This is a genomic window from Providencia sp. PROV174 (assembly GCF_028480685.1).
Lineage (GTDB): Bacteria > Pseudomonadota > Gammaproteobacteria > Enterobacterales > Enterobacteriaceae > Providencia > Providencia rettgeri.
This window is the reverse complement of sequence record NZ_JAMPOT010000017.1, coordinates 115,344-168,990: the sequence shown is the minus strand read 5'-3', so window position 1 is coordinate 168,990 and position 53,647 is coordinate 115,344. Positions and strand designations below refer to the sequence as shown.

Annotated in this window: 70 protein-coding genes and 1 other RNA gene (2 of these 71 only partly in view); 47 read left to right on the top strand and 24 right to left on the bottom strand. The window is 41.7% G+C overall.

The window, feature by feature from the left end; genetic code table 11:
* From PSE60_RS15450 to PSE60_RS15410, 9 genes are all read right to left on the bottom strand, one after another.
* Positions 1 to 776, bottom strand: partial view of a site-specific integrase gene (locus PSE60_RS15450; protein WP_272665969.1) — the 5' portion only. 391 nt of this gene lie to the left of the window's left edge; the window shows 776 of its 1,167 coding nt (coding positions 1-776); the start codon lies at positions 774 to 776; its stop codon lies off the left edge, out of view.
* Positions 731 to 940 (bottom strand): excisionase, encoded by a 210-nt coding sequence (locus PSE60_RS15445; RefSeq protein ID WP_068445436.1) that lies wholly within the window; start codon positions 938 to 940, stop codon positions 731 to 733. The genes PSE60_RS15450 and PSE60_RS15445 overlap by 46 nt, the downstream gene beginning before the upstream one ends.
* Before the next feature lie 44 nt (positions 941 to 984).
* Positions 985 to 1,191 (bottom strand): hypothetical protein, encoded by a 207-nt coding sequence (locus PSE60_RS15440; protein ID WP_272665968.1) that lies wholly within the window; start codon positions 1,189 to 1,191, stop codon positions 985 to 987.
* A 68-nt stretch (positions 1,192 to 1,259) separates the two neighbouring features.
* Positions 1,260 to 1,442: a hypothetical protein gene (locus PSE60_RS15435; protein ID WP_210782572.1), complete on the bottom strand. Its 183-nt coding sequence runs from the start codon at positions 1,440 to 1,442 to the stop codon at positions 1,260 to 1,262.
* Positions 1,443 to 1,471: 29 nt separating this feature from the next.
* Complete coding sequence (locus PSE60_RS15430) at positions 1,472 to 1,651, bottom strand: hypothetical protein (protein ID WP_272576768.1); 180 nt, start codon at positions 1,649 to 1,651, stop codon at positions 1,472 to 1,474.
* Between the two features lie 44 nt (positions 1,652 to 1,695).
* Positions 1,696 to 2,196, bottom strand: a complete 501-nt coding sequence (locus PSE60_RS15425; protein ID WP_272665967.1) for a siphovirus Gp157 family protein — start codon at positions 2,194 to 2,196, stop codon at positions 1,696 to 1,698.
* The gene (locus PSE60_RS15420) at positions 2,196 to 4,163 is read right to left on the bottom strand and encodes a hypothetical protein (protein ID WP_272665966.1); all 1,968 of its coding nucleotides are present in this window, start codon (positions 4,161 to 4,163) and stop codon (positions 2,196 to 2,198) included. Before PSE60_RS15420 ends, PSE60_RS15425 begins: the two co-directional genes overlap by 1 nt.
* 12 nt (positions 4,164 to 4,175) lie before the next feature.
* On the bottom strand, positions 4,176 to 4,508 hold the full coding sequence (locus PSE60_RS15415; protein ID WP_272665965.1) for a hypothetical protein: 333 nt from the start codon (positions 4,506 to 4,508) through the stop codon (positions 4,176 to 4,178).
* Between the two features lie 399 nt (positions 4,509 to 4,907).
* Complete coding sequence (locus PSE60_RS15410) at positions 4,908 to 5,606, bottom strand: XRE family transcriptional regulator (protein WP_096863465.1); 699 nt, start codon at positions 5,604 to 5,606, stop codon at positions 4,908 to 4,910.
* A 106-nt stretch (positions 5,607 to 5,712) separates the two neighbouring features.
* Between PSE60_RS15410 and PSE60_RS15405 the strand changes: the two genes are divergently transcribed.
* From PSE60_RS15405 to PSE60_RS15365, 9 genes are all read left to right on the top strand, one after another.
* On the top strand, positions 5,713 to 5,958 hold the full coding sequence (locus PSE60_RS15405; RefSeq protein ID WP_140178354.1) for a transcriptional regulator: 246 nt from the start codon (positions 5,713 to 5,715) through the stop codon (positions 5,956 to 5,958).
* 44 nt (positions 5,959 to 6,002) lie between these two features.
* Positions 6,003 to 6,458, top strand: coding sequence for a toxin YdaT family protein (locus tag PSE60_RS15400; protein WP_272665964.1), 456 nt, complete (start codon positions 6,003 to 6,005; stop codon positions 6,456 to 6,458).
* 17 nt (positions 6,459 to 6,475) lie between these two features.
* A complete protein-coding gene (locus PSE60_RS15395; RefSeq protein WP_272665963.1) occupies positions 6,476 to 6,700 on the top strand; it encodes a hypothetical protein in 225 nt (74 codons plus the stop codon).
* A 1-nt stretch (position 6,701) separates the two neighbouring features.
* Positions 6,702 to 7,658 carry a hypothetical protein gene (locus PSE60_RS15390; RefSeq protein WP_272665962.1) on the top strand — a complete coding sequence of 319 codons (957 nt, stop codon included), beginning with the start codon at positions 6,702 to 6,704 and terminating at the stop codon, positions 7,656 to 7,658.
* Positions 7,655 to 8,377: a replication protein P gene (locus PSE60_RS15385; RefSeq protein ID WP_272665961.1), complete on the top strand. Its 723-nt coding sequence runs from the start codon at positions 7,655 to 7,657 to the stop codon at positions 8,375 to 8,377. The genes PSE60_RS15390 and PSE60_RS15385 overlap by 4 nt, the downstream gene beginning before the upstream one ends.
* A gap of 178 nt (positions 8,378 to 8,555) precedes the next feature.
* Entirely contained in the window at positions 8,556 to 9,386 is an 831-nt protein-coding gene (locus tag PSE60_RS15380) for a hypothetical protein (RefSeq protein WP_272665960.1), read from the top strand.
* Positions 9,387 to 9,533: 147 nt separating this feature from the next.
* Positions 9,534 to 10,127: a DUF1367 family protein gene (locus PSE60_RS15375; protein ID WP_272665959.1), complete on the top strand. Its 594-nt coding sequence runs from the start codon at positions 9,534 to 9,536 to the stop codon at positions 10,125 to 10,127.
* An 11-nt stretch (positions 10,128 to 10,138) separates the two neighbouring features.
* Entirely contained in the window at positions 10,139 to 10,453 is a 315-nt protein-coding gene (locus PSE60_RS15370) for a Ref family recombination enhancement nuclease (protein ID WP_272665958.1), read from the top strand.
* Entirely contained in the window at positions 10,441 to 10,974 is a 534-nt protein-coding gene (locus PSE60_RS15365; RefSeq protein ID WP_272665957.1) for an antiterminator Q family protein, read from the top strand. The genes PSE60_RS15370 and PSE60_RS15365 overlap by 13 nt, the downstream gene beginning before the upstream one ends.
* Before the next feature lie 112 nt (positions 10,975 to 11,086).
* On the opposite strand, the gene PSE60_RS15360 is transcribed toward PSE60_RS15365, so the two are convergent.
* Complete coding sequence (locus tag PSE60_RS15360) at positions 11,087 to 11,440, bottom strand: hypothetical protein (RefSeq protein ID WP_272579231.1); 354 nt, start codon at positions 11,438 to 11,440, stop codon at positions 11,087 to 11,089.
* A 137-nt stretch (positions 11,441 to 11,577) separates the two neighbouring features.
* On the opposite strand from PSE60_RS15360, the gene PSE60_RS15355 reads away from it, so the two are divergent.
* From PSE60_RS15355 to PSE60_RS20645, 5 genes are all read left to right on the top strand, one after another.
* A complete protein-coding gene (locus PSE60_RS15355) occupies positions 11,578 to 11,847 on the top strand; it encodes an HP1 family phage holin (RefSeq protein WP_004918813.1) in 270 nt (89 codons plus the stop codon).
* Positions 11,847 to 12,317: a lysozyme gene (locus PSE60_RS15350; protein WP_272579230.1), complete on the top strand. Its 471-nt coding sequence runs from the start codon at positions 11,847 to 11,849 to the stop codon at positions 12,315 to 12,317. The genes PSE60_RS15355 and PSE60_RS15350 overlap by 1 nt, the downstream gene beginning before the upstream one ends.
* Positions 12,299 to 12,472: a hypothetical protein gene (locus PSE60_RS15345; RefSeq protein ID WP_272665956.1), complete on the top strand. Its 174-nt coding sequence runs from the start codon at positions 12,299 to 12,301 to the stop codon at positions 12,470 to 12,472. Before PSE60_RS15350 ends, PSE60_RS15345 begins: the two co-directional genes overlap by 19 nt.
* A 20-nt stretch (positions 12,473 to 12,492) precedes the next feature.
* Positions 12,493 to 12,942 (top strand): lysis protein, encoded by a 450-nt coding sequence (locus PSE60_RS15340; RefSeq protein ID WP_226537931.1) that lies wholly within the window; start codon positions 12,493 to 12,495, stop codon positions 12,940 to 12,942.
* Positions 12,943 to 13,322: 380 nt separating this feature from the next.
* Positions 13,323 to 13,526, top strand: a complete 204-nt coding sequence (locus PSE60_RS20645; RefSeq protein ID WP_442959488.1) for a crAss001_48 related protein — start codon at positions 13,323 to 13,325, stop codon at positions 13,524 to 13,526.
* Positions 13,527 to 13,798: 272 nt separating this feature from the next.
* On the opposite strand, the gene PSE60_RS15335 is transcribed toward PSE60_RS20645, so the two are convergent.
* Complete coding sequence (locus PSE60_RS15335; RefSeq protein ID WP_272579228.1) at positions 13,799 to 13,930, bottom strand: entericidin A/B family lipoprotein; 132 nt, start codon at positions 13,928 to 13,930, stop codon at positions 13,799 to 13,801.
* Positions 13,931 to 14,331: 401 nt separating this feature from the next.
* Between PSE60_RS15335 and PSE60_RS15330 the strand changes: the two genes are divergently transcribed.
* The 4 genes from PSE60_RS15330 (at position 14,332) to PSE60_RS15315 (ending at position 17,174) form a co-directional block, all read left to right on the top strand.
* Positions 14,332 to 14,574 carry a hypothetical protein gene (locus tag PSE60_RS15330; RefSeq protein WP_272579227.1) on the top strand — a complete coding sequence of 81 codons (243 nt, stop codon included), beginning with the start codon at positions 14,332 to 14,334 and terminating at the stop codon, positions 14,572 to 14,574.
* 366 nt (positions 14,575 to 14,940) lie between these two features.
* On the top strand, positions 14,941 to 15,453 hold the full coding sequence (locus PSE60_RS15325; protein ID WP_219246810.1) for a KilA-N domain-containing protein: 513 nt from the start codon (positions 14,941 to 14,943) through the stop codon (positions 15,451 to 15,453).
* Positions 15,454 to 15,514: 61 nt separating this feature from the next.
* Positions 15,515 to 16,030 (top strand): lipocalin family protein, encoded by a 516-nt coding sequence (locus tag PSE60_RS15320; protein WP_219246812.1) that lies wholly within the window; start codon positions 15,515 to 15,517, stop codon positions 16,028 to 16,030.
* A gap of 133 nt (positions 16,031 to 16,163) precedes the next feature.
* Positions 16,164 to 17,174: a terminase small subunit gene (locus PSE60_RS15315; RefSeq protein WP_272665955.1), complete on the top strand. Its 1,011-nt coding sequence runs from the start codon at positions 16,164 to 16,166 to the stop codon at positions 17,172 to 17,174.
* Positions 17,175 to 17,358: 184 nt separating this feature from the next.
* Here the strand turns inward: PSE60_RS15315 and PSE60_RS15310 are convergent, their stop codons facing one another.
* Positions 17,359 to 17,886 (bottom strand): hypothetical protein, encoded by a 528-nt coding sequence (locus tag PSE60_RS15310; RefSeq protein WP_272665954.1) that lies wholly within the window; start codon positions 17,884 to 17,886, stop codon positions 17,359 to 17,361.
* A gap of 286 nt (positions 17,887 to 18,172) precedes the next feature.
* Here PSE60_RS15310 and terL point away from each other — a divergent pair, with 286 nt between their 5' ends.
* The 18 genes from terL (at position 18,173) to PSE60_RS15220 (ending at position 33,520) form a co-directional block, all read left to right on the top strand.
* Complete coding sequence (terL, locus tag PSE60_RS15305) at positions 18,173 to 19,570, top strand: phage terminase large subunit (protein WP_272665953.1); 1,398 nt, start codon at positions 18,173 to 18,175, stop codon at positions 19,568 to 19,570.
* A gap of 4 nt (positions 19,571 to 19,574) precedes the next feature.
* The gene (locus tag PSE60_RS15300; protein WP_272665952.1) at positions 19,575 to 21,077 is read left to right on the top strand and encodes a phage portal protein; all 1,503 of its coding nucleotides are present in this window, start codon (positions 19,575 to 19,577) and stop codon (positions 21,075 to 21,077) included.
* A gap of 37 nt (positions 21,078 to 21,114) precedes the next feature.
* A complete protein-coding gene (locus PSE60_RS15295; protein ID WP_166685332.1) occupies positions 21,115 to 21,843 on the top strand; it encodes a phage minor head protein in 729 nt (242 codons plus the stop codon).
* Positions 21,840 to 23,096, top strand: a complete 1,257-nt coding sequence (locus PSE60_RS15290) for a DUF2213 domain-containing protein (protein WP_272665951.1) — start codon at positions 21,840 to 21,842, stop codon at positions 23,094 to 23,096. Before PSE60_RS15295 ends, PSE60_RS15290 begins: the two co-directional genes overlap by 4 nt.
* Positions 23,096 to 23,593, top strand: coding sequence for a structural cement protein Gp24 (locus PSE60_RS15285; RefSeq protein ID WP_272665950.1), 498 nt, complete (start codon positions 23,096 to 23,098; stop codon positions 23,591 to 23,593). Before PSE60_RS15290 ends, PSE60_RS15285 begins: the two co-directional genes overlap by 1 nt.
* Complete coding sequence (locus tag PSE60_RS15280; RefSeq protein ID WP_272665949.1) at positions 23,593 to 24,660, top strand: major capsid family protein; 1,068 nt, start codon at positions 23,593 to 23,595, stop codon at positions 24,658 to 24,660. Before PSE60_RS15285 ends, PSE60_RS15280 begins: the two co-directional genes overlap by 1 nt.
* A 56-nt stretch (positions 24,661 to 24,716) precedes the next feature.
* Positions 24,717 to 25,058 carry a hypothetical protein gene (locus PSE60_RS15275; protein ID WP_042844779.1) on the top strand — a complete coding sequence of 114 codons (342 nt, stop codon included), beginning with the start codon at positions 24,717 to 24,719 and terminating at the stop codon, positions 25,056 to 25,058.
* Between the two features lie 2 nt (positions 25,059 to 25,060).
* Positions 25,061 to 25,492, top strand: coding sequence for a DUF4054 domain-containing protein (locus tag PSE60_RS15270; RefSeq protein WP_272666004.1), 432 nt, complete (start codon positions 25,061 to 25,063; stop codon positions 25,490 to 25,492).
* A complete protein-coding gene (locus tag PSE60_RS15265) occupies positions 25,492 to 25,950 on the top strand; it encodes a hypothetical protein (protein WP_272665948.1) in 459 nt (152 codons plus the stop codon). Before PSE60_RS15270 ends, PSE60_RS15265 begins: the two co-directional genes overlap by 1 nt.
* The gene (locus PSE60_RS15260; RefSeq protein WP_036962773.1) at positions 25,950 to 26,318 is read left to right on the top strand and encodes a phage collar protein; all 369 of its coding nucleotides are present in this window, start codon (positions 25,950 to 25,952) and stop codon (positions 26,316 to 26,318) included. The genes PSE60_RS15265 and PSE60_RS15260 overlap by 1 nt, the downstream gene beginning before the upstream one ends.
* Entirely contained in the window at positions 26,308 to 26,823 is a 516-nt protein-coding gene (locus tag PSE60_RS15255) for a phage gateway protein (protein WP_272665946.1), read from the top strand. Before PSE60_RS15260 ends, PSE60_RS15255 begins: the two co-directional genes overlap by 11 nt.
* A 10-nt stretch (positions 26,824 to 26,833) precedes the next feature.
* Positions 26,834 to 28,321, top strand: coding sequence for a DUF3383 domain-containing protein (locus tag PSE60_RS15250; RefSeq protein WP_068445368.1), 1,488 nt, complete (start codon positions 26,834 to 26,836; stop codon positions 28,319 to 28,321).
* Positions 28,322 to 28,330: 9 nt separating this feature from the next.
* Positions 28,331 to 28,783 (top strand): phage tail fiber protein, encoded by a 453-nt coding sequence (locus tag PSE60_RS15245; RefSeq protein WP_068445366.1) that lies wholly within the window; start codon positions 28,331 to 28,333, stop codon positions 28,781 to 28,783.
* 50 nt (positions 28,784 to 28,833) lie between these two features.
* The gene (locus PSE60_RS15240; protein ID WP_109911397.1) at positions 28,834 to 29,292 is read left to right on the top strand and encodes a hypothetical protein; all 459 of its coding nucleotides are present in this window, start codon (positions 28,834 to 28,836) and stop codon (positions 29,290 to 29,292) included.
* 82 nt (positions 29,293 to 29,374) lie between these two features.
* The gene (locus PSE60_RS15235; RefSeq protein ID WP_272665945.1) at positions 29,375 to 31,885 is read left to right on the top strand and encodes a hypothetical protein; all 2,511 of its coding nucleotides are present in this window, start codon (positions 29,375 to 29,377) and stop codon (positions 31,883 to 31,885) included.
* Positions 31,882 to 32,409, top strand: coding sequence for a phage baseplate protein (locus tag PSE60_RS15230; RefSeq protein ID WP_272665944.1), 528 nt, complete (start codon positions 31,882 to 31,884; stop codon positions 32,407 to 32,409). Before PSE60_RS15235 ends, PSE60_RS15230 begins: the two co-directional genes overlap by 4 nt.
* Positions 32,410 to 32,412: 3 nt before the next feature.
* Positions 32,413 to 32,706: a phage baseplate plug family protein gene (locus PSE60_RS15225; protein ID WP_272665943.1), complete on the top strand. Its 294-nt coding sequence runs from the start codon at positions 32,413 to 32,415 to the stop codon at positions 32,704 to 32,706.
* A complete protein-coding gene (locus PSE60_RS15220; protein ID WP_272665942.1) occupies positions 32,699 to 33,520 on the top strand; it encodes a baseplate hub protein in 822 nt (273 codons plus the stop codon). The genes PSE60_RS15225 and PSE60_RS15220 overlap by 8 nt, the downstream gene beginning before the upstream one ends.
* A gap of 2 nt (positions 33,521 to 33,522) precedes the next feature.
* Here the strand turns inward: PSE60_RS15220 and PSE60_RS15215 are convergent, their stop codons facing one another.
* Positions 33,523 to 33,873 carry a colicin E1 family microcin immunity protein gene (locus PSE60_RS15215; protein ID WP_272665941.1) on the bottom strand — a complete coding sequence of 117 codons (351 nt, stop codon included), beginning with the start codon at positions 33,871 to 33,873 and terminating at the stop codon, positions 33,523 to 33,525.
* A 120-nt stretch (positions 33,874 to 33,993) separates the two neighbouring features.
* Between PSE60_RS15215 and PSE60_RS15210 the strand changes: the two genes are divergently transcribed.
* From PSE60_RS15210 to PSE60_RS15185, 6 genes are all read left to right on the top strand, one after another.
* The gene (locus PSE60_RS15210) at positions 33,994 to 34,686 is read left to right on the top strand and encodes a Gp138 family membrane-puncturing spike protein (protein ID WP_272665940.1); all 693 of its coding nucleotides are present in this window, start codon (positions 33,994 to 33,996) and stop codon (positions 34,684 to 34,686) included.
* Entirely contained in the window at positions 34,683 to 35,027 is a 345-nt protein-coding gene (locus tag PSE60_RS15205; RefSeq protein ID WP_272665939.1) for a hypothetical protein, read from the top strand. The genes PSE60_RS15210 and PSE60_RS15205 overlap by 4 nt, the downstream gene beginning before the upstream one ends.
* On the top strand, positions 35,020 to 36,207 hold the full coding sequence (locus tag PSE60_RS15200; protein WP_272665938.1) for a baseplate J/gp47 family protein: 1,188 nt from the start codon (positions 35,020 to 35,022) through the stop codon (positions 36,205 to 36,207). Before PSE60_RS15205 ends, PSE60_RS15200 begins: the two co-directional genes overlap by 8 nt.
* A complete protein-coding gene (locus tag PSE60_RS15195; protein ID WP_272665937.1) occupies positions 36,204 to 36,863 on the top strand; it encodes a DUF2612 domain-containing protein in 660 nt (219 codons plus the stop codon). The genes PSE60_RS15200 and PSE60_RS15195 overlap by 4 nt, the downstream gene beginning before the upstream one ends.
* A 5-nt stretch (positions 36,864 to 36,868) precedes the next feature.
* Positions 36,869 to 38,317 carry a gp53-like domain-containing protein gene (locus PSE60_RS15190; protein ID WP_272665936.1) on the top strand — a complete coding sequence of 483 codons (1,449 nt, stop codon included), beginning with the start codon at positions 36,869 to 36,871 and terminating at the stop codon, positions 38,315 to 38,317.
* Between the two features lie 169 nt (positions 38,318 to 38,486).
* Positions 38,487 to 39,563, top strand: a complete 1,077-nt coding sequence (locus tag PSE60_RS15185; RefSeq protein ID WP_272665935.1) for an acyltransferase family protein — start codon at positions 38,487 to 38,489, stop codon at positions 39,561 to 39,563.
* A gap of 101 nt (positions 39,564 to 39,664) precedes the next feature.
* On the opposite strand, the gene PSE60_RS15180 is transcribed toward PSE60_RS15185, so the two are convergent.
* The 3 genes from PSE60_RS15180 to smpB form a co-directional block, all read right to left on the bottom strand.
* Complete coding sequence (locus PSE60_RS15180; RefSeq protein WP_272665934.1) at positions 39,665 to 40,096, bottom strand: hypothetical protein; 432 nt, start codon at positions 40,094 to 40,096, stop codon at positions 39,665 to 39,667.
* Between the two features lie 353 nt (positions 40,097 to 40,449).
* Positions 40,450 to 40,813: a transfer-messenger RNA gene (ssrA, locus tag PSE60_RS15175) on the bottom strand.
* 48 nt (positions 40,814 to 40,861) lie between these two features.
* A complete protein-coding gene (smpB, locus tag PSE60_RS15170) occupies positions 40,862 to 41,344 on the bottom strand; it encodes an SsrA-binding protein SmpB (protein WP_004265004.1) in 483 nt (160 codons plus the stop codon).
* A gap of 153 nt (positions 41,345 to 41,497) precedes the next feature.
* Here smpB and PSE60_RS15165 point away from each other — a divergent pair, with 153 nt between their 5' ends.
* Positions 41,498 to 41,932, top strand: coding sequence for a type II toxin-antitoxin system RatA family toxin (locus PSE60_RS15165; RefSeq protein WP_272665933.1), 435 nt, complete (start codon positions 41,498 to 41,500; stop codon positions 41,930 to 41,932).
* Positions 41,916 to 42,221 (top strand): RnfH family protein, encoded by a 306-nt coding sequence (locus PSE60_RS15160; RefSeq protein ID WP_272665932.1) that lies wholly within the window; start codon positions 41,916 to 41,918, stop codon positions 42,219 to 42,221. Before PSE60_RS15165 ends, PSE60_RS15160 begins: the two co-directional genes overlap by 17 nt.
* Positions 42,222 to 42,395: 174 nt before the next feature.
* Here the strand turns inward: PSE60_RS15160 and bamE are convergent, their stop codons facing one another.
* From bamE to nadK, 3 genes are all read right to left on the bottom strand, one after another.
* Positions 42,396 to 42,788, bottom strand: coding sequence for an outer membrane protein assembly factor BamE (gene bamE, locus PSE60_RS15155; RefSeq protein ID WP_272665931.1), 393 nt, complete (start codon positions 42,786 to 42,788; stop codon positions 42,396 to 42,398).
* A gap of 112 nt (positions 42,789 to 42,900) precedes the next feature.
* Positions 42,901 to 44,562 (bottom strand): DNA repair protein RecN, encoded by a 1,662-nt coding sequence (gene recN / locus PSE60_RS15150; protein ID WP_272665930.1) that lies wholly within the window; start codon positions 44,560 to 44,562, stop codon positions 42,901 to 42,903.
* 86 nt (positions 44,563 to 44,648) lie between these two features.
* Complete coding sequence (gene nadK, locus PSE60_RS15145) at positions 44,649 to 45,548, bottom strand: NAD(+) kinase (RefSeq protein WP_210837108.1); 900 nt, start codon at positions 45,546 to 45,548, stop codon at positions 44,649 to 44,651.
* Between the two features lie 101 nt (positions 45,549 to 45,649).
* On the opposite strand from nadK, the gene grpE reads away from it, so the two are divergent.
* Entirely contained in the window at positions 45,650 to 46,243 is a 594-nt protein-coding gene (grpE, locus tag PSE60_RS15140; protein WP_272665929.1) for a nucleotide exchange factor GrpE, read from the top strand.
* A 105-nt stretch (positions 46,244 to 46,348) separates the two neighbouring features.
* On the opposite strand, the gene ung is transcribed toward grpE, so the two are convergent.
* The gene (ung, locus tag PSE60_RS15135) at positions 46,349 to 47,044 is read right to left on the bottom strand and encodes a uracil-DNA glycosylase (RefSeq protein ID WP_272665928.1); all 696 of its coding nucleotides are present in this window, start codon (positions 47,042 to 47,044) and stop codon (positions 46,349 to 46,351) included.
* A 379-nt stretch (positions 47,045 to 47,423) separates the two neighbouring features.
* Between ung and grcA the strand changes: the two genes are divergently transcribed.
* Positions 47,424 to 47,807: an autonomous glycyl radical cofactor GrcA gene (gene grcA, locus PSE60_RS15130; RefSeq protein WP_004912835.1), complete on the top strand. Its 384-nt coding sequence runs from the start codon at positions 47,424 to 47,426 to the stop codon at positions 47,805 to 47,807.
* A gap of 158 nt (positions 47,808 to 47,965) precedes the next feature.
* The gene (locus PSE60_RS15125) at positions 47,966 to 49,411 is read left to right on the top strand and encodes an ankyrin repeat domain-containing protein (RefSeq protein ID WP_272665927.1); all 1,446 of its coding nucleotides are present in this window, start codon (positions 47,966 to 47,968) and stop codon (positions 49,409 to 49,411) included.
* A 32-nt stretch (positions 49,412 to 49,443) separates the two neighbouring features.
* Here the strand turns inward: PSE60_RS15125 and srmB are convergent, their stop codons facing one another.
* From srmB to PSE60_RS15105, 4 genes are all read right to left on the bottom strand, one after another.
* Complete coding sequence (srmB, locus tag PSE60_RS15120) at positions 49,444 to 50,781, bottom strand: ATP-dependent RNA helicase SrmB (protein WP_210837116.1); 1,338 nt, start codon at positions 50,779 to 50,781, stop codon at positions 49,444 to 49,446.
* A 182-nt stretch (positions 50,782 to 50,963) separates the two neighbouring features.
* On the bottom strand, positions 50,964 to 52,169 hold the full coding sequence (gene gltS, locus PSE60_RS15115) for a sodium/glutamate symporter (RefSeq protein WP_272665926.1): 1,206 nt from the start codon (positions 52,167 to 52,169) through the stop codon (positions 50,964 to 50,966).
* A gap of 272 nt (positions 52,170 to 52,441) precedes the next feature.
* Complete coding sequence (gene hutG, locus PSE60_RS15110) at positions 52,442 to 53,359, bottom strand: formimidoylglutamase (protein WP_272665925.1); 918 nt, start codon at positions 53,357 to 53,359, stop codon at positions 52,442 to 52,444.
* Positions 53,360 to 53,361: 2 nt separating this feature from the next.
* Positions 53,362 to 53,647, bottom strand: the 3' portion of a protein-coding gene (locus PSE60_RS15105; RefSeq protein ID WP_004912819.1) for an IclR family transcriptional regulator. It continues 446 nt past the right edge of the window; the window shows 286 of its 732 coding nt (coding positions 447-732); its start codon lies off the right edge, out of view — the gene reads right to left on this strand; the stop codon is at positions 53,362 to 53,364.

Here is a 53,647-nt window from a genome sequence, read left to right as displayed (position 1 = left end):
CTGGCGGATTGCACGTGTGCGGTATTTTCTATGAAATCGATATCACTCCATCTCAATGCACATAGTTCAGAGCTTCTTAACCCAGTATTAATGGCAAACTGGAATAAGTTTTTCCATTGCTCATATTTTGCTGCAGCGAGTAGGGCGAATACTTCTTGTGGTGATAACGGGTCAACAATATAGTTACTTTCAGAACCACTATTTTTCGATTGATATCTTGATGCTGATACTAGGCTGACAGGATTAATTGATATAATCCCATCAGTAATGGCTTCATCTAGCGAGCTACGCAAGAAAGAGAGCTGGTTACGGATAGTTTTTAATACTGTTGTTTGTTTTTGTATCCAGTTTTTAAGAATAGCAGGTGTCAGTGATGAAACATGCAATTGGTGCAAATCAGACAAGGCATTTTTGCATTTTTTATAACCGCCAATTGTTGAGGGCGATAAATTTCGAGTTTCGCAAATAACTAAATATTCCTCTAAATAGTCAACCACTCTTTTCTCGCGATTATTAACACCAAAAAGCATTAATTTTTTAGAGTTAGGAAAATATTTAGCATAATTAAACGTGCCTTTTTCAATGTTATTTTGAATTTCAGCGAGTAGCCTCTCAGCGTATTTAATGTTTTTATTATCGACGGTTAGTCTAGAGAGAGGCTCTCTACAGAGCGCCCCTCTATAAGTAAACGTGATAACAATAGTTTGGCTGGTTTTGTTGTTACGAACTGTCACCCCTCTTGGTAGTGCGTAGCCTGTTTGTTTTTTCGCGCCCACTTATTCACCTCAGCAATATCAATCCAACGTTCTTTTGAACCTTCAACTTTTAAAACATGTACACCGACTATCCAATATTGCCGTTGTATGCGCTTATTAATGGACTCTGGTGTTTCTCCGTACATATTGCAGTATGCGGAAATAGGCAAACATTCATATAACATAACTTCCTCCTATGTCCGCTTGTTTAATGTCGCGGCGAAATAAATCATAGCCTTCTGTGATATTTTGTTTCATCTTGGTCTTGCCTCATCATAGATAAAATAAGCTGGTCAGCAATGTCGCAGGCATGCTTGGTATCAGATTCAGTGCATGGTCTGTTTTTTACACTGGCAGCTAACTTGCCTAACTTAATATCAAACTCAGTTAATAACTGCTCCTCGGGTGTCCAAGGGGTTAATTGTGGTTGTTTCATGGTGGTTATCCATTGGTTTTGAATAAACCACCACAGTAAGAAAAAATGCAGAATAAAACTGATTATGCTTAATCAATTAGATTGCCGACCACCCTTTGCTGTGCGGTTACTGTAGGCTGTATTTCAATTTTGACATGCGCCGGAAAGTCATAAGAAACCTTGCAACGTCTATCTGTTGAAACAAACCCGTGCGAGCCATCGGGCAGGGTGATTTTTACTTCCTGGTCTTTTTGATGTTCGTGTCTTAGCATTGGTCTTGCCTCGTTTGTGACATGTCACATTAATGGATAGCAGCGGGTGCCGTTGGGTAACCCAGTTGAAGTAACAACGCTTTTTTTACCAGTGATAGCGTTTGTTCTTCTTGCCGAGTGACTTGTTGAGTCGAAGCCGTAGTCCACTCAACGCTGCATTTATTGTTAGTTTCATCGTGAGTAATGATGACTTCTAATTTCATGGCCATAAAAATATCTCCTGATATGCGCCCATTGCTGGGCGCTAAAGTGATTAACGAACCATTAATGAACGGTCACCCACTTCTAAGTGAGCACCAGGTATCTCAATACCGTTTTCAATCGCTTCTTTAATTCGTTTCTTATCAGGGGCAGTAATGGTCTGAACATCTACCAACTCATCAGGTAAGGCTGCTTCGTTATCGATGATGACACGCACAACACCAGTGCGAGCCGTAAAGGTGTTTTTCGTGGTTTTTAACTTGTCTTTGCCAGATGTTAACAAGCAATCCAATGCATATTTTTTCAGGTTCTTAACTTGGTGTTCGAATGACTTTTTACGGTCAGCCAAGCGTTTAGATTCCTCATCCAGTGTTTTAGCTTGTCCCTCTAAATTACGGGCATGAAGCATAATTGCATCCAGTTTGTCGCCTAATTCACACTCGATGCCCTCTAAGGTATCGGCGACATCTTCTGCGGTGAATTCACCTGTTTCGACGAGCTGTTGTAATTTGCTGTAGTCAGCAGCCATTGCAATAGCAGTTGTCTTGGTCATTAGATTGCCTCTTCTTTTTGTTTCAGTTGGTCTAAACACTCTTTTTCAATTGCATTTAATCGGCGTAGACGGCCGTTTAAATATTTTTCATATTCACTGTCGCCACGTTGTTTGGCCAATTTGGCATGCGTTGAAATTTCGCGGGTGAGGGTGGATGTGATACCCCGTAATTCGTTTGGCGTCACCGCACTGCGCATCGTTTCAGTGTGTCGCGTGAACTTCTCGTCTAACTCTTTGCGAATGCGGGTCGCATCTTCAGCGTTATCGCTGGCGGCTTTGATTTCATACTCGAGCTTATTGCTTGCCACATATTCAGCGTTATCATGCATTCCCATAAATACGTCAGAACTAAAGCCCAGCATGGAAAGTGCTTTTTTGATGGAATCGGTGAGTGATTTTTTTATCACTTCACTGTCCGTTCTTATTCCTTGCTTGGTCTGATAGCGATAAGGTGTGGCACCGTAACTCTCAAACTCACCGCGAGTTTCGCCTTCGATGATGTACCAAAAGCGGATCTTGATTGAGTGATTTTGTTCAAAGAGTAATGTTCCATCCCCATCACGCAGGAACCTCATTGCGACTTGTTTATGGTGGGCATCGAGTACGGGCTCGACAAGCGGCTTTCCATCAATCATTTTTTCTTCAATGATTTCATAACCCCAGCCTTCACCTATTGGGCCAAATATTTCAGTCGCACGCATAAACATATAGGTGCTGTTGATACTGGTACCAACAAAGCCCATGCCATCAAGTGGTTTGGTAAAGCGTGAATCAGTACGTTGTACTTGCTTCCAAATATTAAGATGGTTTGTATTACCGCTATTAAGCACCTCATCAAGTACCGCTGCACGTTGTTCAAAATCATCTTGTTCAGCGGCAATTGGCGTAGGAACAACAGGTGTCTCAATCACAATCGGTTCAGGTTTTTTTTCTACTTTAGCCGGTGTGTTTTTCTTTTTACTGGTGCGCTTTGGTTTTTCTGTTTTAGTCGGTTGCTCAGGTGTTTCATCATTAGCCGGCTTGGCATCTAAATTATCAACTGCAAAACGACCACTCCCGAGTGAAGTTACCTTAGGGCTATTGGTACCAAGCTTTGAATCAATAAACGCTTTACGGGCATTTGCATCATCAAATAGTTCAGGTTTTTCACGAGCTTCGGCCACTAGTGCAAAGATGCTTTCGCGAGGGATATCTAGAACGCTAGGGAATGTACGTAAATCCATTGATAAACGTTTCCATGCCTTATCTTCAGCGTTGATGAGTTCCTTTGCTTTACGAATATCTGCACTTTTTGTATCGCTTGGTTTAATGTCCAAGAGTGCAAGGGCAATTTCGAGATCAAGTGCGGCATAATCACGTTTAAGGACAGGTTCGTCCTCAATGGGAGGAAGTTCAGGTTCCTCGGTTAACCAACTTTCACCAAGCGCCTTAGCATCTTCGATGGTGACATTATCGTCAGCATGCTCATAAACCGCCTGTGCAATTTCCATCGTGGCTTCAGCATCCATCAATGAAACTTTGGTGATTTCAGCAAGGCCGGTGGCAATATTACGAATTTTAGGTTCTGCTTCTTCGCTTAGTACCTTTAATGTAAAAGTGTATTCCTTATCAGTAATTTGAGTTTTACTAAATAGCAATAAAGCAGCTATGCGAGGTTTAGTGGCCAGCTTTTTAAATTCTTTATATTTAATGGGGTGCCATTTTTCTCCGTCGAACTCATTTTCAAGTGCAAAGGTTTCATCGAACTGATCGAGTGCAGGGCGAGTGGAACCTACAGCATCCTCACAAATAATCGGCTCGTCAATATTAAAGTTATCCATCGAGTCAGGATAAGCTTCTGATAGCTTAATCATTGCCGTTGCTGCTGCAATCTTAGAGTTAGCCGCATTGAAAGCGATGGTTAAAGGTACAGCGCCATTGGTTCGAGCCTCGGTCGTAGGCTCAAATACACAGATAAAAGTTGTCATTGGTCTTGCCTCTTAATAAGGGATTTGTTCGTCAGTTTTAGAAATGGGTTTGCCTTCTAAACAGAGCAGCATCTGGATCTGGTCTTCCAGTAAGCTTGATTTCACCTGCGCATCAGCAAGAATTTTGCTTTGTTCAGCTTTGAGTGCATTGATTTCTAACTGAACAAGTTCTGCATTGGTTGGTTCTGTAAAAGGAATTTCAGTAATGTGTTCAGCAATAACGAAGCCTAGTCCTGATTTCACATCAGACTTAAATGCATAGGTGTTGAATTGATATGAACCATCAGGTTGCTTTTGTGCATGAATATACAGAGTAACGCTTAGGGTTTTAGGTTGTGCTTTCATAGCAGCTCCTTTAAAATAACTGTGATCAGTGATTTATCATTGGTCTTGCCTCTTCTAGCGTTTGGTCGCGCTAGTAGAACTCTCGGTTAGCTTTGGTCGGCGACCCGAGGTAAAGGAACCCACTTCGGTGGGTTTTTTTACGTCTGCAAATCAATACTCGTCTTTCCGAGCTGTCTGGTCTTGCCTCTGGCTTTGGTCTAAAAATCTTACCGTCACTACTAAAAATTTGGTTTGAACACCTGACGAAACACTTGCTGTGTTGTTTGTCTTTAAATTCAATTTACAAGTTTAAATTGAATTAATCAAGTGTTGTTTACAAAATAAACTTGTAGCTATAGGCGTGAAAAATTACAAGAAGAGTTAACTTCTTGTAATCGACATTGATTTTTTGGTTTTTATTTATGCGTAACGCTTGTAGGTTTTTGTTTGACTAAGAAGGACTTTGCCTGCGATATGAAACTGTTCTTCATCTTCCTTGGCAATATGCCAATCACGGTATTTTGTGTTATCTGATATGACAGTTAATTCATTTTTAATCATTTGTAATCGCTTGATATGCAGTGTCTGGCCAAACACAAATACATAAACGCCATCACCATCAAAATAGTTTATATGGATATCAATGAATACTTGGTCACCAGGGCTGATAGTATCATGCATGCTATCACCAGCAACGGTGATCATTTTTATATTAGAACTAGGTCGATTACCAAATAACTTTAGGGCTTCATCTGTAGAGTATTCGATAGAACGGATGGTTTCAGTAAATTCACCTTTAGTGATAATACCTGGTCCTGCACTTGCCTCAATATCAAGATGTTCAACAAGATAAGAGTCGGCCGAAATCCTAGTAAAAACTGGTTTTTCTGTTGATTCAGCTGCAGCATCATCCATAAAAAACCAATGTTCTGGATAGCCCGTAATTGAAGACAGTGATGCTAAATTATTACCTCGAGGTGCTGTTTTTCCACTTACCCAAAATTGTACAGACTGAGGGCTAACACCAATACGCCGAGCAAGCTCAGATTGTGACCAACCCCGCTCAGTTAAGGCTTGGTTGATTCTAGAGGCTGAAATTTCATTCGGATTCTTTTTCATATAAATCATCTTACAAGAGTTCCTTGTAGTTATCACTTCAAGAAAAACTTGAAATTTACGTATGTTTGGTTGTAAGATTAACTTGTAATTATTTAAGGAGACGGAAATGACACCACTTGTAAAAAGTAAAATTAATAACCTAGCTAATCAGTCAGAGATAGCGAGACGATTAGGAACAAAACCACAAACGGTTAATTTATGGTTTAAAAATGGAGTCCCAGCACAAAAGGTTTTGAGTTTATGTGAATGCCTTGGATGGGATATAACTCCCCATGAAGTTGCACCAGATATTTATCCAAACCCTTACGATGGCTTACCTAACGAGCCATCAGTATTACAGCTATCAGATTAAAAAACTGATTATTCATAATCAATTTTGCGACAGGAGACGCAGAGATGAGTTTTGATATCGATATTGTCCGCTCTGAAATTGAGAGCTGGGCTACAGAACATGGTCAAGAGCACGTAGCGATTGAGATAAGCCGCGCGTATTTGCAGATCACAAGAGGCAAATCACAGAACCGCTTGCATGTGATTGAAGATGAACAAGGCCAAGCGGATTGGAAAGCAATTAACAATAACCGACAGCAGATATTTCGTTGGTTGCGAGGCGACTCGAACGCATCAATGAAAAAATTAGCAGAGCTGATGCCTGCGATTGAAATGGCGTTGCCAGCCTCGAGGTTAGCTCGAGTACGAGGCGACACGAAAAACTATTTAGCATCAGTGGCCATACAGCGATTTGCAGATGCAATGACCGAAATTCTACTTGAGGGTCGTGACATGTCACGAAACATCAATAGTGCTATTACCGCACTAAATGCAATACCACGCCCGACCAGCGTGCACTAATTCAAGAGGCAAGACCAATGCTAAGAACGACTGAACTGATTACCTACTGCAATGGTTTTTTATTGAATGGAAAGCCTGCAGACAGAAAACAAATCGAAGATATTTTCGAGGGAAGAAGGGCGGTAGCGCTCAATATTGGGATTCAGTACGAACAACAAAAACAAAAGCTACTTTTAAAGAAATTGTCGCCTGAGCAGTACCAGAACGCTTGCCGCGATATCGCTAAAGCGCTGGGGGTGTGAAATGAGGCCATCAGACTTGTTACTCGATTTTGGGCGGCCAGTGGCTTACTACCCTGGTCTAGTTAAACGCCTTGGTAGCGTCAATGCGGTGATATTTTTTAGCCAGATATTTTATTGGCAGGATAAAACTGATTCCGAATTAGGGGTCTATAAGTCTTCTGAGGACATTACGGCCGAAACGGGGTTAAGCTATCGCGAGCAACTCACCGCAAGAAAACATCTTGTGAAACGTGGGATTTTAATTGAAACGGATAGGCGTTTAGAACACAAAATATATTACCGCATAGATTGTGACCAACTTGACCAAATTATGACGCAACCTATTGATAATCTACCAAATGCGCAAAGCGCAATCGGGGGAAGTCACAATGGGGATTTGGCGAAACAACAAAATGAACAGTCGCCACAAGACAAATTCGACGGTGGCGGTGAAACAAATCCGCAGTTCGATCCTACAGAGATTACAACAGAGAATACTACAGAGAATATAAACCCTTCTTGTCCGGTCGTTTCACAACCTGACGAAAACATGAATGATAATTCGTTTGTAGCCCGTCACCCTGATGCCGTTGTGTTCAGTGCAAAGAAACGGCAGTGGGGTACATCGGATGATTTGCTTTGTGCGCAGTGGATATCCAAACGGGTGACTGAGCTTTACGAAAATGCATCTGAATCTGATGATGACATCAAACCCCCGAAAGAACCTAACTGGGCTTTATGGGCCAATGAGGTACGGTTGATGCGCACGATTGATAGCAGGACGCATAGGCAGATTTGCAGGTTGTTTGATAGGGCAAATAAGGACCCATTTTGGTGCAAAAATATTCTTAGCCCAAGCACACTTCGAAAACAGTGGGACAAACTGGTATTAAAATTTGCTGAAATTCCACAGAGTGAAGATTGCTCGCCAGCACAAGCTCACTGGAATAGCCCTGAAGCATGGGAGAACACACTATGAAAAGTCTTCTCTCCGCAATTGAAAACAGAGATGGCAAAAAATTATCAAGCCTAATTCAGCCAATCAATAAACCCGTTGGCATCAATGAGCATGCGGAAAAGTTGGTTGATATGCTGTTTGATAACTTAGTGCAAATTTTCCCAGCAGCAAAGCATACTGTGTTTTCAAACCAAGACGATATTTCAGCAACCAAACGGCAATGGGTGCTGGCGTTTATCGAAAATGGCATAACATCTGTTGAGCAATTGAAAGCGGGAATGAGTGTGGCTAGGCAGCAAGAGTCTGATTTTTTCCCATCCTGCGGAAAGTTCATCAGTTGGTGTCGCGAGGGAATGATGCAAGCTATGGGTCTACCTTCAGTTTGTGAGGTCATGGCTGAAATGAAGCGCTATAGCAACATGGAGTGGCGATATCCATCCGTTGAGGCATTCCCTTGGAAATCAGCGGTGATGTATTGGATTGTGCCAGAGGCAAGGCGACGAATGACGCAGTATAACTTGTCTGATAAAGAGATCAGGGAATCTATCAAAAAGCAGTTGATAGCCTATTACAACCAGATACAGGAAGGTAAGCCAATCCCACCAATCAAGCCGTTAATAGGCCAAAATAAAAGAGGGGTTTCTACGTCAGAGTTAATTGATAAAGAAGGAAAATATCGACTGATAGGGCAGCAAGCATTAAAGGAAATTAGAGCTAAAATTTTATGTCGGGATAGATGATGCAAGACTTAAACGTAAGATACCTGAGTTAGTAAGGTTGGTTTTGTGGTAAATATGGCAAACGCTTACCAGTAGAGGTGTGTTGCTTTAGTGGTAGTTTCATGTGCTGGGTAACCAATGGATGGCACGAATTTAAATTGGATGTAGAATAAGTAAAAATATTAGTTATGGATCGAATATGATACTTGAATGTTTGGCTCTAGAAGCAGCATGCTTAAATGAAGCATGGGATTGGGTTTATGAAAATTGGAACTGGGGTATTGTTATTGCAATAATATCTTTACGATTCACAGCTAAAGCTTTAAAAAAAACAGATAGGGCGAATCTTTTATCGGAGAACTCATTGAGAATAACAAAGAGTTCTTTGGAGTTGACAGAAGAGGCGACAAACATAGCTAAAGAATCGTTAAATGCAGCTAAAAAATCAATTGAAACTTCAATTGAAATATATAATAAACAAAAGAATGATAATGACCGCCAGAAAAAAGCTGACAGAAATAATAATGTAATGGGTATTTTAGACGTTGCAGGAAAAGAAGCTTTTTTAGTATTACAATATCTCCTTTTTATAATTGAATTACAAGACTTAGCTAATAAGGCTGTATCAATTGATTCTAAACTATCACAAGAGGCTGAATGGAATAGTGTTTATTTTAAATTACCTAACGGTGGGGTTGTAAAAACAGGTCAAATCCCTTATGTCCCAAAATACTTTAGCCATGAGGTTTTAATTAATTCAGCTGTTAGTAGTCCAGAGCTATTTTCCATGCTCCTTAATTTAAATGGACAAATATTAGTTGTTGAAAAAAATATGATATTTTTAATGAGGCAAATAAAAAATAGTGAAATAGATGAACTTAAAGACTATCTGAATTACTACATACCTCGAGACGGTGAAAATTTATTTATACAGTCAATGTTAAACGATGTATTACGTTTTGAACAACAAATGAAAGACTATAGTGGCTTTGTTGAAGTAAAAAGAAAAATAATATTAAGTCTTTTTTAATTGGTGTTGTAGATATATGATTATTGCCAAGGTAATTTTAAATACCATATAAATAGACATTGGTTATATAACTATACTTGCTATATAATTTACTTATTGGTTTGAACACCCAATCTTAACACTTGCTGTGTCTACTGAGAGAAACGTATGGCACAGCATAGCTTTATCAAAATGTCTAACGACACTCTTGTACCGGCTAATCCCGCTGCGAGAGATTTTTTGCATTCCAAAATTAAATGTGGTGATGTGCTTTCGGCTGATTTCAAGAAAGCTCGCAACCCACGTTTCCACCGTAAATACTTCGCATTACTCAATCTAGGTTATGAATACTGGGAATCAACCGGCGGTACCATTTCTCCTGAAGAAAAAGAATTGGTTCGTGGTTACGTTAAATTCCTCGCTTATTACACCGATAATGATGATGCCCTCCAGTCAGCCGCAGATGTTTACCTAAATGAGATAGCACAGAAACGCGCTCACAATATCTCAGCAACCAAATCCTTTGATGCTTTTCGTTACTGGGTAGTTGAACAATCTGGCCACTATGAAACTTTCGAAATGCCAGACGGTAGTCTACGCCGTGTCGCTAAATCAATCAGCTTTGCCAAAATGGATGGCCTAGCCTTTGGCGAACTCTACAAATCAACCCTCGATGTGCTCTGGAACTTCATTCTATTTCGTGAATTTTCCACCCAAGAAGCTGCTGAAAATGCGGCGGCTCAGTTATTAGATTTTACCTAGAGGCAAGACCAATGACCAAAAAATCAAAGACCAAAGAAGATAAACAGTGGCTATCGGATGTAGCAGAACTTGGCTGCATTTGCTGTCGCAATATGGGGTATGGGGCAAGTCTCGCGGAAATTCATCATGTAAGAACGGGGCAGGGAATGGCGCAGCGAGCTAGCCATAAAGATGTTTTACCTTTATGTCCACCTCATCACCGGCCTAGTTACGATACTGGATTTCATGCAGCGCCTAAAACATGGCAAGAAATTCACGGTACTGAGAGTGAACTACTTGAGCAAACCAAAAGAGAAGTGATGGAGCTGCGCGCATGTCGAGTATAAAAAGTATTTCTGATGGGCTTGTACTTGATGCTGAGCAAGAAGCTTGGTTGCAAGGTTGGCTATCCAAATTCGGTGCTTGGGTTTACAGTGGTCGATTAGAAAAACGGCAGAGCAATATCATTGCTGAATTTATGGCAACGGTAGAAAAGCGTGATTATCCAGAAAGGGAAATGTGTAATGACGACGATGGAATGTTAATCACCAAGGTCGTCGATAAAATTTATCATATAGACCGAATTGCATTCACGTTATTGTTATTACGCTATGCCTTTGTGAGTTCTGACCGTGCCATTGCTCGTTATTACTATGGTATTGCACAGCCACGCCAGATGGTTCGCAGAAATCGCACGCTTGAATATCGAAAGCCCTCGATGGCAACGTGTCGTCGTGAGGTAAAAGAAATCATCCGTTTTGCCGAGTATTTAATTTACCCACATCTCTATAATGCATTTAAAATACGCGATAATGAGTGGAAAAAGAAAAATAATAGTAAGAACGTGTTGACTTCTTTGAACCAATGAGCCACTATTTCAAGGTAAGTTGCCGTTTTAGTAACTGTGACTAACTAACCCAGCCAATGCGCTGGGTTTTTTGTTTTCTAAACCAAGTGAAAATTGCCGTTACCTTTATGGGTTACATGTCATCTACATGACCATTCATAGCAGCTCTAGTTCTAAATGTACGAATAGAAGTTGCTAGTTCGACGGATTCATTCCCTGATAGTACAACCCTACCTGCTGAGGTTGAAAGGTATAGCGTTGAAGAACCATCACTATTTACTGAAAATCCATGGTTACTTAGATATCCAACATACTCTTCTAGAACCACTGTGGCTAGTCTGGACCTACCAGTAGCATTCTTTATTTCATCATAGGTAATGATGAAATTGGCTTCATAGTTTGGTCCAAAGTCGCTTACTAATTGAAATAATGCAATTTTAAAGTTTCGAATGGAGCCATTAATAAAGAAAAGGTCTTGTGGTGACATGCCGCTTTCTCCTTTTAGGATATTTATAAATTCATACATCAACCATGTATCGGTATTGTTAGTTTGCTGGATTGAAAAGTCAATGATTATATTTTATTTTTGAAATTAATATTAGGCACTCCGTAGGGGGTGAAATCATGCGTATGGATAAATATAGCAACGCAGCCTACGGTAGTGCTGGGCTAACAGCATTTTTCGCAAGCTTATCACTTTATGAGTGGGGCTTTATTATTGGGATGGCGTTTAGCATCATCCTTGGTCTTGCTACTTTCTTTATGAATCGACGAGAGCAACGAAAGCGAACACGTTTATTTGAAGAACTCGTTAATAAAACTGACCCTCTAAACCCCTCTGCTACTGCACGAAAAGCCGCCGAACTTATGGCGAAAGCACCTAAGGATATCTAATGTCACTCAAACAAAAATTAACTGTGCTTGTTGGTGCAGGGGCTTCGGCTATCGCTTTAACGGTGATTGCGTATTTTGAAGGTGTTAGATATGAGCCTTATGAAGATGTGGGTGGGGTATTAACGGTCTGTTATGGTCATACGGGGAAAGACATTGTTCCCAATAAAATTTACACCAAAGAAGAATGCAACGAGCTGTTAGAGCTGGATTTTATGAGAACTAAACTACAGGTAGATCGCTTGGTTAAAGTTCCTGTTGATGAACATACAAAAGCCGCTCTTTATTCATTTGCATTTAATGTTGGTACTGGGGCATTTGCTAAGTCGACAATGCTTAAAAAGCTTAATGCAGGTGACCAATACGGTGCTTGTGAAGAACTTAAAAAATGGGTTTACGCTGGTGGAAAGGTATGGCGTGGCCTCGTTAATCGCAGAGAAGCGGAGGCGGCAATATGCCATGGAAATCTATAGTGGTTGTAATTTGCTTTATGCTACTCACGATATCAATTATTGCTTTTGGCGCTTACCGTTTGACAGATAACACATGCGGCATTGATAAGGTCAGTTTAGAAAAACGCTGCCAAAAAGCTATCGATTACTATAAAGGTCGGCAAGTTAATTTTTAATCTTCTATATGGTAACCGCCATGAATAAAGTCAGAGCATTATTATTTATCGCTGCATGGGTAGCCATATGGGGAATGTGGATACAACACGAAAGGATAGGTGAGCTAAACACCAAGAATGCCGAACTACTCGTTGAGCTTACAGAGCAAGTCAAAATTAATGAAGATTACCAAGAACGTATCCAATCCCTTCATCAACTCGATACTAAACATACTCAGGAATTAGCTAATGCAAAGATTGAAATTGATAAGCTGCGTATTGCTGCTGAGCGTAATCCTGAACGGGTGTACATCAAAGCCAGTTGTAAAAAAGCCGAAAGCCTTACCCCCTCCGGCATGGATGATGCAATCTCCGCCAGACCTACTGACTCCGCTATCCGAAATTATTGGTTACTCAGAGAGCGAATTGTAAAATTAACACGAATGGTATTAGGGCTGCAAGATTATATTAGAACGGAGTGTTCACAGTGACTTACTCTGAGTTGATTAAAGATGCCTATTTAGAGATAGCCAAGAAAGCAATACGGGAAATTGAACAGCAACGACAGGTGATCAAATAAAAAAAGCCTACACAGCGGTAGGCTAAAAGATGTTGCTTTATACAATTGAATATCTCTTTAAACATAGTCGGTATTTCAAAGTATGCAAAATTATTTCTAAGTATTTTAAATTGATAGTCGATTAAGTGAACAATGAGCCTCCATTTGGGGGCTTTTTAGTAGCCAGATATTGAATAAATCTCTCATCAGCCTTTAATTTGGTATGACCAGTCATTAATAATTTGAAATCTCTGTGTTTACATCTACCCTTTAAATACCCATTATTAGTGTAATTAGCTATACTAAAGTAGTATGAAAAATAGAAACCAACAATTACTAAATGATTCAGCACTCTTAGATTTAAGAATTAGATATTTAGTCAAATTTATACGTAGTAGAGTGTTTAATAAACTACCAGACAGTGAAAAAGGATTATTTGAGTCGCAACTTTATTCAATGAAGACGCTATCATCAATATTAAAAATGAGAGTAGATATAGTAAATGATGGAAAATAATAATACATAATAGCCAGCCTATACGAGTTTTTATAAGGGAGGTATGAGAAAATACGCAGTAAAAACAAAGAAAAGCCCCAGTTTAGGGGCGAAATAAAACGAAGCAATAATTTGAATACACTATCAGCATAGATGATTAGCAAAGTTTTCACATGAATTAAGTGTAAGCAAATACGGAAAAGAAAATACAGAATTGAGTGTCGTTAAATGTCCAGAGAAACACTAGAAGAATAAATATAACCTCTAGTGTTTTAGGCATGAGAGTAGATTTCTTACTGAGCTGCTCTTTGTATTGCCTCTCCGCCAGCCTCTATGTCTTCACCAACACCTTTAGTGGTGTTACAGGCAGTTAATGTGAAAACAACAGCTAATGAGCAGATGAGGAAACTGGTTTTTTTCAACATATTTTCTTCCTTTTAGTGTGAAGTTATAAGTTACAAAAGATCATTTTTAATTATAGCAGAACAATTTGACTACCATTTTTATCTGCATAGAGCTGTAATATTAGTATTAACCCATGGTATCTGTATGGGATTGGTATGGTTAGGGATGCCTGACAAATGAAAATGAGCTGCTATATTTTAGGTGTTAATACTTATTTTGGTAATTAATCACATTAGCAATAAAGGGTACACTCTATGATATTAAAAGAGCTATTTATCCGTATGCTTTATGTTTTCCAATACTTAGTAGTTGGTTTTCTCTTATTATTAACATCAATAGCCATACCAAACTGGTTAGGCAAGGCATCAGTCTTTTTTGTAGGGTAGAATCTAGTAAATGAGTAGCATTTAGGGAGGCTGTCATGGCAGGTAGTGAAGAGGACGATATTAAGTATTTACCATGGACAGGCGCTGCTTTGAAAGTAGCATTGGTGATGACAGTCGAAGCTATGAAGTTAACGCATGAAGAGGCAGAAAGGAAAAACATTACTGTTGTAGTTGGTCCGTATGTTCGCCCATATAAGGAAGTAATGGCCATAGCTGAAGAATATGGTGAAAAAGAAATTCCTAAATCAATGCCCAACATGCCATCAGATATTAAATAGATAACAAGAATTCACCATGAGCCTCGCAATAGCGGGGCTTTTTAATGGCTTCTTCGCAATTAAGTGAGGTCCATATCTTGCTGACGGGTAAGCCGTAAGTGACAAAAGTAACGTAGTGATACGTGATGATGGTTGCAAAAAATAAACCCAATAAAATCAGTAAATAAAAATAGGTACTCATATTGGGGGCAACCTCAATCCGTGCGTACCGATTGCTTATCTCTATTCAAAGCGTATCTCACACGCAAACATCACAACCCCGAGACCATTCACAAAAGCGACTTCAGAGGACAGCCTGTTATAGGTGTGCTCGGGTCAGGCTTGTTCTGTGAGAACTGAGGTCTCTTTTTTGAAAGGTAATACATCATGAGTTATCCAAGAGTAAGTGTTAATGGAGTATCCGTCAGAGTTGATAATGAAGGCAGATATAGCTTGAACGATTTGCATGCCTCAGCAGTAATTAATGGGGAAGCAAGAGAAAATCAAAACCCTAGCCAGTTCTTGAGAAGTAAGCAGATAAAGGCATTTGTTGATAAATTAAGCGCAATGCAAAATTGCACTGCGGTTAAAGTTATCAATGGTGGGCTAAATCATGGAGTATGGGCTTTAGAGTTAGTTGTCATTAGATATGCTGCTTGGTTAAAGCCTGAGTTTGAAATTCTCGTTTACAACACATTCAAAGATGCAGCAAGGAAAGGTTTGGATGTTATGGCTAAGCTTAATAAGTTAGATCACGTCATCAACACTGAAACCAAAAATGTAAGTAGCTGTGCAAGAACAATGGCTAACTGGGGAGTTGGTGGTAGGAAGCAATTACTACTAACCGCAAGAGAACGAGTAGTGAAAGAAGCTCAGATGTACTTACCGAATATTGAATAGGTCGCTCAGCAGCCTTTTTTATGCGAAAGTATCTCATCAGCGAATTCTGAGTGAGATTACAATGCAGATAAAGTCCACATTAATGTTTTTAAGTATGCTGCTACTTAACGGTTGCAGTGTTAAAGTGCCAAAGGATATTTCACCTGTTAAGAATTTTGATTTGTCTCGTTATCTTGGGGAGTGGTATGAGGTAGCTAGAATCGATAATCGATTTGAAAAAGGATTAAGTAAGGTCTCTGCTAATTATTCCCTTCGTGATGATGGAGGCGTAAAAGTAGTAAACAAAGGATGGGATTCGGAGAATAAAAAATGGAAAGAAAGTATCGGAAAAGCTTACTTTGTTGAATCTTCTGATGTAGGGGCTTTGAAGGTTTCATTCTTCGGTCCTTTTTATGGCGGTTATAATATTATTAAGCTCGATGATAACTATCAATATTCATTAGTTGTTGGCCCTAACAAAGATTATCTGTGGGTACTATCGCGTACTCCAACTATGCCACCAGAGTTATTAAAGGAATACCTTAGTTTTGCAAGTAGCTATGGTTTTGATAGGCAAAGAATATTGATATTTCAATAGTATTTATTCCTTGTGAAAACTTAATAAATCAATGCATGACCCGTCAAGTGCGGGTTTTTTATTGAGGGAAATAGCTAATCAGAAAGTTTATTCCTACAAGTAGACTTTCTAATGGGCTAAGGAGATAAAGACGATGGCTAAACTGGATTGGGGGACGCTACAGCAACAGTTCCTCACCGAACACGCTAAATCAGGAATATCCCCTAAAGAGTGGTGTGAAGACCAGGGACTTAATTACGCAACAGCAAGGCGATATATTAAAAGGCCGGCTGCGCAATCTGCGCAAAAAACTGCGCACAAAAAATTGCGCACTGCGCACGAAAAAGAATGCGCAAAAGAGCCTATATGTAACAGCGCAATACCAACTGCGCAGAGTAGAGAACAATATGGTGCGCACAATGATGAAAGTACGTTTAACCTGTGCAACTACAAGCTTACAGACCTACAATTTCGTTTCGTCAATGAGTATCTTATCGACTTAAATCGAACGGCTGCATATAAAAGAGCAGGTGGTAAATGTGATGGCCAAAATGCCTATGCTAGCGCAAGTCAGATATATAGAAATATTGAGGTCAATCAAGCAATCAGAGACGCGCTAGCTGAACGAGAACGCAGAACCGAAATCACCCAAGATGCCGTATTAAAAATGTGGTGGGATATTGCGACTGCAGACGTTAATGAGCTGACAGAATATCGTCGATTGTGTTGCCGTCATTGTTGGGGCTTTGGTTTTAATTATCAGTGGCGTGATGCGGTCGAATATGAAGATGCTGTGAAAAAAGCCATGGCAGCAAGTAAACCACCTCCGCAAGATGTTGGCGGTTACGGTTACGATGACACATTAGACCCTAACCCTGATTGTCCTCGATGTAATGGTGCTGGTATTGGCCGTGCACATTTTCACGATACACGTGATTTAACTGGCGCGGCTCGTCGTTTGTTTGCTGGTGTGAAAGAGGGCAAGTTTGGTGTTGAGGTGATTACTCGTAATCAAGATGATGCGCTTAAAATGGTTGCGCAGCATTTAGGTATGGTGAAAAATAGAACTGAAGTAACCGGTGCGGATGGTAAGCCTATTCAATCAACTGGGATTGACCTTAGTCATTTGAGTTTTGAGCAGCTCCTACAATTGAGAAAAAATTAAAGCTACTTACTTAACATAATGATATATAGAGAATCATTATTAAAATGATTCAGTATAGAGATCTAGATATAACAGTAAAACTTCAACCTAAAGGGATTCGAATGTTGATCTTATAAGTCATAAGGAAAGATATTATCTATTCCTTATGACTATGTTTTGAGAGTTCAACTCGCATATGACTTATTTATGGTTTTTTCTTATTGTGTATATCTTTTTTATATATTATTTTTTTGCAGATATAAGGATAAGAAAGGGTTAATGCAACTGCTAATACTGGGAAGATTATAATAAATATAAAGTGAGTTTTAGGTTCTGGGAAAGATGGTACATAATGAGGCGCTAAGTAGAAGAAACACAATAGTGTAGAATATGCCCATAATTTCCCTGATATAAAAATAGAAAAAATTATTCCGGAATATTTAATTAACTTATTGACACACTGATCTTTTAATTCTTTAGAACTAAGATAAAAAAAATAAATTATGGCTATGAATAATAAAAATAGTCCAAAGTAGAAAGTTTCAAGGCCGTAATATTTATCAACTAGGAAAGATATTGTTGGATTAATTTGAGTGTCAAGAGTTATTTTTCCTATATGCATAAGATAGATTAATAAAAGGGCAATGATAAGCATGATGAATTGAAAAATGAATGGAACGACAATCATATTGTTATTTTTCTTTTTCTTAGTTTGTTTAGAGGAGGGAACCATTTTATTTCCTTGTGGAAAATCAGATAAAATAAAATTATAAAGAAATTTTAATATATGTCTATGTTGATAATGTTTTTTTCATAATTATATTTATTTAACATAATGGTGCTTACATGCCCTGCGGCTTTTCAACTCAGCTAAAATGTCACCTCAAACCGATAAAAGTCTAAATCTTCTTCCTGAATTTAGGCTTTTTATTCGTTGCTAATTTGTTATCAAAAACTCACTTTCCATTTCACCATCATTTTGAGGTGAAAGGGCTATTTATTCCATTTTAGGTGTGGCTATGAACATCGATTTCAGCTTATTTGATGAAGAGATCGAAAGGGAGATAGCGCGCCGCAGTTTGCATGAATTCATTCAATACTTAAACCCTGAATACATCACGAGCCATTTCTCTCAAACGGTGTGTGATGCGCTCGACCAGTTCTTGATTGATATGATGGCGGGTAAGCGCCCTAAATTAATATTAGGGGCACCGCCACAGCACGGCAAGTCTGATATTGTTTCCCGCTATCTTCCTGCTTATTTCTTTGGAAAATACCCTAACATGCGAGTTGGGGCGCTGTCGTATTCATCTGATTTAGCTGGCGATATGAACACCGATGTTCAGCGAATTATGATGTCGGCTGAATATCGTGTGTTATTTCCTAAGAGCTGGTTAGGCAATAAGCCTGAGAATGGCATCGCTGTTAAGCGTAACTCTGACGAGTTTGGCATTGCCAACCACAAAGGCAGTTATGTATGCGCGGGTGTCGGTGGTCCATTAACGGGTAAGAAAGTTGACCTCGGGATTATTGATGACCCAATAAAAAACTCGAAAGAAGCACTTAGCCCGACGGTTAAAAAATCGATTTGGAACTGGTACGTATCGACCTTTAAGACTCGCTTATCAAAAAACAGCGGCGAAATCATCATGGCCACGCGGTGGGCTACCGATGATTTATCTGGTCAATTAAAAGAGAAAGCCCCTGAAACCAAGGTGCTCGCATTCCCTGCCATTAATGAGCAAGGGGAAGCGTTGGTACCAGAACTTCACCCTATCGATAAGCTGCTAGAAACCAAAGCAATACTGGGTGATTACTTCTGGTCTGCTATGTATCAACAATCGCCGAAGCCGGGCGACGGTCAAATCTTCCACGAAGAGTTTGTACGCTATTACTTACCTAAAGACCTACCTGATAAATTCGACAAGGTTATTCATAGTTGGGATATGACCTTTAAAGACAGTGACGGTACCGACTATGTAGTGGGGCAGGTTTGGGGCAAGAAAGATGCTAATGCGTATCTGCTTTATCAAATTCGAAAACGCATGAGCTTTACTCAAACTAAGGATGCAGTGAAGCTCTTAGCAGAAAAATTCCCTGAAGGGCGTCGTAAGCTGGTGGAGGATAAAGCTAATGGCCCTGCAGTTATCGACTCTCTTAAATCGACCGTGTCGGGCTTAATTCCTGTTGAGCCTGATGGTAGTAAAATCGCACGTGCTCATGCCTGCACCGCTGAGTGGGAGGCGGGTAACGTGTGGTTACCGCACAAAGACATTGCTCCGTGGATAGTGGAAACCGTGGAGGAAATTACAACGTTCCCATTCGCTGGCCATGACGACACAGTGGATGCGATGACACAGGCGCTGCGTGATTTATACCAGAAGAAAAAAGGCGGTTTCTTCACAACCAAGAGGTAATTCTATGTGGCCGTTTAAAAGGCGAAAAATTGCAGAGCAGATTGCACCACCGAAGCGGTCAGCGTTTACCACAGATTTGTATCCTGCATTAGCAAAAGAGAAGGGATTTAACGGGGTAGTTCTACCGCAGCCGATGATTAACGGTGTGGGGATGGACAGTATTGATACTTCCGTTCCTTCATTCAAAGGTGAGCAAGTTTATGGCGTGCCTGAATCACAAGCGGCGTGGTATGCCTCGCAAATGTTTATTGGCAACAATATGTGCGCCATCATTGCGAAACATTGGCTGGTGGATAAGGCCTGTAATATGCCTGCTCGTGATGCCATTCGCCAAGGGTATGATATTGATTGCGATAATGATGATGACAGTGCTATCAGCAAAAAGCTACGTAAACGCGATAAAAAGTACCGTATACAGCATCATTTGAAAGAGCTTATTCACTTTGGGCGCGTGTATGGTGGTCGATTGGCACTGTTTGTGGTGGAAACCTCAAACCCGAAAGAATGGTACGAAAACCCCTTTAATCTCGATGGTGTGACTAAAGGAATGTATAAGGGGATCAAGCAAATTGACCCACAATGGGTAACGCCTGATTTAACTGATTCCAATATCCAAGACCCTGCCAGCATGGATTTCTACGACCCAACCTATTATGTGATTGCAGGGCGCAAATATCATAAATCGCACTTTATTAAGTTTGTCCCGTTCCCCGTGCCTAACGTGCTAAAGCCGCTATATAACTATTTCGGCGTATCTGTGCCAGAGCGCATTTATGAGCGGGTCTATGCTTCCGAACGTACCGCTAATGAAGCGCCACAACTGGCTATGACCAAGCGGTTATTAACTATTGGTATGGCTGACCCTGAGGGTGCAGACAAGAATACCATTCAGGAAAACATGCTTTATTTTATGGAGATGCGCGATAACTACGGCGTGCAGGTGATGGGTAAAGAGGACGTTGCACAACAGTTTGATACCTCGCTAGCGGATTTAGATGCAACTATCATGACGCAATACCAGCTGGTGGCTGCGGCAGCAAACGTACCCGCCACTAAGTTACTCGGTACCACGCCAAAGGGCTTTAATGCCACGGGTGAATATGAAGAGTCGAACTACCGTGAAGAACTGGAAAGTGTGCAATCAAACGACTTAGAAGAACTTTTGCAGCGTCATTACGACATGTTGATGCGCAGCGAAGAGCTACCACTGACTGAAATATCAGTGACATGGGCACCACTCGACAGCCCAACGGCGGCAGAGAGCGCCGATATTGAGTTGAAATCTGCTCAGACGGATGCGGCTCTAGCGGCTACGGGCGCAATTGATGGGTTAGATATCCGTAAAAAATTGGCAGCAGATAAAGAGTCGAGCTATTACGGCATTGATGTAAACGAGGGCGATTATGTCGAGACGAATACGGGTCCGAACGAAAAAGGCGAAATGGGCAACCTCCCGCCAAGCGGTATTGAAGGGCAAACCCCTGCAGTATTCAGCAGCGCCATCTAGCCGTTATCAACGTGACATGTCACGGTTGATTAGTTCGATGATTAAAGACTATGAAAACGTATTTAGTGAATTGAAGGAGGGTTTTTACGGCTCCACGATGGATGCCAGCATTGCGAGTCAAACGCGAATTTGGCTCAACCGGTTAAAACGCAAGTGGGATAAAATCTTTAGTACGCAGTCTAGCGCCATGGCCGATAAGTTTGTTTCCCAAGTCGATATCGGCGCGCAGCGTAATTTAGATGATTCTCTTAAACAGCTCTCTGGCGGTATTACCATCAAAACCGCTGTCATGCCGGACGCGTTAAAAGACCGAATGATTGCCGCCACGGCTGAAAATGTTTCCCTGATTAAATCCATCCCTACTCAATTTCATCAACGTATCGAAAGTGTCGCTCTGCGCTCTATCTCACAAGGGGGTGAGGGTGCGAAAACCTTATTAGATGAAATCAGGCACACTGGCAGCGTCACAGAAAGCCGAGCGAATTTTATCGCCGTTGACCAAACGCGAAAAATTACGACTGCGGCAAACTATGAACGCATGAAATCAGCGGGGATACGCAAGGCTATTTGGCATCACTCTGGTGGCAGCGCTGAACCTAGAGAGTGGCATCTACAGCTAGATGGTGAAGTCTTTGATTTAGATAACCCACCAATTATTGATCCAAAAACGGGCGAGCGTGGATTGCCGGGTCAATTACCTAACTGCAAATGCTTTTGGACGCCTGTTATCGATTTTAGTGGGGAAGAAAGTGGCGAGGAGACATGACAAAACGAACCTATGACAACAACGGCTGGCTCGAAGTAACAGACAACCCCATCTCTAAAGTTGGGGTTTTTGATTATTTGGGGGCGGAAATTGGTGCTCCGGAGCCAGACAAAATCTATCGCGTATTGCGGCCACCAGAAGAACTGGCCAGCGAAGCGACAATTAACTCTTTCAAACTCACCCCGTTCATCATTGAACATGAAATGTTAGGTAAACATGCGACCCCAGCAGAGAAAAAAGGTATCCAAGGGGTGATTGGTGAGAATGTCTATTTTGACCCGCCGTATCTTAGAGCCAATATCAAAATCTTTTCAGATGTGGCGCTTAGCAATATCGACAGCGGCAAAATCGACCTTTCACCGGGTTATCGCAGTAAATATGAATTCACCTCCAGCATTTATGAAGGCCAGCACTATGACGCCATTCAGCGTCACCTACGTGGAAATCACCTCGCATTAGTGGATGAAGGGCGAACTGGCCCTGACGTCGCTGTGCAAGATCACCTCGTTATCACTATCGACACAAAGGAACTTATTCGCATGAACGAAGAAGAAAACAAAGAGAAGCAAACCGCTGATGAAGGTGCGTTTACAGCGGAGCAAGTCACTGCGCTGAAAAGCATTATTGCAGAGGTGATTGCACAAACTAAGCCTTCAACCGATGAAGAGCCGAAAGAAGAAAAGAAATCCACTGATGCTGATCCCGAAGAAGAGCAAAAAGCGGAAGAAGCCGTGTCAGCTGCCGAAGTTGCAGCGGAAGAAGCCACAACCGGTACACCTGAAGCCGTAGAAGCGGCAGAGGTTGCTATTGAGACAGCGGTTGAAGCGATTGAAGAAGCGAAAGAGCATCTCGACCAAGCGACAACTGATAGCTTAAATCGTCGCATCAAACGTTTGAAAAACGGCATCGGCACAATGGATGAGATTGCCTCTTTAAAGCGCAAAATTAAGCGTTTGGAAGCGTCAAAGCCCACGATGGATACTGGCGCACTGTTAAAGCAAATCGGTGAGCGTGATTCATTAGCACATAAGCTGACCCCATTCCTTGGTGTGTTCGACCATGCCGCAATGACTAAGCAGCAAGTGGCGGAGTATGGCGTTGATAAGCTTGGCATCCAATGCGGTAAGGGGAATGAGGCCATTGCGCTAGATGCGTGGATGCAAGGGCGTGTGCCAGATTCACAGAAAGCCACAGTGACGATGGACTCTGCGGTTAGCAATCAATCAATTATGGATAAATGGGGAGCGAAATAATGGCAATTCCTAAATCAGTGGCGTATGGCTTAACGTCTGGCGTAGTGGGTGAAATTAGTCATGCAGGGCCTATTCGAGCAGTGGCCGCGATTCTTAGCTCTACGGATGAAAAACAAAATATCTTCGGTCGAGCTTATACCTACAAAGATGATTCTGTGGAGTCTGTCCAAGTGGGTGGTAAGGGGGCATTTGCGGGGATCATGATTAACCCGAAAGCGTATCGTATTGAAGTGAACCATGCGCGCAATGGCACCCAAGGTGAATTTTTGGCGATGGGGGAGGTGTATGTCGAGTTAAGTGATGACGAAGGCAAAATCAATGATCCTGTCGTGTTCAGCGAAACGGACGGTTCATTATCGGCCAAAGAAACCGTAGCGGCAGGTGATCGCGTGATTGGCTTTGTCAGTCGCCATCTGTCATCAACTGACACACCGCATTTGAGCGTTATTCGCTTAACCGAAATCCCATACCCAGCGGCAGTAAAGGAAGGTGAATAATGCCAGTTAGCAAGCAAAAGTTTTATATGTCTGGCCGCGATATTCGCAAGCATGGCCAACTTAATATCCAACCTAACCAACAGTGGACGTATCGCGAACTTGAACAAATTGGTTTTGGTGGCTTGGCGTCGATGGACTCCGCGATCACGGGTGCTGCTGTACAAGGTGGGTTAATTCAGCGTGAAATGTTGCAACACGTTCTCCCTGGTCTCATTCGCACCGCAACCCGTGTTCGTGTGTTGGATGAAATCACCGGTGTATTGAATTCGGGTGAATGGCACGATGAGGAAATCATTCTGAACGTGGCAACACCAACCGGTAAAGCCGAGCTCTACGGCGACCATACCAACGTGCCGTTAGCATCTTACATTCAAGACCAAGAACGTCGCGGTATCGTGCGTTTTGAACAAGGTTTTCAAGTCGGTAAGTTAGAGGAAGCGCGCCAGTCTGCAGCTGGGTTTGAAGCCGCTGCGGAAAAACGTAATTCAGCGACTGAATCTTTAGAGCAAGGACGTGAGCGGATTGGTTACTATGGGTTTAATAGCCCTGAAACACGAGTATTTGGCTTGATGAATGAACCGAATCTACCGGCTTATGAAACCGCATCGAAAAAATGGAAGGGCGGCACGTTTGCCGATATCACCCAAGATATTACCGATATGTTCTCGCGCATTGAAATGAGTTCAGGTGGGATTATCAAAGACGATATCGCGATCACATTGACGTTACCGCTGGGCTACCGTTCAACGCTCAATGTCGCTAATCCTGTGGCGCGTGGTGAAACGGTGTATCAATGGGTAAAAGAGAACTATCCAAACCTGCGCTTTGTGTTCTCACCTGAATTTGTCGGGGCAAATGGTGGTGCGGATGTGGCGTATATGTTCGCAGATACCATCGATGATGGTTCAACCGCAACCAGCGCGACCATCTTACAAGTGGTACCCGTTAAATACCAATTACTGGGCTCGCAAGCGCAAATCAAAGGGTATTTAGAGGATGCGACCAACGCAACCGCGGGTGTCTTTGTCACGCGCCCTTGGGCTATCACCCGCCTAACTGGCATTTAACCTGACCACTTCCTTTTTTACGCCCTCAAATGAGGGCTTTTTTATTGGAGAAAACCATGTCTCTATATGTCTATTGCACGTTATCGAATGACCAAAACTACTCAGTCACCGATGGGAAAGTGTTTATTGTGGGTCAAGCCAATATCATGACCAAGCATATGTATACCCCGCGAGGGCGTGTCACGGAAATCAGCGACGAACAATATGCTCAACTTAAAGATAACCATGTATTTCAACTGCATAAAGAAAACGGGTTTATCAGCGTTGAAAATCGCAAAGAAGATCCTGAAAAAGTGGCCACCAATATGGAAGCCAGCGATAAGTCAGCGCCGGATACCGTGGAATCATTGGAAGCAGAAAAACAAGCAGTCCCGAAAACCAACAAAAAGGGTAAATAATGATGGAGGCGAGCACATTTCCCCTAACGTCATTTCGTGTGCTCCGTCCACAGTTCAGCGCGGTGCCTGATGATGATATTTATATTATTGCCCAATCCGCGCTTAATTATTTCTCCCCTTGTCGTGGTGTTTGTACCAATGAATTATGGATGCTGGTTGTTGCCCACATGTTGGATTTGAACCAACAAATTGCAGAGGGCGCCGCGCCAACCGGTGTTGTTACTAGCGTCACCATGGACAAAATTAGCGTGTCATTTTCTGCACCCCCTGCCGGTTCCGATTGGTCTCACTGGTTCAAAATGACCACTTACGGCCAACAGTTCTTAGCACTGATAAAGCGCTGTAGTGTGCCGCTATATATTGGTGGCGCAGGTGAACGCTCGGCATTTCGCAGTGTGGGTGGGCGATTTACGCGCGGAGGTCGATTACGTTAATGGCGAAATTAGCCCAGTTAAAAGCGGTTTACGATGAGTTAGCTAAGAAACAACTGAAAGTGGGTTTCTTTGAACACTCCAAATATCCCGATGGCACGCCCATTGCTTATATTGCGGCTATTCAAGAATTGGGTTACCCCGCAGGTGGCATTCCTCCGCGTTCGTTTTTTCGTCCGACGATGAGCGATAAAAAAGCAGAGTATGGCCAGTTAATTTTCCGTGTGGCCAAAGCGGCCGCCGCGGGCAATATTTCCGTTACCGATGGGCTAACCCAAGTCGGCGCAAAAGCGGCTGGGGATGTGAAACTGGCTATTAAAGCGGTAACCACACCTGCCTTGGATGATTCAACGGTAAAGGCCAGAGCAAGACGTCACAGCAAAGGAAAATCCACCGATAAGCCCTTAGTGGATACAGGTCAGATGTTACAAGCCGTCAGTTTTGTCGTGGAGAATAAATAATGTTCGGAAATTTGCACCGTATCGCTTCTCGCTATATTCCGCAGCAAACAGCCCAGTGGTTTCGTTTTAAAAACCGTGAGCCTGATGAGCGAGGGCTCGACCAAAACCAATATCATGAGCCGGTGGATATTCGGGGCAGTTGGCAAGCCGTTGATACCCAAGATGCCCAATCAATGGGCTTTGATTCAAACCAAGTTTATCGTCGTTTTTATACCTCCCATGATATCAAAGGCATTCAGCGTGGTACATCTCCCGATTACCTTGTTTTTAATGGTAAAAAATACGATGTGATGGGGGATGCGGATTGGTATGAGCAGGACGGCTGGAAATCGGTAATTTGTATCGAGGTAGGGGCCTATGACGGATAATGACGTTGATATCGCCATTCGCAAACAGCTTCTTTTTCAGCTCAAAGAGGCAGGGATTGATATCCCCGTGAAAGCCGGCTTTCAATCCACCAAGCAAGGTCGTGAAGATAATATGGTGATGTTTTTCCCGATTAATGAAAATGGCCACGGGTGGCAAGGTCGGCATTACAATGTCCAAGGCAACAATGCCAATCACCAAGAAAACCAATTATCGGAAAAAACGTACCAAGTTCAGGCGTTAATTACTGCATTAGGCAATTACACAGCGGGTGACATGACCGCGATTGTTAGAATGATCGTCAATTCGCTCCCGTTTGTGATCGCGCTGCGAAAGCAGAATATTGGTGTTCAACGTGCAACGGGCATTCGTCGCCCTTACTTTTTGAATGACCAGGGCAACTATGAACAAAATCCCTCTTTTGACTTTAATGTAACTTTCACGCGATCCCTTTTCCCTGATACAGCGGCTGTTAGTGCGCTCTATCCAGACATTCACCGCATATAAGGTTTTAACTATGCCAATTAAACAAACTCGATACGTTGATATCGCATCGGCGGTTATTGGCGCGTCCGCTGTTCCGATGCGTAAATTAACCGGCCGCTTATTTTCCACTAACCCCAAAATTCCCGCAGGTAAAGTTTTAGAGTTTGCCAGTGGTCAAATAGATGATTTGCTGGGTGTTGATTCTCCCGAGGCCCACTTTGCACGACAATATTTTAGCTATGTCAGCCCTGCACCGGTGAGTAAGCCGAAGGAATTACAAATTGCGTCTTATGAGCCCGTCGGGCGAGCGCCTACGCTATTTGGGACAAAAGCCGCCGCATTAGCAGATTTAAAAATCATTGCGGATGGGACGCTATCAGTCACGATTGGTACCGTCACTAAAAGCTACAAAGACATTGATTTGTCCGAAGCGAAGTCTTATGCGGATATTGCGTCCACCATTCAAGCAAAACTCAATGCAGAAAGAGAACCGCAATTTTCCAGTAGCTACTTGACGTTTAATTCACTCGACAGCGCCTTTGAGCTGAGTGGCGGTGTGCAAGAACGCGCATCCATTAGTGTTGAATATTCGGTGCTGGCGAATGCCATGGGGCTGTCTTCCGGTACTGCATCTGAAGGTAACCCCGCACAAACGCCGCTGGAAGCCTTTATGGTTGCCGAGCAAGTCTCCGATTCATTCGGCAGTGCGACATTCTTGGATGAATTGACGCTAGAGCAAGCGGTGCCATTGGCGCAGTATGTGTCGGGTGAGAATGTCAAATACCAGTTGCACATTAGTGTTAGCGAAAAGCAGGTTGAAGATTTTAGCGCAGCATTGATGGGAACCGCTTCCGTGGGGTTAAACCTCAAAACGGATACTAACTATTTTATTCAAACCTTACCCATGGCCGTTATGGCGGCGACGGATTATGACCGCACGAATGCCACGACAAACTACATGTTTCGCCAGTTAGGTGTGACGTTCCCTGCGCAAGTGACCACAGATAAAGCGGCTGACCGATTCGATAAGCTGCGCGTGAACTATTACGGTGAAACCGCGATAGCCGGCTCGCAAATCCGTTTCTATCAACGGGGCTTCTTGTGCGGTGGTGCGTCTAATCCGCTGGATATGAGCGTGCACGCTAATGAACAATGGCTAAAAGCCTATATTGCTCAGCAATGGTTTAACGTGTTGTTGGCCACACGTGGTGTTCCCGCGAATAAAGACGGTGAAGCGCGTGCGTTGATGGTCATTGCCGGTGCGGTCACCAAAGCGATTAATAACGGCACGATTTTAGCCGGTAAAACGCTGAGTGACGTGCAAAAGCTTGCTATTGCGGATGCGTCTGGCGATGACCTTGCTTGGTATGACGTACAGGATAAAGGCTATTGGTATAACGCGCAGATTGTTGAAAACACGGGTGAAAGCGACTTGCCTGAGTATGTCATGAAATACGTGCTGATTTACGGCAAAGGCGATTGGGTTCGCAAAGTCGAAGGCTCACATAATTTAGTCTAGGAGTAGAACATGCATGATGTATCTGCAACCGGCTTGAGTTTTACCATTCAAGCCAGCAAAACCTTTCCCACTGGGATTTTAATTACCGCCTTTGCTGACGATGCTGACCCGCTGGATTTACCCGCTGTCGACATTGCACAAACGGGGATGGACATTAACGGTAACTTGGTGAGTTGGTCCACACCAACACCACAAACCGTCACGATTAACGTATTGGCCGGTAGCGAAGAAGATCAAAACTTGTCTATTTTGCTCGAGGCAAATACCGCGAAAAAAGGGCGCCGACACGCAGGGGATATTATTACTTTTGTTGCGTCTTATGGCGATGGCTCAACGGTCACGGCGCGCAATGGCAAAATCACCAATGGTAGTCGTGGCAACTCAGCCGCCTCTGCGGGGCGTTTGAAATCTAAAGCCTATACCTTTGTGTTTCAGGATTTCGACAGTACGCGTATCCGTTAATTTATTTCAATTTCTGGCGGGGTTTCCCGCCTTTTTTATTGGTGTTTACCATGATGATTAAACCTAAAGAAGTCGCTATCAAAGACGTTGATGGCGTTGAAAAACTATTCATTATTAGTCGCCTACCCGCCACAGTCGGGCGTGAAATCCTAGCCAAATACCCGTTATCTAACGCCCCCAAAATTGGTGACTATGAGGTCAGCAAAGAGGCCATGCTCAAAATGATGGCCTATGTGTGTGTCACTATCGACGGTGAAGAAATCCCCCTTAAAACACAAACACTTATTGATAACCATGTGCCTGATGGCGAATCGTTGATCCGCTTAGAGTTGGAAATGTTGAAATATAACACCAGTTTTTTCGGCAACGACGGGAGCCAAGGTTTCCTCCACTTCCTGCTCAGCAAGGTAAGCGGTTCACTCCCGTCGATTATAAAAACGCTGATGGGTTCTTTGCCGTCATCGTCAGCGAACGCCTCGCCACCTTCACCGAACTCAAAACCTCAATAGATTTAGAAGAAGCAATGGACCTATGGGAAATTGCCATTACTAACCGTTATAACGAAGCCCTTGCGGCTTCAAAGGATCGCTAATGTCATTAATGGATACCTTTGTGCAGGTCTTTGAGTTTGATACAAGGCAAGCGGATGGGGCATTTAAAAAGGTGCAACGTTCGACCGATGACATTATCGATGGCATGAAACAAACCCAACAGGCGGCGCAGCAAAGTTCACTGACCATCGGGAGTGTAATGACAGAGCTTTGGCAATCACTGCAGGGGCTGTCGACCGAACATGCCATTCAGTTTACCACCAATGCCAGCGAGGTTAGTGCTGAGACAAGCCACATCGTGGATAGGTTAGATGCGGTGAGCTCATCATTAAGCGCATTGGATGAGCAACGGCAAAATACAGACACAGCTTGGGTCTTTGCGGGGGATACGCTAGGGGAGTGGGGGCAATCACTGCAAGCTGAAATCAGCCAACTGAAAAATGATCTCGGCTCGTTATCGGTGGGTGACCAAAAAAACGCATTAGAACAGGTAAAAGGCTCAGTCAGTGAGTATGTTAACGAGCTGCAAAAAATCCCGACCACTACTGCCGATGGCGCCGCAGAAATTGAACGTGTGATGGCAGACTTACGCCAATCGGTGCAAGGCTTATCGATTGAACATTCGATTGATTTCGTTACTAATGCAGATGAGGTTATTGCCCAAACTGGCTCGGTTAAAACACAATTAGAGACAGTAACAGATTCGATGGCTAACCTTGAGGCGCAGCGGTCAATATCTGACGCAGGCATGCAATCCACTCAGGTTGTTTTGGGCGAGCTCGATGCAAACTACCAGGCACTACAGCAAAATGTTATTCAACTTAATCAAGGTGTCACCGACCTCGCGTTAGCCGAACACCAAGGTATCACCGCGAAGCAACTGTCCAACGCCATTATTCAAGCACTGCAAGGTAATTACAGCGAGCTAATTCGCCTTGTGGACACGATGAAAGTGAAAGGAATTGAAGCGGCGACCAGTGAAATTAAAGCACAGCAATCCGTGCAAAAAGCCCTTGAGAATACCGAAACCAAATATCAGCAAGCTGGTAATACGGTTATGTCGTTTGCCAAAAAGGCATTAGGGGCGGTTGGTTTACTGATGGGGGCTACCGCCTTGGTGGGAGAATCGATTTCACGTTCGACTGAAATTGAAGCCCTCGATAAGTTAGGTAAAAAAATCAATGTAGCCACAGCCGATGTAGACGCATTCGCGGGTTCAATGGCTGAACTGGGCGGCTCGCGTGATGCGGCCCAAGCAGATTTATCGGCGATGGCCAAATCGTTTGGCTTGGCTAAAAACTCCATGGAAAAAGTACTTCAGACTGCAGATAAAGTGCAGGGTATGAAGTTTGATAAAGCCAAGGCAACGCTTGCGGGACTGGGCGTAACAGATGATAAAACCGTCGAGCTGATGATGAAAGGTCGCAAAGAACTCGAGCGCATGATGGGTATTCAAAAAGAGTACTCAGGCATCAACAAAGAGAGTATTGAACAATCCATCAAATTCAACAAAGCCATGCAAGGCTTTAAGCAATCATCAGGCTTACTGAAAAACAGCTTCTTAGAAATGGTGATCCCGATTTTAACCAAAGGGCTAGAGTGGATTAACCGTTTTGTGAGCTTTTGCAAAGAAAACAAGTCGCTCATTGTGGGGTTCTTTATTGCAATAGGTTCGGCTATTGCGGTGTTTTATGTGCCTGCCATGTTATCGGCAGCAGCAGCGACCTTGGCAGCAACATGGCCCATCTTGGCGATCATCGCGGTTATTGCCTTACTGGCTGCGGCGTTTGCCTTAGTCTATGACGATATCATGAATTTTATTGACGGCAATGATTCGATGATAGGGCGTATTTTGGATGAATACCCCGAACTTAAAGCCGTCATTATTGCGTTGTGGGAAGCGTTTAAAGCCTTCTTTGATTTTGTTATGGCTTTGTCTCAAGTCGTCGCCGATGTGGCGGTGGCTGCCTTTAACTTTATTGCTGATGGCGGCAAGCAGTTATGGGAATGGCTCTCGGGGTTTATTCGCGATTTAGCGGATTGGGGCAAGCAATTTGAAGGTGTCTTTACGGTGGCTTCTGATGCCGTTGTAGGGATTTTTAAGTGGTTATGGGCGCAAATCAAACAGTATTTAGGTTGGATTAATGACGGCTTAGATGCGATTAAAAATGGCTGGAGCACGGTCAAAGGGTGGTTTGGTTTTGAGGATGCACAAGTGACTCAAACGGTTGAACGCAAAGTCACGGCTGACGGCACGATAGAGCACCAAATCCCCGAACAGCCCAAGTTATCTGAAGAAGATACGGCGATGTTAGTAAAAGGACTGAGCCAACAAATTAATGGCATGTCAGCTAATCCAATCAACCCGATGACCAGCCAAGCTATCAGTAATCAATCCAGTACCACTAATGAAACCAATTTATCCATAGGGGAAATCAAAGTGGAAACCCAAGCCACGGATGCGCAAGGCATGACCAGTGGCACGAAAGATGCGCTGCAATCCCAGCTACAAGATTTAGCCCATCAAACCAGCTCGGGGGTAAGCAAATGATCACCGAGGTGAAAATCTTCAATGTCGATAACTTTTCGACGTTATTTGAAACGGCCAATCCAATTCAAATTAACGTCCGAGACGAACATAAAGCGACGCAGTTTACCGTTGAATCAGGGGAAACACGTAGTGACCATGTGGTAGTTCAGCCCGTTGAAATTGGCATGGATTTAATTTTAGCCGGCGAAATGAAAAGCGCCTTTGAAACCCTGCAACAAGCCTATGATAAACACCAGTTAGTGGGTATTCAAACGCGGGTGAAAACCTACCAGCCGATGCTGTTAGTGAATCTCTATCACGATGAAATTCCAGAGATGGCCGATGCGATTAAACTTTCGCTGCGCTTTAGTGAGTGGCGAACGGTTGAGCCAGAATATGGCGACCTGCCGCCCCGTAAGGTGGCAAAAAAAGAGCAATCGAGCACGGTGAATCGCGGGAAAGTGCAGACGTCCACGGTATCAGAGAAAAAGAAAAAATCGGCAGCAACCAAAATTGCTGACGGTGAATTTACGTTAGGGTGGTGACCCATGCAAGAGATCCCTTTAAATGCCGTGCCTAATCAACGTTTGCGCGTGAGCCTTGGCGGTGATGAGTGGGAGCTGACGATTAAAGTGGCGCGAACAACCATGTGCTGTGATATCAAGCGCAATGATGTGGTTTTACTGCGAGGCATTCGTGTGATGCCCAATCAGCCGCTGATCCCTTACCGCTATTTATCGGGCAACGGTAATTTTGCCTTTATCACTGAGAATGATGAGCTGCCATGGTGGGAGCAATTTGGTCAATCGCACAGTCTTGTTTTGTGGGGGGATGATGATTGATTTACGCCGTATCCGATTAGGCATTGAAGTTAATGGTCGGCTGCAATGGTATGAAGGGCTGCGTATTCGTGCCAGTGGCACTAAATATGCCAATCCCCTGCAGAATGAATGCACGGTCAATATCGATGGGCTCAATGCCACAACACGCAATATGTTGCTGACCGAAACTAGCCCTTATACCCAAGCCAAGAAACCGCACCGTTTAATTATCGAAGCGGGACGCGCCAGTACGGGCGTATTTCGCATTTATGTGGGGGATATTGTTAGCGCAGAAATTGCCTCACCGCCCGATGTAACGCTGACCTTAAAAGCGAAAACCAACAATACAACCGCGCGTGATATTGTTTCTTCGTCTGGTAGTGCCATAAGTAAAATGAGCGAGCTGTCTAAGAACATAGCGCAGGATTGCGGGGTTAAATTGGACTTTCAAGCCACCGATAAAAATATTGCCAATTGGTACTTTTGTGGGCCGGCACTCAAGCAAGTGGAACGGCTGCAAGATGCGGGCAATGTGAAAGCGTTTATCGACGATGACATGTTGTATGTGAAAGACCAGGATAAAGCGTTAAGTGGCCGCTTGCGTATTCTTAACCAAAAATCGGGCATGGTAGGGATACCGAAAGCCACGGAAAAAGGTGTCGATGTCACTTATTTAATTGATAGCGAGTCGTCATTGGACGGCATGTTACGCCTTGAAAGCAAGTTTAATCCTGCCTTAAATGGCGACTACATTATCGAACAACTTAAGTTTGATATTGCCTCTCACGACGATCCTTTCTTTTATCAAGCGACCTGCAAACGAATAGGTCGTTAGTTTTATTTATCATGACGCTTGTTTAGAACTAATTTTTTAATAAGTAACGTTATGATGATAATTAGAGTAATAGGAATAGAGAATAAAAACAGCGCTAAATCATAGATGGCTAATAACCCTGTTTTTCCTGGTGTGTCTAAAAAGAATCCACGATGCCAGAATTCACGTGAGGTAAACTTTAAAAAGAAATACTCAACAGCCCATTTAGATATAGGGTAGAAGACGATCCCATAAAAAATGGCCACTAATAGAATATTTTTGTTGTTAAATTCACTATTCCAAGAGGGATATAACAGTAGTCCTCCAAAGAGCCATCCCCAACACATATTTTGAATATAATATTTTTTATTCATTGAATTTTCTCTTTTTCTTACTTCTTTAATTATATTATCAGATTGTATTTGAGAATGTGAATTAATATCAATTATTAATAATCTACATGCCGTGACAATGCTTATAGAGATTTTCTAATCATGAACCAACCCAACAATGATATTGCTAGCGAAGGCAGCTTGGCAGGGCAGTTTATGGCTGCGTTTCGTAGCCTATTGATGAATATTGACGACATGCTCCCAGCAACTGTGGTGAGCTATGACGATAAAACTAACCGCGCGGTGATTAAGCCGCTCGTCATGATGGTATCAACACAAGGGCAAAAAATCGGGCGAGCGGCAGTGCCGAATATTCCCGTTTTTCGTTTTGGCGGCGGTGGCTTTTTTATTCGTATGCCAATTAAACCAGGAGACTTTGGTTGGCTAAAAGCCAATGACCGCGATATCAGCTTAATCTTTCAGCGTGGCGGTTTGGAAGATGAACCGAATACGGCTCGTTTACATACCTTTAGCGATGCCATGTTCTTTCCTGACACGCTTAAAGGCTGGTTAATTGATGGAAAAAATACGGATGCCTTGGTGATTCAATCCATGGATGGTTCGGTGTGTCTGTCACTGCATGAGGGTAAAGCGGTTTTAGATTCACCCGTTCTTGAAGTCAATGTGCCCGAAACCACGTTTAACGGCAATGTTACGGTTAATGGCAATCAGGCCGTAAATGGTAACAGCGATTCAAACGGTGGCACGATGAAACATAACGGTAAAGATATCGGCTCAACCCATAAACACAATGGCATTCAACGAGGTGATAGTAATACAGGAGAGCCCATATGATAACTTTTGATGTGAACAACAATAACGATATCCATTTGGGGAACAGTGGCAACTTAGCGATTACGAGTGGTGAATGGGCATCTAAAAACCGTTGTGAGCATTACGTCAAAGCACTCCGTGGTGAAATGCTGCATAAGCTCGACATGGGTATTCCTTACTGGAAAACCACCTTTGGGCGACAGGCGGATATTCCGTTATTTGAAGCGGCGTTTCGTGACCGAATACGTGAGTTGGATGATGTGATATCGGTGGTGTCATTTTCGGCATTAATCGCGGATAACTCGCTGAACTATACCGCGGTGATCCAAACCATTTATGGGGAGATAACGCTCAATGGCTGATTATCAATATCTCACATCACAGGGTGTAATTGTGCCAGATACCAGCACGTTACGTGATGACGTTGAAAACGAATTTAAAAGTGTCTTTGGTCAGCAACTGGATGTTAATCCCGAAACCCCGCAAGGCGCATTGATCACCATGGAGGTCGAAAATCGGGACGCCGTTGTGCGCAATAATGCAGAGTTGGCCAATCAAATTAATCCTGATTTAGCCGGTGGTATTTTTCTTGATGCAATATGGGCTTTAATGGGCGGTCAGCGTTTTGATGCGACCCACTCCTTTTTATCACAGGTGAAATTCACGGGTATTGCCGAGACTATCATCCCTAAGGGGTCACAAGCGTCCACGCTGAATGGCGACTTATTCGAAACCACCAAAACCTTAATTATCGGTAAAGATGGCTCAGTCACTGGGGATATGCGTGCCATTGAAACGGGGACAGTGGAGTGTGGTGTAGGCCAACTCAATAAAGTGGCCAGTTCGGTATTAGGTTGGGAAACCGTTCATAACCCCAGCAATGCGGTGTTGGGGCGAGATGCTGAATCAGACTTGCAATCAAGGCGACGACGCAAACAGACGTTAGCCAAAAACACGGTGAGTGTGGGAGAGGCGATTACCTCTGCATTGTATGAATTGGAAGGGGTACGTTCGTTGTCGTATCGAGAAAACTACACGGACCAACCGATGATTTTTGATGGGATCACGTTAGTTCCCCATAGCATTTATGTGTGTGTTGAAGGGGGTGATAAAGAGGCTATAGCACGTTCGTTACTACGTACTAAAACCCTTGGCGCCGCCTTTAACGGTCGTGAAGAGGTTGAGGTATTGGAAACTATCAGCGGTCAAATTTATCCCGTTAAATTCGATAGGGCGAAAGAAATTGTGTTGTTCTGCCGAGTAACAGTGAAAAAAGCCACCGTCGATGCACAAACTATTATTCCTACCGCGGTTGAGTCATGGTCAAATGGGGATATCGATGGCGAGGGCGGTTTAGTGGTGGGGCGCGATGTATCTCCCTTCGAAATATCAGCCGGTATCAATGCCGTCGAGCCTCGGTTGTTTATTACACGTGTCGAACTGTCAACCGATGGCAAAGCCTGGTCATCAAATAACTATGAAATCAAAATGAATGAGGTGGCAAGGCTCAAACGCAGTGCGGTACAGGTGGTGCTGGTATGAGCAAAATTCAATCGTTTTATTTTCACTCTGATTTATTAAAAGCGATCCTTTGGCAATATGAAGATGCGACAAACCTTAAGGCGTTAGCTAAATACAAAGCAGACTATTTTGAACAATCCACTATCCAGTTTTGGCGTGATTGGTACCGTGATGTATTTAATATCGATACTGCGAACGAGTTTGGGCTAAATATTTGGGCGTGCATACTCGATGTGCCGTTGGGGATTGATGTTCCCCCGAGTGATAAAACGAAAATTGGTTTCGGTTTTGGTAAAAAGAATGCCAATTTCAAAGGCAACTTTCGGCGTAATGCCGATTACACCTTATCGCTTACCGTCGACCAAAAGCGGCTTATTGTACGTATGCGCTATTTTAACCTTACGCAAAGCCCAACGGTCACCAATATTAACGAATTTCTTAAACGCTTCTTTTGGCAAGCAGACAGTAAAGTGTTTGTACTTGATCCGCTTGATATGACCTATCTGTATTACGTGTTTAATTTCAATCCAGATGAACGATTACGGGTACTTCTTGAAAACTTCGACCTTATGCCTCGTCCATCAGGGGTAGGGGTTAAATATCGTATTGTGACGAAAAAAGCCTTTGGTCACGGTCAACATCGTAAAAACTTCCTTAGCAGTAATTTCGGAGCCTAAAACTTATGACAAAAATCTTTAAAATCCCCTTTGCAACACAAGGGGATAGGACTTCTATTCCCGATGATGTGCAAGCCGATGGCGCGGTTTCTTACACGCAAGGCTATAGCTACGATTATGAGCGTGACCAACAAACTGATCCTGCGGCCAAAGATATCGAACGTGAAAAGATGAACGGCATGTTTCACGATATTACGGAAGCGATTGGCGAGTTGCAGAGCTTTGGTTTTCCTAAGTGGGCAGCAGAAGGCAAGCCATATCCTATTCGCGCCATTGTTTATCATAAAAACAAAACGTGGCAGTCGAAGATTGAAAATAACAATGTTGAACCTGTCGCAGGTACAGCATGGCAGGAACTGAAAGCGGATTTAAGTGCCGGTGATATTAATGTTTATAACAAAACTGAATCCGACAAACGCTTTCAGCCATTAGGCAATTACCAAGCGGCAGGTTATAGCTATTCTAAAGCGGAGTCTGATACCAACTATCAACCCAAAGGCAACTATGCTCCAGCCGGTAATTACGCACTTAAGGGGGAAAGCTACACAAAAGCTGAAGGGGATACACGATACCAAGCTAAGGGCAACTATCAACCATCAGGAGATTATGCCTTAAAAGGGGATAGTTACTCTAAGGCGGAATCCGATGGTAAATATCAACCTAAAGGCAGTTATCAAGCAGCAGGTTATAGCTATTCTAAAGCAGAATCTGACACTAATTACCAACCTAAAGGCAATTATGCCCCTGCGGGTAATTACGCGCTTAAAGGTGAAAGTTACACCAAAGCGGAAGGGGATACACGGTACCAAGCTAAGGGGAGTTATCAGCCATCGGGGGATTATGCCTTAAAAGGAGATAGTTACACTAAAGCTGAAGCCGATAATAAGTACCAACCCAAAGGCAGCTATCAAGCGGCGGGTTATAGCTATTCGAAAGCCGAGTCTGATACTAAATATCAGCTCAAAGGTAACTATGCACCTGCAGGTAATTACGCACTTAAGGGCGAGAGTTATACCAAAGCAGAGGGAGATACTCGGTACCAGCCAAAAGGGAGCTATCAGCCAGCAGGAAACTATGCTCTTAAAGGTGATAGCTACACCAAATCGGAAAGTTATAGCAAAGCAGAAGTCGACAATAAAGTTAATGCAAAAGGTGGGAAAAATACGGCATTAAAAGCTGAAAGTGGCTGGTGGAAGTGTGCTGATACGGGTATGATTTATCAGTGGGGGGTAACTAAAGGAACTTCAAGGGATGAATCGATAACATTTCCGATAGTTTTTCCTACTATATGCGTAAGCATTCAAACAACGATGAAGTTAGCGCCACCTGCAGATTTAAATACATTCCCACCTAAGGTTACATCCTATGATAAATCGAAGTGTACAGTCAGATGGGGTGGGGATTTTGTCGCTAATAGAGGGCAAGTTGCATTCTGGTTTGCGATTGGATATTAAGGAATACTTCGTATCATTTTCGCTAAGTTAATATGAAACAACAATCTAAGTCACAAAATAGCACCAACTTTATTCCAATAAAGGATATGGAAAGGATAATGTGTTGATTTTAGTTAGTATTGCTTAGATAATAATTTGCATTAATTTTACTAATGTAAATTTGGGCGTAATGCATAGAATTCATACAATCGATTATTTAAGGGGGCTGCTTGCACTATCGGTAGTCTTTTATCATTATACCAGTTGGACTACAGGTGATCCGTTAGCAGAAACAATATTAGGCCGCTTAGGAATATATGCAGTTTCCGCTTTCTTCGTTATTAGTGGTATATCGATATACTTGTCATATCATAATTGTAAGTGGAATAAAAAAACGACAAAAGGTTTTTTCATTCGGAGGTTCTTTAGACTAGCCCCCGTTTATTGGATTGCCTTATTTTTTATTATGTATTTGCAATATGCGTCAAGAGGAGAGTTAACATCAAGTATTAGCACATACTTTAATAACTTTTCTCTACTTTTTGGCTTCTATAGTAAAAGAAGCTATCTAGTCACAGGTGGTTGGTCGATAGGTGTAGAAGTCGTTTTTTATGCATTATTTCCATTAATGTTATTGCTTTTTAAATCAATTAAACAAATTATATTATTAGTTAGTCTTGGTATATTGCTTTTTGTTATCTATGCTTTTGTCATCATTGATGATAACGGCAGCCCATATGATGTGTGGAGATACTACATAAATCCATTCAATCAAATGTTGTTTTTTATTGCTGGAATGGTTATCGCTAAATATGCAGAGCAGCTTAAAAGTGTATTAAATAATCAATGTTGTTATTTGATACTTTTAATATCTTTATTACTTTTTGCATTTATACCTGCAAATGGAACATGGGTATCTATAGCGACAGGATGGGAGCGACTAGCCTTTACAGTGATAACAATAGCCGTTGTCACCTCTACGCTTGCAATCAAAATAAAAGAAGATAATTTTATCACTAAGTTTTTACAATTATTAGGAAACATATCTTACCCAGTGTATTTATTGCATGGTATTTTTTTTGATATGGCCTTTTTCTTTTTATCGGATAAGCTAGAATTTTTTACTGACACCGAAAGGAAAGCGATAGCCTTCTTTGTTCTAATTCCAATAGTTATGATTTTCTCTTATCTAGTGTTTGTGAAAGTTGAGAAGCCAATAATAAAAATGGCTAAAAATAAAACTATTATAGATAAAAAAGCAGAGTAGATGTCTGTACAGAAAAGAAGCTTAGGGTAGTATCTTTCCACAATATTAGGTCTACCACAATTTTTAGGTATAGGAAAAAAAATCTTAATTACTTGTTTTTTCTATTCAGGTTTATATGCAACTAAAGTTACGCCATTTTCAATAATCTGAAGTTTCTGGGCTGCTCGCATTGCATTTATAATATCGCGCTGATAAGCCTTATGATTGGCTTGTTCTAACTGAGGCCTCACTCCACTCGCACTATCCACTAGTGCTTCTATATATGCATTGACGTGAATCGCCGTTTCCTTATCACCAAGTAGGTAAATAGTTATGCAATGCTCTTGTAACTTGTGAAAGAACAAACCAGGGTCATTTGAGTTCATCATCTTTTGAATTGTCAAAAGTAATTGGACGTAGGTTTTTGAATTATCTTCACGCTGTTTTAGTTTCGCAGCCGAGAGCTTTTGACGAACGATTGATATATGTGCCCATACAGCCGCAAGTAAAGTCGCAAACCCAGTAATTATTGCTACAATTATAGTTACATCCATGTTCACTCCGTCATTCAGATTAAGATAATATTTTATATTACATTGAGTTTGAGATAATTGTTTGTTTTTACAAAGAAGATAGCTTTATTTTTTGTTACTATTTGTATGTGTCATAATGTGATATGGGCAAGTAAATTGTAGAGTGAAAGCTCAATTTAGATGAACCAGCCAGAATTGCAAAAATAAGCGCCTTAAATAATAAAAAAGCCCACCGAAGTGGGCTTTTAGTAACTTTCAAATGCGCGTGCATTTCACGTGCACTTTCTAGTCTTAATGTTGCCGGTGTCTAGTCCAACTGATTTTGCTAACTTCCTGTTTTTAAACCTGTTGTCCTATCACTGACCCACCAAATTTGGTGGAGCTGGCGGGAGTTGAACCCGCGTCCGAAATTTCTACATCCTCGGTACTACATGCTTAGTCTAGTCTTTAAATTCATTTGCCAGCTGCGGACAGACACGCCACTAACAAACTATCCTGATTAAATTTAACGCTTCAACCCCAGGCAAGGCATCCACGCGATCTCTTTTGGGTTTGACCTCTCTTGATCCCCGTCCTAAGAGCGGAGGCTAGGGAGAGAGGGCTCTAAGCAGGTTATTAAGCTGCTAAAGCGTAGTTTTCGTCGTTTGCGACTATTTTTTTGCGGCTTTTTACGAGGCCAACCGCCCCTCGGCATGCACCTTGGGTTTCGCAAATCCCGTCGAATCCAGAATCAGCCCCAAGTTGTTGAACGCAGTATAACAGAAAAATACTCTATAAAGCTAGAGGTTAGCGGTTAGAATGTTTCATTATACGTGCTTTATCGAGTTGCCATTCACGTTCTTTAATATCAGAACGCTTGTCGTGAGATTTTTTACCTCTGGCAACACCGATTTTAACTTTACACCATGCATTTTTCCAGTAGAGAGAAAGTGCAATAACGGTATAACCTTCACGATTAACTTTACCGTAGAGTGTATCTAATTCGCGTTGATTTAAAAGTAATTTACGGCTACGTGTTGGGTCACATACAACATGTGATGATGCAACCGTCAGTGGTGTGAAGTTTGCACCGAATAAATAAGCTTCACCGTCCCGCAAAAGAACGTAGCTGTCTCCAATGTTGGCTTTGCCTGCACGGAGTGATTTTACTTCCCAACCTTGTAGGGATAGACCCGCCTCGAACTCCTCTTCGATAGAATATTCGTGGCGAGCACGCTTGTTCATAGCAATTGTTGCTGAACCGGGTTTATATGGTTTTTTCTTTGTCATAGTGCAATCATTATACTGTAAGCTGAGTTGAAAGAAATCTTTCTAAGCTGATATTTTTTTGATTGTGCAAATCTTGCCCTATGTGGGTTTTGTTTTTTGTTTAACCAATCAAAGATGGTATTATACGATCAGTTTTTGGGGATAGGAATTGATATGCCACAGATTAGTCGCTCTGCGTTGGTCCCTTTTAGCGCAGAACAAATGTATAAACTCGTTAATGACGTTATTTCATATCCAAGCTTTTTGCCGGGATGTGTAGGTAGCCGAATTATTAGTCATAGCTCTGAAGAAATGACCGCTTCTGTTGAAGTTTCAAAAGCAGGTATTAGCAAAACTTTTGTCACAAAAAATGTGCTAGAGGATAACAGATGCATACACATGCAACTCGTTGAAGGACCATTTAGCAAATTAGCTGGTGGTTGGAAATTTATTCCTTTAAGTGCAGACGCTTGTAAAATCGAGTTTCATCTTGATTTTGAATTTACAAATAAATTGATAGAGCTTGCGTTTGGCAAAATTTTTAAGGAACTAGCAAATAATATGGTTCAAGCTTTCACTTTAAGAGCAAAGGATGTATACAGTGTCTGAGGTGAATATTGAAGTGACATATGCGCTTCCTGAAAAGCAATTTTTGCTATCAGTCAAAGTGAAAGAGGGGACGACAATAGAAGAAGCGATATTAGCTTCTGGTATCCTAGCCCTTAGGGATGATATTGATCTTAAAAAAAATAAGATTGGTATTTATAGTCGCCCCGCTAAATTGACAGATTTAGTGCAAGATGGGGATCGAGTTGAGATTTATCGACCTTTGATTGCAGACCCAAAAGAATTACGACGTAAAAGAGCTGAAAAGTCTAAAGAAGTTAAAAACAAGTAAATTAATTTACTATGGCGAACCGAGCAAAAGCTCGGTTTTTGTCTTTAAATTTATTTGTGCGAAATGCGTTTAAATAAATTTTTAATAAAGGTACTCATAATAACAACCTGCCTGAATAAGTCCTTCAGAAATCAGGTTGTTATTGTCACACTAGGTAGTTCTTAGTGTTTATGGTTAGTCAGCTGTTTTAGTTTCTGATGCTTTTGTTTCAGCAGCTTCCATTGATTCCTGCGCGGCAAGATTTTTCTCATTTTTGATGTCAGTAAGAATACCATTACGATCAAAGACAAGAGTCAAAGTTTCTTGCTGAACTGGGTCATGCCCAAGTTCTTGGCGGAAAACATAATACCAAGTCTGAGTACCAAACGGGTCAGATAACATTGGGGTGCCCAAAGTATAAGCAACCTGTTGCTGTGTCATTCCTTTTTGGATCTTAGCGACATCTTTCGCTGTGAGGTAATTACCTTGGTTAATATCTGGGTGATAGACAAGACGTTCCATCATTGAACAGCCCGTAGACATTAATGCGAGTGATAGCGCGGCAGCAGTTAACAATTTATAACGCATGGATATCTCATTCCTTTTGGAGTCAGAACATCAATGATAATCGACATTGATACAATTTAAAACCTTCCTTATCGACTCTAAGACCACATGAGCGTAAAAAAGTTGTCAAAAATTATGCTGCAAGCAACTCTTTTGCGTTTGCTAGCGTATTTTTTGTTACCTCAGACCCAGCAAGAAGACGCGCAAGCTCTTGTAATCTAGATTTTTTATCCAGTAATTGCATGCGAGTTTCTGTTTCTACACCATTTGTCTCTTTGCTGACATAAAAGTGGTGATGACCGCACCCTGCCACTTGGGGTAAATGTGTAACGCACATAACTTGCGTTGATTCACCTAATTCACGTAGTAACTTTCCTACAATTGCTGCGGTTGGTCCACTAATACCAACATCGACTTCATCAAAAATTAATGCTGGAGTATCCATTTTTTTAGCTGTAATCACTTGGATAGCAAGTGCTATACGTGATAACTCACCGCCCGATGCCACTTTAGCAAGTGCTTGGTGTGGCTGCCCTGGGTTAGTCGTCACATTGAATTCTACTTTACAGGCACCATCAATTTGTAGTTGAGCTGGAGTAAATTTTACATCAATAGTAAACAGACCATGAGGCATTGAAAGTTGGTGCATGCTATTGGTAATTAACGTACTTAATTCTTGGGCATAATGTAAACGTACATGGTGTAAACGTTCTGCACATTCGAGAGCAATACTATGATTTACTTGTACTTGCGCATTTAAGGCTTCAGAGTCTTCATTCTGGTTAGCGATTAGTTCTTGTTCGCTAAGTAATTGCTGAAATAATTCGGGTAAAGCTTCTGGAGTGACATGATGCTTACGCGCTAAGTTAATTTGTTTAGAAATGCGTTTTTCAAGTTCAAACAAGCGATTAGGGTCAAGCTCATATTGGTCACAATAATGCTTTATTTCATCGCTGACTTCGCTGACTTGTATCGATGCTTCTTCAAGCATATCAAGTAGCTCTGAAAATTTAGGGTTGAGAGCGACTAGATCAGTCAATTCATTTTTTGCCATATTTAATAAGCTAATAACATTCGCATCATCATTTTCAGATAGTATTTGCGTTGTTGCTTGGCCAATAGCTAAAAATTGCCCATGATTAGCGAGTTGTTTATATTCTTGGTCTATCTCTTCAAATTCCCCTTGAACAGGAAGGAATTCGTTCAGTTCTTTGAGATGATATTCTAGCAACTGTTGTCGAGATTCACGCTCTTGCATTTGTTTTTGAAATACGGCTAATTGTTGGCAGGAATCGTGCCATATTTGCCATGCTTTTTTCATTTGAGCAATTAGCTCTTGCTGGTTTGAATAGGCATCAAGCAGGGATTTTTGATGAGCGCTATCTAGCAAGAGCTGGTGTGCGTGCTGGCCATGGATTTGGATCAGTAATGTTCCTAGTTCTCTAAGTTGCGATAAAGGAACTGAAACGCCATTAATGAAACCACGTGAACGGCCATCAGCAGAGATAGTACGGCGTAATAGGCATTCATTTTGGTTATCAAGTTGGTGCTCAGTAAGCCAATTGGCAGCCAGTTGAGCATCCTTTAAGGAAAAGCGAGCACAAAGGTCAGCACGTTGTGCGCCGGGGCGTACCATATTGGCTTCACCCCGATTGCCTAAACACAGGCCAAGAGCATCAATAGCAATGGACTTACCCGCACCTGTCTCACCGGTTATGGTTGTCATACCATTACGGAAATCAATTTCTAATTCACGTACGATTGCAAAATTATTGATTGTTAGTTGGGTAAGCATCGGCGCTCTCCTGTAAAAATAAACACCTGTGTTTTAATACAGTGTATGACTGTTTTTTTATACAGTAAAGAGGCAGATTGAAAAAATTAAAAAGTTTTTTTAGCCCATCCTAGTTTTGAACTTAACGTATTGAAATAATTATAATCTTGCGGGTGAACTAAATTAAGATTTTTATTACTACGTTTAACAATGACTTCTTCACCGTCCTGAATAGGGAGCATGATTTGGCTATCACAGCTGACTTCATAATCAATATTTGTTCGTAAAAATTTCAGCCGAATACTGCTGTCGCTGCTAATTACCAGAGGTCTAGAGGATAAGGTATGTGGAAACATTGGAACCAATACAATAGCATCCAAATTCGGGGTTAAAATAGGGCCACCAGCGGAAAGTGAATAAGCTGTAGAACCTGTTGGTGTAGCAATAATTAAACCATCAGAACGTTGAGAAAAGGCAAATTTTTCATCAATATAGACCTCGAACTCAATCATATGAGCAACTTTGCCTGGGTGTAGAACAATTTCATTAATTGCGGTGCTTTTACGTGCTTTTTGGTTAGCTTTAATGACTTGTGCTTCTAGCAAAAAACGTCTTTCTTCACGGTATTCACCTTCAAGAACACGTGAAAGTTGTTGTAGTGCGTTATCAGGGTCTAAATCGGTAAGAAAACCGAGATTACCACGATTTACACCGATAACTTTATTATTATACCGAGATAATATACGAGCAGCGCCGAGCATATTGCCATCTCCTCCAACAACCACAACTAAATCAGCCTGTTGGCCTATTTCAGTTAATGTCCCAGTGTTGGCATTGACTAATTTTAAATCTTTAGCAACTTGTTTATCGATAATGGCGTGATAGTTTTTTGAAATTAACCAATGGTATATTAATTCATGAGTTGCCAATGCTTCAGGGTGCCTAGGGTGCCCGACAATGCCTATCGTTTTAAAATGTGGTAGTGGTGTATTATTGTCCTTTCGCATACTTTTTTGGCCTCTGATTGTATGACTTCCCTTGAATCCCTGTATTAGATCCCCATAATACTCTCATATATGGGATTAATGCTAAATACGCGGAGATATTCATGAGTAGTAAAGACCAAAACATGCATGATGAGCAAGCTTTTGAACAAAATGAATCACAAAAAGTGCAAGCTGAGCAAGAAGCCAGCGTTCAACAAGCTGATGAATTACAAGCAGACGAACAAGCGTTAGCCGCGCGTATTGCTGAGCTTGAGCAACAGTTAGAAGCCTCACAAAAAACTGAACGTGAAGCGATGTTACGTGCACACGCAGAAATTGAAAATATTCGCCGCAGAACTGAGCAAGATATCGAAAAAGCACATAAGTTCGCACTGGAAAAATTCTCAAATGAATTACTACCAGTGATTGATAACTTAGAACGTGCGATAGATGCAGCAGATCACGAAAGTGAAGAGTCTAAAGCGATGTTAGAAGGGCTAAATTTAACGCTAAAAACTTTTTTAGATGCAGTGGCTAAGTTTGGTATTGAGCCTGTCGGTGATGTTAATGTGCCATTTAATCCTGACGTTCATCAAGCGATAACGATGATTGAGTCACCTGACCACCAAGCTGGCCATGTCATTAACGTAATGCAAAAAGGTTATACTTTGAATAGTCGTTTATTAAGACCCGCTATGGTGATTGTCTCTAAATAAAAAGTATTGTTATTTAAATGGAGGCAAATGCCCCCAAGAGAATATTACCAAAGGGAAATCTATCAATTGATTTCCCTTGTGTTATGGTTTAGCGCCAAAAATCATCTATGGTTGTAGATTTGGCTCATCGATTACAGGGTTCCAATCAATAGGTGTTTTACCTAGTTGTTCTAAAATAGTGTTAGTTTGTGAGAAATGACCACAACCTAAAAATCCTCGATGGGCAGAAAGCGGGGAAGGGTGAGGAGCCTTGAGTACATGATGGCGCTTTGTATCAATTATTTTACCTTTTTTCTGTGCATGGGAACCCCACAGCAGAAAAATAACGCCTTGTGTATTTTCATTGATTGCTTCAATAACTTTGTCCGTGAAGGTTTCCCAACCTAAATGAGCATGGGAGTGAGCATTGCCTTGTTCTACGGTGAGGACGGTGTTAAGGAGCAAAACACCCTGTTGAGCCCAACTGAGCAAATACCCATGATTAGGTCTTTGGAAGCCAGCAATATCCTTTTCTAATTCTTTATACATATTCACTAATGATGGTGGCGGCTTAATTCCAGGAAGAACGGAAAAAGAGAGGCCGTGGGCTTGTCCTGGCCCATGGTAAGGGTCTTGTCCTAGGATAACGACTTTAATATCGGCAAGTTCGGTATACCTAAATGCATTAAAAACGTCGTCTTGAGCAGGGTAGATAATTTTACCATTTTTGCGCTGTTCTGCTACATAAGCGAGTGTCTCTTTGAAATAGGGTTTTGATTTTTCAGGGCCAATAACATCGTGCCACGTAATGGAGTTTGACATGAAATATTCCATAACAATGAATTTAGGAAGGAACAATTATATGAACCAGTTGATAGCTATAAGCTTACTGGTTCATGAGAGAGAGATAAAGCCCTGATATTGACTATTAATTTTAAAAAAAATTGAAAATTTATATAAATAGTTAAAAAAAATGAATTATGAATTTTGATTTAAATCATAAAGTTGAGTTGGTTAAATTGGTTGCTAAGTGGAATAATTGATAAATATCAAAGAAAATGGGGGATCTAGCTGGTATAAAATACCTATATAGATTGGTTAGACCAAATATCCAATTACAAGTTTTCATAGATTGATGGTTAATGCAGCTTCGATTTATTAAGCAAATCGAATGCAATCTAGCTCGAACGTGGAGGTCGACATGATTACAGGTATTCAAATTACTAAAACTGATAACGCAGCGTTGTTGAATTCTTTTTGGTTACTCGATGACGAAAAAAATGAAGCTCGTTGTGTTTGTGCGAAAGCCGATTATAACGAAGGGCAAATCGTTGCTAAAGACGAATTAGGTGCTTTTGAGTACCGTGAAGTACCTTTAGAAATGAAGCCAACTGTGCGTGTTGAAGGTGGTCAGCACTTAAATGTTAACGTATTGAGCCGTGAAACATTAGAAGATGCTGTTAAGAATCCAGAAAAATATCCACAATTAACAATCCGTGTTTCTGGTTATGCTGTACGTTTTAATTCATTAACACCTGAACAACAACGTGATGTTATTACTCGTACTTTCACTGAAAGCTTATAATAAATATTAAATGTAATTACATCTAATAATACATAATAAATTCTAAAGCCATTGTTATCAATGGCTTTTTATTTGCGCCTAATAAAGTTGATTATTTCCCCTCTTGGTTATTTGTATTTCAATATTCTTCCAACAAATACACTTGTTAGGGAGAATTCATGTCATTATCAACACTACAAACAATATCAAAAAAGAATGAATATATTTTTGTTAGAGAGAATTTAAATATTTATTTACAGGCTCAATATCAAGAAATTAAACCTTGCATACCAGATATTTGGCCTAAATCTGTATTAAGAGAAGATTTTTTAGGGAGAGGGTCACAACAAAAAGATTATATTTTAGCGCTACTTGCTCAAGGTGCTTATCATAAAGATTGGTGGAATATACAGGGAATTGAAAGGTTAAGTAATAAAGAGATTAATGAGCTCGGAATTAATGCGGAATTATTAAATGATGAGCAGACGGGGCTTCAAGCTAATATTTGTAGATTTAATGATTTATATATTCTTTGTTTTGCGGGTACTAATGATATTATCGATTTTTATAGTAATATCCGTCAAGGACTTGGCTTTTATGACTCTCAGTATTTTCAAGCTGTTGGTTTAATGAATATTTTATTCAATGCAGTAAATGGAAATACGATTTGTACGGGGCATTCATTAGGTGGGGGATTGGCTTCAATTGCGGCGTTAGCGAGTCAATCACCTTGTATTGCATTCAGTCCTGCAGGGTTGGCAGAAAACACGATTAATAATATTGGGATTGACTATCACATTGCTAAAAAAATTGCACAAGAAGGGTTGATACGTTATTACACGGTGCAATATGACTGGCTCGATAGATTACAAAACTCTTTACCGATCCCTTCTGCGTTGGGAAATTGTATTAAAATGGCTTATAGCGAACATAGTTCTTGGAAAGATTGGTTACCGACCCGCTTACTTACACGAAGTTTTATCGCTCATTCAATGCTTAAAATTATTAGGGTTATGTGCAAACATAAACCATGGAATAATTGGAATGCAATCACGGGTGAATATAATAAGGTACAAGAAATACCATTAGAAATTTTCCCAACTAAAGAAGAAAAACAGGAAATGAGTTGGCAAGAATGTTGTGAAAGTGCAATCAAAAAAGGCAATATAGCTGAATTTTCAACGCTGTTATCATTAGAACATAAGTCTTGTGACATTAATATATTGGCCCAGCAATCAGTCAGAACAGTCAATGGGCAATTTATTAAAGTTTTAATGGAATCTCGATATGGGCAAACAGTTAAGATGCTTCAATCAAAAGGGCAAAGAAGTATTTTACATTTAGCTGCACAGAATGGTCGTCTTATACAATCGCAGCTTTTATTAAAAAATGGATTAACAATAAATATTAAGGATAGTTTAGGAAATACGCCTTTACATGATGCTTTAAATAGCCATGCACTCGATGTTGCTACATTATTATTGGAAAATGGAGCGAATTGGCGTATTAAGAATAATAAAGGTCTAGATTGTAAGGATATACTTGGTAACCATATTATTAAGCCTGATTTGCTGACACATGAAGGAAAACAAATGCGAGAGAAAGTTTTGCAAATGATGGGCTAAATAAAAAACGGGCCTAAACCCGTTTTTAGTCATTAGCTTTTATCGTTATCGGTTGATATAGAAGGGCTAACAGGAGTACGACGTTTCCCAATATTTTTCTTGTCGCGATGGCGTACTTTTTCTTTTTTCTTAGTTTGTTCTTCTTTTTTCTTTTCTTTACGCTTAGCAAGTACTTTCTTCGATGGTTTTGGCTTATTTAACATCGCTTCTGAAGGGGCTTTAGTTGTTGGACGTAAAGAATCAACAACGCGGATCTTGATAGGTTCTTCAATATAACGAGTAATTTTACCAAATAATGGGAAGTCATGCGCTTCGACTAAAGAAATTGCCGTGCCTTTACGGCCAGCTCGGCCAGTACGGCCAATACGGTGTAAGTAGACATCTGCAGTTCTCGGCAAGTCAAAGTTAAAAACATGGCTAACGTTTTCGATATCTAAGCCACGAGAAGCCACATCTGTTGCAACGAGTACTTTAACTTGGCCATCAACTAGGCGGCGTACAGCTTCATTACGCTTGGCTTGTGGCATTTCACCTTCAAGATAACAAGGTTCGATACCCGCTTCACGTAACCATTGAACTAATTCACGTAAACGCTCACGTTTACGTACGAAGACGATGGCTTTGGTGACTTCATCTTGTTTTAACAAATGGCACAGTAAGGCTGTTTTATGCTCTAGTGTGTCAGCACGGTAATGAAATTGCTGAATTTTTTTACGTTCACGACGTGAAGGGTCGGCATCAATTTCAATTGGGTCTTCTAATAAACGCTCAGCAAAGTCACGAATAGCTTCGCCTTCAAGAGTGGCAGAAAACAGCATGGTTTGCTTGCGCCAGCGTGTTTCGCCTGCAATTGTTTCTATGTCATTGGCAAAACCCATGTCGAGCATACGGTCAGCTTCATCAAGGATCAAAATCTCAACGGCGCGGCAGTCAAAGTTTTCTTCCTTAATATACTGGAGTAGTCGGCCTGTTGTTGCGACGACAATATCTTGATTTTCGCTGAAAACTTCAGCGTGGTTCATATAAGCAACACCACCAGTGATGGTGGCTATATCTAGGTGATTATGGGCGCATAATTCTTTTGCTTGGTCAGCAACCTGCATGGCTAGTTCACGAGTTGGCGTGACAACTAGAACGCGAGGGGGCCCTGATTTCTTTCTCGGGAAATCAAGTAAATGTTGGATCGCAGGCAGTAAAAACGCGGCGGTTTTACCTGTTCCTGTCGGGGCTGAACCTAATACATCGCGGCCATCCATTGCAGCAGGAATTGCTGCCGCTTGAATCGCGGTCGGACGTTGATAGCCTTTGTCTGAAAGCGCATCAATTAGGCTTTCATCAAGTTCAAGTTCAGTAAAAGTGGATGCAGTCATGATATACCTCTATTTGGGGCGCTGATTATAAACAGGTTAGCAAAATTGTTCACCTGAAAAAATCAGCTTTGCTCAAGTGTAACTGTTTTCACTACGGACAGGGAGCGATATATCTATGGATATGAGTGAAATATAGAGAAGGTAAATAGTTGAAGGAGGAGGGTACTCCTCCTTCAGTATGCTTAGCTAAGCATATTAATTAACCATGTATGATAAGGAATACCCACTAAGTCAATGAGTACTGCACCACTGAGTGGCACAATCATGAAAGCTTTCATCGAAATTTGTTTGTAACGTTCACAAACCGAGGACATATTTGCCATTGCGTTTGGTGTCGCGCCTAAACCGTGCCCCATTAAGCCAGCACACATTACCGCGGCATCGTAGTTTTTGCCCAATAAGCGGAAAATGACAAAGACAACTAATAAAATTAAAATAATAACTTGTGCCAATAGGATGGTGAATAATGGCAATGCAACGGCTTTTAGTTCCCATATTTTCAATGACATCATAGCCATAGTCAAAAATAGGCCAAGTGAAACTTCAGAAATAAGGTCAACCGATTTTTGGTTAATACGGAATAATTCGACTTGGTCATTAATATTACGGATAACTATCGCAATAATCATCGCTCCAACATAGCTGGGTAATGAAAACCCAGTGGCTTTGGTAAATTGCGCTGAAGCGAATTGACCGATAACCATAATCCCTAGAACGAGAGCTAGCATTTTTAAAAAAGCGTGCGCATCGATAGATTCAATTTTCCCCGCGATAGTTTCAGGAACCTGAACTCGCTCAACGTTTTCATCAGCTTTAATCTGAACGTTAAATTTCTTAATTAAGAATGTTGCAATTGGGCCACCGAGTAAGCTGCCTGTAATTAGACCAAAAGTTGCCGCAGCAATGGCTGCAACTGTTGCGGATTGCACGCCAAGGCCTTCAGCCATGCCACCGAAGGCAGCCGCACCGCCATGGCCCCCAGTAAGAGACACGCCACCGGCCATGATACCGATAACGGGATCAATACCGAGTAAATGTGCGAGGCCTGCACCAAAGGTGTCTTGGAAGATAACTACAAACCAGCAAATAAACAGGTAGATAAAGAGTAACCGGCCACCGCTTTTTAAGATGCGGAAACTGCCATCAATACCAATGGTAGTAAAGAAAGCAACCATTAAAAAGGTTTGTAAACTGGTATCAAAATTGATTTCAGCAAGGTTAAATGATTTGAGCCCCCAGATAATCAAACTAACCAGAAAACCGCCAATGACGGGAGAAGGGATACAAAAGCGCTGTAGCCATTCGATGCGTTTTTTTAAGTGGATCCCCATGAGTAGGCAGATCACCGTTAGGAAGAGGGTTGAGAGTGTGTCGAGGTGTAGAATCATATTTTTCCCTTTTTAACTGTTGTCTTTCACGCTACAGCGTTGTTGGCCGCGCTCTGTTACTCTAGTCACATACTTTTGTATGCTCCTAGGGATAGCGTCACTTTCCGCCTAGCTGTAACGCGAAATTCAATAGTTAAAAACCATTAAGATATTGCGCTACGGCTAGTTTGATAATCAACTTCAAAGCTATTTTTATTGTGGTGTTTGAAAATTAATTATCTTAACAGCGTGAGAAACAGTGTATTTATCAGTCGAATTGTTGTGTTGTTTTATTAGAATAAATATTGGTAAATCAAATAAGCCGCGAGTTTGGCGGTATGGTTGTCAATATCAAATTCAGGGTTGCATTCTGCAATATCAAAAACAGCAATTTTTTGGCTACTTTTGATAATGGCAAACAGGTCATCAAAAACTTCAGTGGATATGCCTTTCGGTGCTGGTGCACTAACGCCCGGTGCAATGGCAGCGGAAAATACATCTAAATCTACGGTGACATATAAGTAGTCTACGTTGCCAATAAACTTTTTAATTTTTTCAATTGCTTGTGGAAGTTTAGAATAAGCGAGTTCTTTATCACGGATATATTGGCAACCTAATGAATCAGCCGTATCGAACAATATTTTAGTATTGCCGTGGTCTGCGATGCCTAAACATAAATATTGAAAAGGGCGTTGGTGCTGCTGACACAACATGGCAGATTGTAAAAATGGAGTGCCAGAAGTTGCTATAGAGGCTTCGCGTAAGTCAAAATGTGCATCAAAGTTAATAATACCGATCGTTTTACCTGCTTGATATTGTTCAACGTAGTCAAACAGGCCTTGGAAGCTTGCAAATGCCACTTCATGGCCACCGCCAAGTACAATCGGCTTTTGGTTCTCAGCGAGTAGTGCGATAAGCTGGTCAGATAAACGACGTTGTGCCGCTTCTAGATTGCCATCATCACAGCTAATTGTACCGGCATCTTTGATTGCAAGCGGTTGATGAATAGGTAACCCTGCCAGTTGATGGCGAATCGCATCTGGGCCTGCTTTAGCGCCTTGTCGACCTTTATTGCGCCGGACGCCCTCATCAGAAGCAAAACCAATTAATGCAAATTTGGCAGGTGCGTGTTTATTAATGACTTGATGGATGCGCAAATGCTCTTGTGTTTCACCATCTGTGCGCCCTTGCCATTGGAAAGGTTGTGTCATAGTTACTCCAAGTTAATTAATTTAGTGATGTTATGCGCTGTTTGGCAGGTGTGCGTGATAAATTCATCTACGCGATGTGTAGAGCGGAATTCAGGAGCCATAACTGAAACGACAGCTAACACATCATTCCCTTTGAAAATCGGTGCAGATACCCCCAGTACGCCTTCATCGATTTCACTCACAGACATGCCGTAACCTTGCTTGCGTATCTGTTGTAAATCTTGTTGTAGCTTTATTTTTTGTTGTTCAGTGGTTAACTGTTTTGTATGAGCTTCAAGTACTTGGTTT

Excerpts from the sequence above, each read along its gene's own strand:
- PSE60_RS15445 (WP_068445436.1), bottom strand. The coding sequence starts at position 940 with ATGTTATATGAATGTTTGCCTATTTCCGCATACTGCAATATGTACGGA.
- PSE60_RS15440 (WP_272665968.1), bottom strand. The coding sequence starts at position 1,191 with ATGAAACAACCACAATTAACCCCTTGGACACCCGAGGAGCAGTTATTA.
- PSE60_RS15435 (WP_210782572.1), bottom strand. The coding sequence starts at position 1,442 with ATGCTAAGACACGAACATCAAAAAGACCAGGAAGTAAAAATCACCCTG.
- PSE60_RS15430 (WP_272576768.1), bottom strand. The coding sequence starts at position 1,651 with ATGGCCATGAAATTAGAAGTCATCATTACTCACGATGAAACTAACAAT.
- PSE60_RS15425 (WP_272665967.1), bottom strand. The coding sequence starts at position 2,196 with ATGACCAAGACAACTGCTATTGCAATGGCTGCTGACTACAGCAAATTA.
- PSE60_RS15420 (WP_272665966.1), bottom strand. The coding sequence starts at position 4,163 with ATGACAACTTTTATCTGTGTATTTGAGCCTACGACCGAGGCTCGAACC.
- PSE60_RS15415 (WP_272665965.1), bottom strand. The coding sequence starts at position 4,508 with ATGAAAGCACAACCTAAAACCCTAAGCGTTACTCTGTATATTCATGCA.
- PSE60_RS15410 (WP_096863465.1), bottom strand. The coding sequence starts at position 5,606 with ATGAAAAAGAATCCGAATGAAATTTCAGCCTCTAGAATCAACCAAGCC.
- PSE60_RS15405 (WP_140178354.1), top strand. The coding sequence starts at position 5,713 with ATGACACCACTTGTAAAAAGTAAAATTAATAACCTAGCTAATCAGTCA.
- PSE60_RS15400 (WP_272665964.1), top strand. The coding sequence starts at position 6,003 with ATGAGTTTTGATATCGATATTGTCCGCTCTGAAATTGAGAGCTGGGCT.
- PSE60_RS15395 (WP_272665963.1), top strand. The coding sequence starts at position 6,476 with ATGCTAAGAACGACTGAACTGATTACCTACTGCAATGGTTTTTTATTG.
- PSE60_RS15390 (WP_272665962.1), top strand. The coding sequence starts at position 6,702 with ATGAGGCCATCAGACTTGTTACTCGATTTTGGGCGGCCAGTGGCTTAC.
- PSE60_RS15385 (WP_272665961.1), top strand. The coding sequence starts at position 7,655 with ATGAAAAGTCTTCTCTCCGCAATTGAAAACAGAGATGGCAAAAAATTA.
- PSE60_RS15380 (WP_272665960.1), top strand. The coding sequence starts at position 8,556 with ATGATACTTGAATGTTTGGCTCTAGAAGCAGCATGCTTAAATGAAGCA.
- PSE60_RS15375 (WP_272665959.1), top strand. The coding sequence starts at position 9,534 with ATGGCACAGCATAGCTTTATCAAAATGTCTAACGACACTCTTGTACCG.
- PSE60_RS15370 (WP_272665958.1), top strand. The coding sequence starts at position 10,139 with ATGACCAAAAAATCAAAGACCAAAGAAGATAAACAGTGGCTATCGGAT.
- PSE60_RS15365 (WP_272665957.1), top strand. The coding sequence starts at position 10,441 with ATGTCGAGTATAAAAAGTATTTCTGATGGGCTTGTACTTGATGCTGAG.
- PSE60_RS15360 (WP_272579231.1), bottom strand. The coding sequence starts at position 11,440 with ATGTCACCACAAGACCTTTTCTTTATTAATGGCTCCATTCGAAACTTT.
- PSE60_RS15355 (WP_004918813.1), top strand. The coding sequence starts at position 11,578 with ATGCGTATGGATAAATATAGCAACGCAGCCTACGGTAGTGCTGGGCTA.
- PSE60_RS15350 (WP_272579230.1), top strand. The coding sequence starts at position 11,847 with ATGTCACTCAAACAAAAATTAACTGTGCTTGTTGGTGCAGGGGCTTCG.
- PSE60_RS15345 (WP_272665956.1), top strand. The coding sequence starts at position 12,299 with ATGCCATGGAAATCTATAGTGGTTGTAATTTGCTTTATGCTACTCACG.
- PSE60_RS15340 (WP_226537931.1), top strand. The coding sequence starts at position 12,493 with ATGAATAAAGTCAGAGCATTATTATTTATCGCTGCATGGGTAGCCATA.
- PSE60_RS20645 (WP_442959488.1), top strand. The coding sequence starts at position 13,323 with ATGAAAAATAGAAACCAACAATTACTAAATGATTCAGCACTCTTAGAT.
- PSE60_RS15335 (WP_272579228.1), bottom strand. The coding sequence starts at position 13,930 with ATGTTGAAAAAAACCAGTTTCCTCATCTGCTCATTAGCTGTTGTTTTC.
- PSE60_RS15330 (WP_272579227.1), top strand. The coding sequence starts at position 14,332 with ATGGCAGGTAGTGAAGAGGACGATATTAAGTATTTACCATGGACAGGC.
- PSE60_RS15325 (WP_219246810.1), top strand. The coding sequence starts at position 14,941 with ATGAGTTATCCAAGAGTAAGTGTTAATGGAGTATCCGTCAGAGTTGAT.
- PSE60_RS15320 (WP_219246812.1), top strand. The coding sequence starts at position 15,515 with ATGCAGATAAAGTCCACATTAATGTTTTTAAGTATGCTGCTACTTAAC.
- PSE60_RS15315 (WP_272665955.1), top strand. The coding sequence starts at position 16,164 with ATGGCTAAACTGGATTGGGGGACGCTACAGCAACAGTTCCTCACCGAA.
- PSE60_RS15310 (WP_272665954.1), bottom strand. The coding sequence starts at position 17,886 with ATGGTTCCCTCCTCTAAACAAACTAAGAAAAAGAAAAATAACAATATG.
- terL (WP_272665953.1), top strand. The coding sequence starts at position 18,173 with ATGAACATCGATTTCAGCTTATTTGATGAAGAGATCGAAAGGGAGATA.
- PSE60_RS15300 (WP_272665952.1), top strand. The coding sequence starts at position 19,575 with ATGTGGCCGTTTAAAAGGCGAAAAATTGCAGAGCAGATTGCACCACCG.
- PSE60_RS15295 (WP_166685332.1), top strand. The coding sequence starts at position 21,115 with ATGATTAAAGACTATGAAAACGTATTTAGTGAATTGAAGGAGGGTTTT.
- PSE60_RS15290 (WP_272665951.1), top strand. The coding sequence starts at position 21,840 with ATGACAAAACGAACCTATGACAACAACGGCTGGCTCGAAGTAACAGAC.
- PSE60_RS15285 (WP_272665950.1), top strand. The coding sequence starts at position 23,096 with ATGGCAATTCCTAAATCAGTGGCGTATGGCTTAACGTCTGGCGTAGTG.
- PSE60_RS15280 (WP_272665949.1), top strand. The coding sequence starts at position 23,593 with ATGCCAGTTAGCAAGCAAAAGTTTTATATGTCTGGCCGCGATATTCGC.
- PSE60_RS15275 (WP_042844779.1), top strand. The coding sequence starts at position 24,717 with ATGTCTCTATATGTCTATTGCACGTTATCGAATGACCAAAACTACTCA.
- PSE60_RS15270 (WP_272666004.1), top strand. The coding sequence starts at position 25,061 with ATGGAGGCGAGCACATTTCCCCTAACGTCATTTCGTGTGCTCCGTCCA.
- PSE60_RS15265 (WP_272665948.1), top strand. The coding sequence starts at position 25,492 with ATGGCGAAATTAGCCCAGTTAAAAGCGGTTTACGATGAGTTAGCTAAG.
- PSE60_RS15260 (WP_036962773.1), top strand. The coding sequence starts at position 25,950 with ATGTTCGGAAATTTGCACCGTATCGCTTCTCGCTATATTCCGCAGCAA.
- PSE60_RS15255 (WP_272665946.1), top strand. The coding sequence starts at position 26,308 with ATGACGGATAATGACGTTGATATCGCCATTCGCAAACAGCTTCTTTTT.
- PSE60_RS15250 (WP_068445368.1), top strand. The coding sequence starts at position 26,834 with ATGCCAATTAAACAAACTCGATACGTTGATATCGCATCGGCGGTTATT.
- PSE60_RS15245 (WP_068445366.1), top strand. The coding sequence starts at position 28,331 with ATGCATGATGTATCTGCAACCGGCTTGAGTTTTACCATTCAAGCCAGC.
- PSE60_RS15240 (WP_109911397.1), top strand. The coding sequence starts at position 28,834 with ATGATGATTAAACCTAAAGAAGTCGCTATCAAAGACGTTGATGGCGTT.
- PSE60_RS15235 (WP_272665945.1), top strand. The coding sequence starts at position 29,375 with ATGTCATTAATGGATACCTTTGTGCAGGTCTTTGAGTTTGATACAAGG.
- PSE60_RS15230 (WP_272665944.1), top strand. The coding sequence starts at position 31,882 with ATGATCACCGAGGTGAAAATCTTCAATGTCGATAACTTTTCGACGTTA.
- PSE60_RS15225 (WP_272665943.1), top strand. The coding sequence starts at position 32,413 with ATGCAAGAGATCCCTTTAAATGCCGTGCCTAATCAACGTTTGCGCGTG.
- PSE60_RS15220 (WP_272665942.1), top strand. The coding sequence starts at position 32,699 with ATGATTGATTTACGCCGTATCCGATTAGGCATTGAAGTTAATGGTCGG.
- PSE60_RS15215 (WP_272665941.1), bottom strand. The coding sequence starts at position 33,873 with ATGAATAAAAAATATTATATTCAAAATATGTGTTGGGGATGGCTCTTT.
- PSE60_RS15210 (WP_272665940.1), top strand. The coding sequence starts at position 33,994 with ATGAACCAACCCAACAATGATATTGCTAGCGAAGGCAGCTTGGCAGGG.
- PSE60_RS15205 (WP_272665939.1), top strand. The coding sequence starts at position 34,683 with ATGATAACTTTTGATGTGAACAACAATAACGATATCCATTTGGGGAAC.
- PSE60_RS15200 (WP_272665938.1), top strand. The coding sequence starts at position 35,020 with ATGGCTGATTATCAATATCTCACATCACAGGGTGTAATTGTGCCAGAT.
- PSE60_RS15195 (WP_272665937.1), top strand. The coding sequence starts at position 36,204 with ATGAGCAAAATTCAATCGTTTTATTTTCACTCTGATTTATTAAAAGCG.
- PSE60_RS15190 (WP_272665936.1), top strand. The coding sequence starts at position 36,869 with ATGACAAAAATCTTTAAAATCCCCTTTGCAACACAAGGGGATAGGACT.
- PSE60_RS15185 (WP_272665935.1), top strand. The coding sequence starts at position 38,487 with ATGCATAGAATTCATACAATCGATTATTTAAGGGGGCTGCTTGCACTA.
- PSE60_RS15180 (WP_272665934.1), bottom strand. The coding sequence starts at position 40,096 with ATGGATGTAACTATAATTGTAGCAATAATTACTGGGTTTGCGACTTTA.
- smpB (WP_004265004.1), bottom strand. The coding sequence starts at position 41,344 with ATGACAAAGAAAAAACCATATAAACCCGGTTCAGCAACAATTGCTATG.
- PSE60_RS15165 (WP_272665933.1), top strand. The coding sequence starts at position 41,498 with ATGCCACAGATTAGTCGCTCTGCGTTGGTCCCTTTTAGCGCAGAACAA.
- PSE60_RS15160 (WP_272665932.1), top strand. The coding sequence starts at position 41,916 with ATGTATACAGTGTCTGAGGTGAATATTGAAGTGACATATGCGCTTCCT.
- bamE (WP_272665931.1), bottom strand. The coding sequence starts at position 42,788 with ATGCGTTATAAATTGTTAACTGCTGCCGCGCTATCACTCGCATTAATG.
- recN (WP_272665930.1), bottom strand. The coding sequence starts at position 44,562 with ATGCTTACCCAACTAACAATCAATAATTTTGCAATCGTACGTGAATTA.
- nadK (WP_210837108.1), bottom strand. The coding sequence starts at position 45,548 with ATGCGAAAGGACAATAATACACCACTACCACATTTTAAAACGATAGGC.
- grpE (WP_272665929.1), top strand. The coding sequence starts at position 45,650 with ATGAGTAGTAAAGACCAAAACATGCATGATGAGCAAGCTTTTGAACAA.
- ung (WP_272665928.1), bottom strand. The coding sequence starts at position 47,044 with ATGTCAAACTCCATTACGTGGCACGATGTTATTGGCCCTGAAAAATCA.
- grcA (WP_004912835.1), top strand. The coding sequence starts at position 47,424 with ATGATTACAGGTATTCAAATTACTAAAACTGATAACGCAGCGTTGTTG.
- PSE60_RS15125 (WP_272665927.1), top strand. The coding sequence starts at position 47,966 with ATGTCATTATCAACACTACAAACAATATCAAAAAAGAATGAATATATT.
- srmB (WP_210837116.1), bottom strand. The coding sequence starts at position 50,781 with ATGACTGCATCCACTTTTACTGAACTTGAACTTGATGAAAGCCTAATT.
- gltS (WP_272665926.1), bottom strand. The coding sequence starts at position 52,169 with ATGATTCTACACCTCGACACACTCTCAACCCTCTTCCTAACGGTGATC.
- hutG (WP_272665925.1), bottom strand. The coding sequence starts at position 53,359 with ATGACACAACCTTTCCAATGGCAAGGGCGCACAGATGGTGAAACACAA.